Annotated in this window: 39 protein-coding genes (1 of these 39 only partly in view); 12 read left to right on the top strand and 27 right to left on the bottom strand. The window is 62.9% G+C overall.

Annotation, left to right across the window (positions count from 1 at the left end):
* Positions 1-14: 14 nt before the first annotated feature.
* Positions 15-149 carry a hypothetical protein gene (locus tag ACE3PH_RS14265; protein ID WP_374320229.1) on the bottom strand — a complete coding sequence of 45 codons (135 nt, stop codon included), beginning with the start codon at positions 147-149 and terminating at the stop codon, positions 15-17.
* Positions 150-1531: 1382 nt separating this feature from the next.
* Here ACE3PH_RS14265 and ACE3PH_RS14260 point away from each other — a divergent pair.
* From ACE3PH_RS14260 to ACE3PH_RS14245, 4 genes are read left to right on the top strand one after another with little or no spacing between them, the layout of a single operon-like run.
* A complete protein-coding gene (locus tag ACE3PH_RS14260) occupies positions 1532-3694 on the top strand; it encodes a hypothetical protein (protein ID WP_374320227.1) in 2163 nt (720 codons plus the stop codon).
* 5 nt (positions 3695-3699) lie between these two features.
* On the top strand, positions 3700-4047 hold the full coding sequence (locus ACE3PH_RS14255) for a hypothetical protein (protein WP_374320225.1): 348 nt from the start codon (positions 3700-3702) through the stop codon (positions 4045-4047).
* 15 nt (positions 4048-4062) lie between these two features.
* Positions 4063-4398, top strand: a complete 336-nt coding sequence (locus ACE3PH_RS14250) for a YbjQ family protein (protein WP_374320223.1) — start codon at positions 4063-4065, stop codon at positions 4396-4398.
* Positions 4395-4610 (top strand): hypothetical protein, encoded by a 216-nt coding sequence (locus ACE3PH_RS14245; protein WP_374320221.1) that lies wholly within the window; start codon positions 4395-4397, stop codon positions 4608-4610. Before ACE3PH_RS14250 ends, ACE3PH_RS14245 begins: the two co-directional genes overlap by 4 nt.
* An 8-nt stretch (positions 4611-4618) precedes the next feature.
* On the opposite strand, the gene ACE3PH_RS14240 is transcribed toward ACE3PH_RS14245, so the two are convergent.
* The 3 genes from ACE3PH_RS14240 to ACE3PH_RS14230 form a co-directional block, all read right to left on the bottom strand.
* On the bottom strand, positions 4619-5434 hold the full coding sequence (locus tag ACE3PH_RS14240; RefSeq protein WP_374320219.1) for a tetratricopeptide repeat protein: 816 nt from the start codon (positions 5432-5434) through the stop codon (positions 4619-4621).
* 65 nt (positions 5435-5499) lie between these two features.
* On the bottom strand, positions 5500-6612 hold the full coding sequence (locus ACE3PH_RS14235; RefSeq protein ID WP_374320217.1) for an NADH:flavin oxidoreductase/NADH oxidase: 1113 nt from the start codon (positions 6610-6612) through the stop codon (positions 5500-5502).
* A 13-nt stretch (positions 6613-6625) separates the two neighbouring features.
* A complete protein-coding gene (locus tag ACE3PH_RS14230) occupies positions 6626-7675 on the bottom strand; it encodes an NADP(H)-dependent aldo-keto reductase (protein WP_374320215.1) in 1050 nt (349 codons plus the stop codon).
* Between the two features lie 296 nt (positions 7676-7971).
* Between ACE3PH_RS14230 and ACE3PH_RS14225 the strand changes: the two genes are divergently transcribed.
* Positions 7972-9057: a cache domain-containing protein gene (locus ACE3PH_RS14225; protein ID WP_374320213.1), complete on the top strand. Its 1086-nt coding sequence runs from the start codon at positions 7972-7974 to the stop codon at positions 9055-9057.
* Positions 9058-9082: 25 nt separating this feature from the next.
* Positions 9083-9670 (top strand): hypothetical protein, encoded by a 588-nt coding sequence (locus tag ACE3PH_RS14220; RefSeq protein ID WP_374320211.1) that lies wholly within the window; start codon positions 9083-9085, stop codon positions 9668-9670.
* On the opposite strand, the gene ACE3PH_RS14215 is transcribed toward ACE3PH_RS14220, so the two are convergent.
* From ACE3PH_RS14215 to ACE3PH_RS14190, 6 genes are read right to left on the bottom strand one after another with little or no spacing between them, the layout of a single operon-like run.
* Positions 9671-9874, bottom strand: coding sequence for a hypothetical protein (locus ACE3PH_RS14215; RefSeq protein WP_374320209.1), 204 nt, complete (start codon positions 9872-9874; stop codon positions 9671-9673).
* Positions 9871-10443 (bottom strand): sigma-70 family RNA polymerase sigma factor, encoded by a 573-nt coding sequence (locus tag ACE3PH_RS14210; RefSeq protein ID WP_374320207.1) that lies wholly within the window; start codon positions 10441-10443, stop codon positions 9871-9873. The genes ACE3PH_RS14215 and ACE3PH_RS14210 overlap by 4 nt, the downstream gene beginning before the upstream one ends.
* On the bottom strand, positions 10440-10937 hold the full coding sequence (locus ACE3PH_RS14205; protein WP_374320205.1) for a DoxX family protein: 498 nt from the start codon (positions 10935-10937) through the stop codon (positions 10440-10442). The genes ACE3PH_RS14210 and ACE3PH_RS14205 overlap by 4 nt, the downstream gene beginning before the upstream one ends.
* Complete coding sequence (locus ACE3PH_RS14200) at positions 10900-11172, bottom strand: putative DNA-binding domain-containing protein (RefSeq protein WP_374320204.1); 273 nt, start codon at positions 11170-11172, stop codon at positions 10900-10902. Before ACE3PH_RS14200 ends, ACE3PH_RS14205 begins: the two co-directional genes overlap by 38 nt.
* The gene (locus ACE3PH_RS14195; protein WP_374320202.1) at positions 11145-11951 is read right to left on the bottom strand and encodes a DUF692 domain-containing protein; all 807 of its coding nucleotides are present in this window, start codon (positions 11949-11951) and stop codon (positions 11145-11147) included. The genes ACE3PH_RS14200 and ACE3PH_RS14195 overlap by 28 nt, the downstream gene beginning before the upstream one ends.
* On the bottom strand, positions 11948-12199 hold the full coding sequence (locus tag ACE3PH_RS14190) for a hypothetical protein (protein WP_374320200.1): 252 nt from the start codon (positions 12197-12199) through the stop codon (positions 11948-11950). The genes ACE3PH_RS14195 and ACE3PH_RS14190 overlap by 4 nt, the downstream gene beginning before the upstream one ends.
* Before the next feature lie 186 nt (positions 12200-12385).
* Between ACE3PH_RS14190 and ACE3PH_RS14185 the strand changes: the two genes are divergently transcribed.
* The 3 genes from ACE3PH_RS14185 (at position 12386) to ACE3PH_RS14175 (ending at position 15056) form a co-directional block, all read left to right on the top strand.
* Positions 12386-12883, top strand: a complete 498-nt coding sequence (locus tag ACE3PH_RS14185) for a hypothetical protein (RefSeq protein ID WP_374320198.1) — start codon at positions 12386-12388, stop codon at positions 12881-12883.
* Between the two features lie 136 nt (positions 12884-13019).
* Complete coding sequence (locus ACE3PH_RS14180; RefSeq protein ID WP_374320196.1) at positions 13020-14012, top strand: DHH family phosphoesterase; 993 nt, start codon at positions 13020-13022, stop codon at positions 14010-14012.
* Between the two features lie 6 nt (positions 14013-14018).
* A complete protein-coding gene (locus ACE3PH_RS14175; RefSeq protein WP_374320194.1) occupies positions 14019-15056 on the top strand; it encodes a DUF2157 domain-containing protein in 1038 nt (345 codons plus the stop codon).
* A 13-nt stretch (positions 15057-15069) separates the two neighbouring features.
* Here the strand turns inward: ACE3PH_RS14175 and ACE3PH_RS14170 are convergent, their stop codons facing one another.
* Positions 15070-15726 (bottom strand): methyltransferase domain-containing protein, encoded by a 657-nt coding sequence (locus ACE3PH_RS14170; RefSeq protein WP_374320192.1) that lies wholly within the window; start codon positions 15724-15726, stop codon positions 15070-15072.
* Between the two features lie 352 nt (positions 15727-16078).
* Here ACE3PH_RS14170 and ACE3PH_RS14165 point away from each other — a divergent pair, with 352 nt between their 5' ends.
* Positions 16079-21178 (top strand): heme utilization protein, encoded by a 5100-nt coding sequence (locus ACE3PH_RS14165; RefSeq protein ID WP_374320190.1) that lies wholly within the window; start codon positions 16079-16081, stop codon positions 21176-21178.
* A gap of 9 nt (positions 21179-21187) precedes the next feature.
* Here ACE3PH_RS14165 and ACE3PH_RS14160 read toward each other — a convergent pair whose 3' ends face one another.
* The 13 genes from ACE3PH_RS14160 to edd all read right to left on the bottom strand — a co-directional run bounded on the left by ACE3PH_RS14160 (position 21188) and on the right by edd (position 35648).
* A complete protein-coding gene (locus tag ACE3PH_RS14160) occupies positions 21188-23512 on the bottom strand; it encodes an exo-beta-N-acetylmuramidase NamZ domain-containing protein (RefSeq protein ID WP_374320188.1) in 2325 nt (774 codons plus the stop codon).
* Entirely contained in the window at positions 23509-24795 is a 1287-nt protein-coding gene (locus ACE3PH_RS14155; RefSeq protein WP_374320186.1) for a putative glycoside hydrolase, read from the bottom strand. Before ACE3PH_RS14155 ends, ACE3PH_RS14160 begins: the two co-directional genes overlap by 4 nt.
* Positions 24792-25628, bottom strand: coding sequence for a polysaccharide deacetylase family protein (locus tag ACE3PH_RS14150; RefSeq protein WP_374320184.1), 837 nt, complete (start codon positions 25626-25628; stop codon positions 24792-24794). Before ACE3PH_RS14150 ends, ACE3PH_RS14155 begins: the two co-directional genes overlap by 4 nt.
* Before the next feature lie 23 nt (positions 25629-25651).
* Complete coding sequence (locus tag ACE3PH_RS14145) at positions 25652-26938, bottom strand: O-acetylhomoserine aminocarboxypropyltransferase/cysteine synthase family protein (RefSeq protein WP_374320182.1); 1287 nt, start codon at positions 26936-26938, stop codon at positions 25652-25654.
* Between the two features lie 117 nt (positions 26939-27055).
* Entirely contained in the window at positions 27056-28102 is a 1047-nt protein-coding gene (locus ACE3PH_RS14140; protein ID WP_374320180.1) for a M14 family metallopeptidase, read from the bottom strand.
* Positions 28103-28121: 19 nt separating this feature from the next.
* A complete protein-coding gene (locus ACE3PH_RS14135) occupies positions 28122-29534 on the bottom strand; it encodes a glutamate-cysteine ligase family protein (protein ID WP_374320178.1) in 1413 nt (470 codons plus the stop codon).
* 93 nt (positions 29535-29627) lie between these two features.
* Entirely contained in the window at positions 29628-29933 is a 306-nt protein-coding gene (locus ACE3PH_RS14130; RefSeq protein WP_374320176.1) for a hypothetical protein, read from the bottom strand.
* Positions 29934-29941: 8 nt separating this feature from the next.
* The gene (locus ACE3PH_RS14125; protein ID WP_374320174.1) at positions 29942-30382 is read right to left on the bottom strand and encodes a DUF6691 family protein; all 441 of its coding nucleotides are present in this window, start codon (positions 30380-30382) and stop codon (positions 29942-29944) included.
* A gap of 10 nt (positions 30383-30392) precedes the next feature.
* Complete coding sequence (locus ACE3PH_RS14120; RefSeq protein ID WP_374320172.1) at positions 30393-30830, bottom strand: YeeE/YedE family protein; 438 nt, start codon at positions 30828-30830, stop codon at positions 30393-30395.
* A gap of 69 nt (positions 30831-30899) precedes the next feature.
* Entirely contained in the window at positions 30900-31832 is a 933-nt protein-coding gene (locus tag ACE3PH_RS14115) for an alpha/beta hydrolase (RefSeq protein WP_374320170.1), read from the bottom strand.
* A 102-nt stretch (positions 31833-31934) separates the two neighbouring features.
* Complete coding sequence (locus ACE3PH_RS14110) at positions 31935-33119, bottom strand: acetyl-CoA C-acyltransferase family protein (protein ID WP_374320168.1); 1185 nt, start codon at positions 33117-33119, stop codon at positions 31935-31937.
* 56 nt (positions 33120-33175) lie between these two features.
* Positions 33176-33817 carry a bifunctional 4-hydroxy-2-oxoglutarate aldolase/2-dehydro-3-deoxy-phosphogluconate aldolase gene (locus ACE3PH_RS14105; protein ID WP_374320166.1) on the bottom strand — a complete coding sequence of 214 codons (642 nt, stop codon included), beginning with the start codon at positions 33815-33817 and terminating at the stop codon, positions 33176-33178.
* A gap of 1 nt (position 33818) precedes the next feature.
* A complete protein-coding gene (gene edd, locus ACE3PH_RS14100) occupies positions 33819-35648 on the bottom strand; it encodes a phosphogluconate dehydratase (protein ID WP_374320164.1) in 1830 nt (609 codons plus the stop codon).
* Positions 35649-35714: 66 nt separating this feature from the next.
* On the opposite strand from edd, the gene pgl reads away from it, so the two are divergent.
* Positions 35715-36431 carry a 6-phosphogluconolactonase gene (gene pgl, locus ACE3PH_RS14095; protein ID WP_374320162.1) on the top strand — a complete coding sequence of 239 codons (717 nt, stop codon included), beginning with the start codon at positions 35715-35717 and terminating at the stop codon, positions 36429-36431.
* On the opposite strand, the gene ACE3PH_RS14090 is transcribed toward pgl, so the two are convergent.
* The 3 genes from ACE3PH_RS14090 to ACE3PH_RS14080 all read right to left on the bottom strand — a co-directional run bounded on the left by ACE3PH_RS14090 (position 36416) and on the right by ACE3PH_RS14080 (position 41304).
* Entirely contained in the window at positions 36416-37477 is a 1062-nt protein-coding gene (locus ACE3PH_RS14090) for an HD domain-containing phosphohydrolase (protein WP_374320160.1), read from the bottom strand. The two genes, pgl and ACE3PH_RS14090, sit on opposite strands and share 16 nt — an antisense overlap.
* Positions 37478-37486: 9 nt before the next feature.
* Positions 37487-40579 carry a PAS domain S-box protein gene (locus tag ACE3PH_RS14085; protein ID WP_374320158.1) on the bottom strand — a complete coding sequence of 1031 codons (3093 nt, stop codon included), beginning with the start codon at positions 40577-40579 and terminating at the stop codon, positions 37487-37489.
* A gap of 107 nt (positions 40580-40686) precedes the next feature.
* A complete protein-coding gene (locus ACE3PH_RS14080) occupies positions 40687-41304 on the bottom strand; it encodes a TetR/AcrR family transcriptional regulator (RefSeq protein WP_374320155.1) in 618 nt (205 codons plus the stop codon).
* Between the two features lie 199 nt (positions 41305-41503).
* Between ACE3PH_RS14080 and ACE3PH_RS14075 the strand changes: the two genes are divergently transcribed.
* Positions 41504-42428 carry the 5' portion of a methyl-accepting chemotaxis protein gene (locus ACE3PH_RS14075; RefSeq protein WP_374320152.1) on the top strand. It continues 641 nt past the right edge of the window, so only the first 925 of its 1566 coding nucleotides appear in the window; the start codon lies at positions 41504-41506; its stop codon lies off the right edge, out of view.

Raw genomic sequence — 42428 nt, 5'->3', positions numbered from 1 at the left:
GCCTAACGCCCTAGTTAACTGGCGCCGGAGCGCGAAGCGCGCAGGGCACCAATAAGGGCCATGAAAATGCCGAAGGCATGGCCCTTATTGGCGTCCACGTTGAACGCCCCGTTAGGCTTGGCAAACTGTGCGCGGTGATTGATGCTCATGAACACTCCGTTAGGTCTGAATGTCCACAAAAGTCAGACAAGCTTCCCCGCGCCGCTCGAACAGCTTGTTAGGTCGGTTTGTTAGTTTGAAAAGTTGAGGTTCGCAAGCTCACCCCAACCTAAGGCCCCGTTCTTACTTAAAGGTCATGGTCGCGAATGTACCACTTCCTGTGAGCCATTTCCCCCATGGGGTATGGTCTGTGCAGTGGGTAGAGCCTTTCTTGATTTTCTTGTAACAGTCGTAGCAATAAGGCGTAAAACATGTGTCACACATTTTCCAGTTATTTGCGCCCAGTTTTTCAGATCCGGTTTTGCCGCAACCTGCGCACCTCAATGCTTTACCTGGTCTCGTTACACCCATCTGTGTTCTCCTATTTTTGCTGCGCTTGATTCGTTCGGCCAATACGAGGCAGCTTATCATAATGGCCTAACGCTCAGTTAGGCGCTGAATTTTCGCCATTTGTGCTGTGCTTCATTGTTGAATTCGCAGGATTCAATCAATCCAGTACATGGTTGAAAGCTCCGGTAGCAATGATGATCTACGTCCGGTGTTGAATATGGCTATGTCCCTGTTTATGCTCGGAGGCCTGCCAATGCTCCTAGAGTTGAAGCCAGGTTGGTGTGCATAGATCAATAAAGATTCGATCTCATTTAACAGCGATTGCTCTGGGACTGGGTAGCCTTTTTCAGGATCAATGTCAGACCATGCTGTGATCGCCGGGCTAATCGCGGCCAAGTAGATTTGAACCGGGTCTGGTTGGGTTTCAATCCACTGATGTTCGCCAAGTCGTTGGCCAATAGTCCGTGAAGTTTGTCCTATGTAAAGCGGAACAGATCGCCCGTACAAAGAGTGTGTGCCGCAGATCATGTACAAGGCCCAAACCGGGTTTGTCTCGGTTAGAGCGGTGTCAAGGTCGAAAGGACCTTCCCAGTGAACGTTGTAATACGTTGGAGCGAACATGAGTATGAATAGTCCTTTGGTGAGCAGCGAATCGTTCGGGGGGGCAGGTGTGCGGAAGGCGATGGCCTAACGTAATTTAGACGTCAAAACTGACGCATAACAAAGTGGTTTCAGGCGCAAAGTGACGCCTAACCCATTAACCACATCAGGCCCTAACGCCTTGTCGCGTAACACTTTTTGGCTCTTCATCGGCCATCTCTCCCAGGTTATGCGTCACTTGTTGGTTCAGTAACAAGTCGTGTGTAGAGCATAGAGCGCCCAAGGCCCTGGGTCAAACCGTTCGCGCACGGTTTTGTGGCGTTGGTTTCACGCTGTTGTTTGCCCTCTTCAGGTGGCGGAGAGGTGTGACAGACATCACAATGTCGGACAGTGGCGAAGCTGTATTGCCCCGTTTCAAACAGTCTTAAATACGCAGGAACATATGAACACGACCACGCATCGTTGGCGCTTTTTCCGCGCAGGCGGTTTTGACCAGGTTCGGCTCGACAAGGGCGCTGATCTGATCAACCTGGCGCAGCTCGACCAGAAGCTGTGGGTGGCACTGTCGTGCCCCATCAAGGGCCTGGAGCTGGACACCCAAACGCTGGCTCTGATCGATGTTGATGGCGATGGCCAGGTGCGCTCGCCTGAGCTGATTGCCGCAGTGGACTGGGCCCATGCGCGCCTGACGTCGCCTGACACGCTGATTGCCGGTGGGGCACTGGCGCTGTCGGCCATCAACGATGCCACCGAAGACGGCCAGCGTCTGCTGGCTGCTGCCAAGCGCATTCTCAGCAGCCTGGGCAAGGCCGATGCCACCTCCATCAGCGTAGAAGACTGTGCCGACAACGCTCGCATCTTCGCGGGCATGGCTTTCAATGGCGATGGCGTGATCTCGCCTGACGACCATGGTGACGACCTCAAGGCCGTGCTGACGGTGATCATCGAGCGTCTGGGTGGACATGCCGATCGCAGTGGCAAGCCGGGTGTGGACCGTGCGCTGGTAGAGCAGTTTTTCTCTGAAGGGGCCGCGCTGGTGGCCTGGCGCGCTGACGCGGCTGCGTCGGTGGCGGGCTTGCCCGAAGGCAGCGACGTGCCTGCCGCGTTCGAGGCCCTCAAGGCCGTGCGCGACAAGGTGGATGATTTCTTCCTGCGCTGCCACATGGCCGAGTTCGACCCCCGTGCCGGCGCCTTGCTCAACGGCAGTGAAGATGACCTGCGCGGCATTGGCAGCAAGCTGATGGTGGACCCCGGTCACGCCGACATCGCCGCTTTGCCGCTGGCTTTTGTGAAGAGCGGCTCTGCCTTGCCTTTGCTGGCGGGTGTGAACCCGGTGTGGGCGCCTGCTGTGCAGGCACTGCGCGAGAAGGTGGTGGCGCCATTGCTGGGCGAGCGCGCCGAGCTGAACGAGGCCGACTGGGCCGGGCTCAAGGCCCGCTTTGCCGGCTTCGAGGCGTGGCAGTCTGCCAAGCCCACCTCGGCACTGGAAGAGATGGACGCCGCCGAGCTGGCCTCGTTGGTGGGCAGCGATGCCCAGACCCGCTTGCTGGACCTCATCACCCAAGACGAAGCCGCAGCCGACGAGGCCGCGCTGATTGGCGATGTCGAGCGCCTGGTGCGCTATGTGCGCGACCTGGCCCGCCTGGCGAACAACTTCGTGTCGTTCACCGATTTCTACACCCGCCGCGACAAGGCCAGCTTCCAGGCTGGCACGCTCTACATTGACGGCCGCAGCTGCGATCTGTGCGTGAAGGTGCTCGACGCGGGCAAGCATGCTGCCTTGGCTGCGCTGTCAGGCGTCTACCTGGTCTATTGCGATTGCACCCGTCAGGGTGAAAAGATGACCATTGCCGCCGCTGTGACGGCGGGTGACTCTGACCAGCTGATGGTGGGCCGCAATGGCGTCTTCTATGACCGGCTGGGCCGCGACTGGGACGCCACCATTGTCAAGATCATTGACCACCCCATCAGCATTCGCCAGGCTTTCTGGTCGCCCTACAAGAAGGTGGCCCGCCTGGTGGCCGACCAGGTGCAGAAGTTTGCTGCTGCCAAGGCCAAGGCCTCTGACGACCTGACCACGCAAGCCGTGGCCAAGGCCGGAGAAAAGGCCGCCACGGCACCGGCTGCAGCAGGGGCACCGGCCCCAGCGCCTGCGCCGTTTGATGCAGCCAAGTTCGCCGGCATCTTTGCCGCAGTGGGTTTGGCAGTGGGTGCCATCGGCACGGCACTGGCTTCGGTGGTGACCGGCTTCCTGGGCCTCAAGGGCTGGCAGATGCCACTGGCTCTGCTGGGCCTGGTGGTGATCGTGTCCGGGCCGGCCATGGCCATGGCTTACTTCAAGTTGCGTAACCGCAACCTGGGCCCCATGCTCGACGCCAATGGCTGGGCCGTGAACACGCGCGCGCGCATCAACATTCCGTTTGGCACGGCGCTCACGCAAATTGCCAAGCTGCCAGAAGGTGCCGAGCGCGCGTTGACCGACCCCTACGCCGAGAAGAAGACCCCCTGGGGCACCTACCTGTTGCTGCTGGCCATTGTGCTGGGTGCTGCGGGCTATGTGTACTTCGCCGGCGGCGTGCAGGCCGTGTTTGCACACCTGAAGTGAGCGCCATGGAGGCACCTGAGCAGCCAGGGGCTGAGGCCCCGTCAAAGAGCTTGTCTACGCCGGCGCTCATCTCGCTGCTGGCCTTGACGCTCTTGGGTCTGATCGGCGGCTGGATGGTGCTCTTGATGGGCGGCTTTTATTCCAAGCCGGGCAAGTTCTCGCATCAACCGGCCACGTTCGTGTCGGGGCCCATGGCCCTGGTCATGGTGACCATCGAGTTTGCGATGAGCGCCATTGGTGTCGCATCGGTGCTGCAAGCCTGGCGCTGCAGCAAGGCGTGGCAGTGGTTTGGCAGCTGTGCAGTGCTGCTGCCTCCGCTGGTGTTTGTGCTACTGGGCTGGTATCAATCGTGATTTCAAGGGAGCGTCATGGAAGCAAAAATGGTGACCACGGCACTTGAGTTGCCGGGCTATGACATCATCGACAACGTCGGGGTGGTGCGGGGCATTGTGGTGCGCTCGCGGTCCATTGTCGGCAACATCTTTGGCGGCCTGCAGACCATTGTGGGCGGCAACATCACCATCTACACGAACATGTGCGAGCAGGCCCGCAAGGACGCCTACAAGCTCATGTGTGCCCAGGCGGATGGCAACCAGGCCAATGCCATCGTGGCGGTGAAATACGACGCCACCGAAGTGATGCGCGGCGTGACCGAGGTGCTGTGCTACGGCACGGCCGTCATCGTGCGGAGAAAGCAGCTGTGAAGTCGGCCTTGATGGTGGGCATGGCCCTGTTCATCTCGGGCATCGTGGCAGCACTGCTGCAGATGTGGTTTACACCCTGGTCTGCAGAGCTGTTTCTGAAGATCGAGATCACGCTGGGGGCGTTGTTCCTGATCGCCATTGCCGTCTGGTTCACCCGCAAGGAATACAGCGACTTCCGGCGTCAGGAAAAGGACGTGAGCCTGGACGACTGAGCCTGCGTTCAGCTCCAGTCGTCTGAGCTGCTGGCGCTGCTGCCGTCGTCCCACGACGAGGTGTCGTTGATGCCGAAGTCGGCACCGCCCATGTCGAAGTCGTTGGCCGCAGAGCGGTTCAGCTGGGTGGTGTCAACTGCGCCGAGCACATCATGACTGGTGTCGCTGCTGCCACCCAGCACGCGGTGCATGAGGGCTTCACCGGCCACCATGCCCGCGCCGACAGCCGCGCCTGTGGCCAGCCCGCCCAGGATGCCCGATCCCATGCCGCCTGATGGCTGCATGGGGGTGGGGGTTGGGCCGTAGTAGGTGCTGCCACCAGCGGCGGAGGGGTTCATCGGCATGTAGACGTTGCTGGCCTGGCTGGCGCGGGCCTTGAAGAACATGAACAAGGCGCCCAGCACGGCAGCGGCACCCAGCAGCATGCCCCAGGGCATCTGGTGGCTGGAAGCCGGGCTGGCTGGGGCGCTCAGGCTGGCGGGCGCGAGGTGGTTGCCGCCGCTGAGTTGGGCTTTGAGTTCGGAGACGGCTGCGGGCTTGGCAAAGGGCAGGCCGGGCTCGAGTTGTTCCGCCTTGGCCAACTCAGACCGGGCGTCGGCCACGCGGCCTTCCTTGGCGAGGATGTCGGCATCCACATAGTGCGCCTTGGCGCTGTTCGGGTGGCTGCGCAGCACCTGCTCCATCATCTGCTGTGCTTGCGCCAACTGGCCTGATTCAGCGGCCTGGTAGACCTGATGCAGGGTGGGGTCGGCAGCCAGGGCTGCCAGGCTGAGGGTGGCCGCAGCCACAAAGGTCATGAGCTTGAACGGGGTGGTGTGACGCACGGTTCAACTCCTTCAACATACACGGGGTGTGAGACCTGTGTGGGCCGAAAAAGTTCAACCGCGCCTCAACGCTGGCCGTTGCGGCTGTGCTTGAACAGGTTGCGGTAAGCCGCTGGTTGAGAGCGCCAGTATTGGGGGGCGGCATCCACTTGGTCGCCCAGTTCGGCGGCGGCATGCCAGGGCCAGCGCGGGTCATAGAGGATGCCGCGTGCCAGGGCCACCATGTCGGCCTGGTCTTGCTGCAAGATGGTTTCGGCTTGTCGGGCTTCGGTGATCAGGCCCACGCCGACGATGGGTGTGCTGACCTGTTCCTTGATGGCCTGGGCCAGCGGGATTTGGTAGCCCGGGCCGATGGGGATTTGCTGCTGGGCCGACAGGCCGCCGCTGGACACATGGATGTAGTGGGCGCCACGACGCTCCAGTTCTTTGGCCAGGGCGATGGACTGGGTGACATCCCAGCCGCCCTCGACCCAGTCGGTGGCCGGGATGCGCACGCCGATGGGGCGCTCTGCCGGGAAAGCCGCGCGCATGCCGTCGAACACTTCCAGCGGGAAGCGCATGCGGTTGTCGAGCGAACCACCATAGCGGTCGGTGCGCTGGTTGCTCAGTGGGGACAGGAACTGGTGCAGCAGGTAGCCATGCGCTGCGTGCAGTTCGATCAGGTCAAAGCCCACCGCGGCCGCACGGCGTGCTGCGTCGGCAAAAGCTTGGCGGATGCGGGCCAGGCCGGCGTCGTCCAGCGCCACGGGGGCGGGCTCGCTGGGGGCGTAGGGCAGGGCAGAGGGCGCGACGGTTTGCCAGCCACCTTGTGCGGGCGACAGCAGGGCACCGCCTTCCCACGGGGGCTGGCTGGAGGCCTTGCGGCCAGCGTGGGCCAGTTGCACGGCCAGCGGCATGGGGCTGTAGCGGCGGATGCCTTCGACCACGCGCCGCAGGGCGGCTTCGGTCTGGTCCGACCACAGCCCGATGTCGCGCGGCGAGATGCGGCCTTCGGGCTCGACGGCGGTGGCCTCCACGATGAGCAGGCCGGCACCCGAGAGCGCCAGCTGGCCCAGGTGGATCAGGTGCCAGTCGGTGGCGCAGCCGGCTTCTGCCGAGTACTGGCACATCGGGGCAATGACGATGCGGTTGGGCAGGGTCAGCTGCCCCAGGGTGATGGGGGTGAACAGCTTGCTCATGGTGGGCGCTTTCTCAGGGGGCCGGGTTGGGGTAGCGGCGGTGGATGGCCTCGATACCTTCCAGCACAGGCTGGGGCAGCGTCACGTCGATGGAGGCGATGTTGCTGCGCAGTTGTTCCAGCGTGGTGGCACCAATGATGTTGGTGGTCACGAAGTCGCGGCTGGTGACGAAGGCGAGGGCGCCTTGCGCCGGGTCGATGCCATGCTGACGGAACAAGGTGACGTACTCGTAGGCGGCCCGCTCGGCGTTGTCGTTGCTGTAGCGGCTGAAGCGTTCGAACAGGCTCAGGCGGGCGCCTTCCGGGCGTTGACCAGCCAGGTATTTGCCGCTCAACACACCAAAGGCCAGTGGCGAGTAGGCCAGCAGGCCCACCTCTTCGCGGAGGGCCATTTCTGACAGGCCGATCTCGAAGGTGCGGTTGAGCAGGCTGTAGGGATTCTGGATGCTGACGACGCGGGGCAGGCCCAGCCGCTCGGCATGGTGCAGAAACTGGCTCATGCCCCAGGGCGTTTCATTCGAAATGCCGACATGCCTGACCTTGCCCGACTTCACCAGTTCGGCCAGGGCTTCGAGGGTTTCGGCGATGGGGGTGGTGTCTTCGTCCTTGACGTGCTGGTAGCCCAGTTGCCCGAACATGTTGGTGGAGCGGTCAGGCCAGTGCAGTTGGTAGAGGTCGACGTAGTCGGTCTGCAGGCGCTGCAGGCTCAGGTTGATGGCTTCGGTGAGGTTGGCCTTGGTGTGCAGCAAGTTGCCGCCGCGCACATGGCTGGGCCGTGCGGCCTGCCGGGCGGGGCCCGTCGCCTTGGTGGCGAGCACGATGTCCTGACGGCGGCCGGTTTTCTTCAGCCATGTGCCGATGTAGCGTTCCGTCAGACCCTGGGTTTCAGGACGGGGCGGCACCGGGTACATCTCGGCGGTGTCGATCAGGGTGATGCCGGCGTCGAGAGCCAGATCAATCTGGGCATGGGCTTCAGCTTCGGTGTTTTGCTGGCCCCAGGTCATGGTGCCCAGCGCAATGGCGCTGACCTGGATGCCGGTGCGGCCGAGCGGGCGGTATTGCATGGCGATGTCCGAAATAAAAAAGTCTGGACACCATCCTAGGCCTGTTTCAACGGCTTGTCCGGCATGTGGATATCACGGCCGTCTGGAGAAGTGTACGCGGCCAAACACCGTGAGTTCCCTGCATCTCGTGACCGATTAAGCGATAACAGCGTTTCTTGTTTTACAAAGTACAACCGTTTAACTGGGGTCATCGATATGATCATTTCTCACCTATCTGTGTTCGGTTTTTCGGAACGGTGCTGGGGCCCTGATGGCTGATTGGCTGGGGCCCGGCGCTTCCATACTTGAGGTATCACATGGCTAAAGGGACCAACGTCCGTTTCGGGGGTATTCAGGGCAAGTTGTTCGCCGCTTTCCTCGCGGTGTCGCTTATTCCCTTGCTCGTGGTCTGGCTGCTGGACCGCTCTCAGGCCGAGTCGCTGGCCAGCAGCGCGGCCGAAAACAGCTTGCAGCAGACATCAGATGTCATCGTCAACAACATTGATGACTGGACCGCTCTGAACGTGAAGGTGCTGCAACTGACCGGTGGGCAGCAAGCGGTGCGCTCAGGCAATGTGGCCGAGACCAAGGCACTGCTGATTGGCATCCAGGGGCAACTGCCGTGGGTGAACTTTGCACACGTGATGTCTCTCAACGGGCAGGACACCGCGCGCAGTGACGAACTGGCTGCTGTGAACTATGGCGACCGCCAGTATTTCAAGGACGCGGTGGCGAAGTCGACCCTGACGTCTGATGTGGTGATCTCGAAGACGTCGAAGAAACCGACGCTGGCGCTGGCTGTGCCGGTCAAGGGTGAAAGCATGGCGCCCGTAGCGGTGATCAGTCTGACTGCCAGCCTGGACGACATTGCCGACACCGTGCTGAAAAAGAGCATTGGCAAGACGGGTTACGCCATCTTGACGGACGCCAGCGGCAAGCTGATTGCTTCACCGAAGGAGATGGGTGAAAAGGGCCTGGTGGACATGAGCGCCCACCCGGTGGTGGCAGCCGCCAAGGCGGGCAAGCTGGGCCTGATGCATGCCGAGGTGAATGGCCGCCCTGTGCTGGCCTACTCGCAGCGGACCGACATGGGCTGGATCGCCATCGTGCAGCAAGACGAAGCGGAGGTGAACGCGCCGCTGCGCAGTCTCGATACCTCGGCCTTGATCCTGCTGGTGGTGACCAGTGTCATCGTGGTGGGCCTGGCGCTGGTGAGCTCGCGTGGGCTGGTGCGCCCCATCGTGCACTTGACCGAAGTGGCCGACCAGATCAGCCGCGGTCAGTTGGAGCACAAACTGCCGGAATCGGATCGGGGCGATGAGATCGGTGCGTTGGCGAAGTCGATTGATCGGCTGGCCAAGAGCATGAAGATCGCCATGGACCGCCTGCGCAACAACCGTTGACCACTCGGAATTTGGAGGCGAAGCCTTGAGCACACCAGACTTCATCCAGACTCTGAGGCGCCTGTGCGATGGCGTCGAAACCGGCACCTTGTTCCTGTTGACCAAGGAAAACAGGCAGGTCCGCATCGGCATCGAGCAGGGTCGCATCACGGCATTGAGCATGCTGCCGTTCAAAGGCCTGGCTGCCGTGCAGGCCCTGACGACGGCGTCGATCACCTCGGTACGGTTTCAGGCGCAGATGGTGTCACCGGGCCGCGATGAGCTGCCCGGTACCGCGACCATCTTGAGCCTGCTGAGTGCGGGCGGTGGGCCGGAGCCCGCTGCAGCGCCTACGTCAGCCCCGGCTTCGGCCCCTGCCGCGGCACCAACTGAGGGGGGTGACACCGATGCAGGTTGGTCACCGCCCAAGTTGAGCGCGGAGGTGCTGGCCATTGTCGAGCACGAAATGGCCGAGTACCTGGGCCCGATTGCCAGCCTGTTGATCGAAGAGCAGGCCGGCAAGTTTGTCAGTGCAGAGTCGCTGATCAACGCCTTGTTGCCCAACTTCTCTGAGTACAACGACGGCATCGCCTTCGCCAAGAAGGTGCGTCAACGGCTCAGCGGGAAAGGCTGATCAGGGCGTCTCGTCCGGTTCGGCCAGGTGGGCCTGGTAATTTTGAAGAATGGCGTCCAGACGGGCGTCGTTGCGGGTGAAGGCGCGGCAGTGTCGGCACACCAGCCGATGGCTGGTTGCGCGCACCTTGTCGACCAGGCCGGCTTCCTTGAGCTGTCCTGATGTCAGCTTGAAGATGTAGTCCTTGCAGGTCAGGCGCTTCATGCTGGGGCTCCTTCAAACCAGTTCTGGGTCAGGCACAGCTGAATCTGCTTGCGGGCGCGGCTCATGCATTGCCAGTAGTCGGCTTTGGTCAGGCCCAGCGTCTGGCAGATTTCCTCAGCCTCGCACTCGAGGAATTCCTTCATGCTGAAGACCCGGGCCGGTTTGCCCGGCAGCTTGTGCACGCACAGGTCGACCACGGCAAAGAACTGTTCGGTTTGCAACTGGGCATCGGGCGCGACCCAGGCGGATGGGGCCACACCTTCTGCCCAGTGGCTGCGCTCGTCAAACAGCACGTTGTCGAGGTCGTCGGCAAAGGCTTCGCTGTAGCCCACTTCGGGCCGGTATTTGCAGCGCAAGCGGTCGGTGATCTTGTGCTTGAGGATGCCGAACAGGTAGCGCCTGGGGTCAGCCTGCGACAGGGTGGTGGTGTCGGCCGTCAGCAGCGCAGTCAGGGCATCCTGCACGGCATCTTCCGCTTCTTCGCGGGGTTGCAGGTGCAAGAGGGCAAAACGCAGCATGGGGCCACGCCAGACGCGGGCCCATTGTTCCAGGTCGAGGGGGTCGCTCATGTGCTCAGCGCGGGGCTCCGGTGGTGTCGCCACCAGTGGGGCAGGTGATCTGCGGCGTATTGTCCGCCGCCTTGGGTCAGGATGGCAAAGAGCATGATGGACAGCATCAGCGGCACCTTGAAGCCCTGGCCCGCATCGGTGTCGATCTGGTTCCAGCCGGCCCAGCCCAGATCGAAATGCACGCTGTAGACGGCCACGTAGGTGATGAACAGCAGGGCCAGCGCCGACAGCCGGCTCAACAGGCCCAGTGCCAGGCAGCAACCAAACAGCACCTCGCCGCCCCCCGCGACCACCCAGTTCACCTGGGTAGGCAACCAGGCTACCGGCCAGGGAAAGTGCAGCATGGCGAACCACTCGGGGGCTTGCAGACCACCGGCGAGCTTGAGGGTGCCGGCCTGGACGAATTCCTGGGCAACCCACAGCCGCAAGGCGAGCAGCCCGAGGTCTTGCAGGCCGTTAAGCGGCTTCGTGAGCCAGAAAGGCAAGGAAGGCATCTTGGATATCTCCATAGAAGTGGCTGGACCATTGCGACTGGCGCACGAAGGCTTCCATCAGCGCCTGCCACGGGGCTTCACCCAGTTGGGCTCGGATGTCGGGGTAGTGGGCTTCCACCATCTGGCAGGCGCCAAGGTAGACCAGGTGCCGGTACACGCGCAGGCCGGCTTCGCTGTAGCCCGGGGGCACGGTCTCGCTGCGGCCCCTCACATAGTCGTAGAAGGCGTCAGCCATGCGAGCTCCTGGTTGATGCGTTCGAGCGAGGGGATGTCGTTGTCCCATTCCAGCAGGATGGGCAGGTCGTGGCGCTGGTGCAGGGTGTGGGCCCAGCTAGCGGTGTCGGCTTCCACCGGCTGGCTGTGGGTGTCGATGTAGAGCCCGAAGCGTGCGTCGAACTCGTGACCGGCCACATGCAGATAGGTGACGCGTGCGAGGTCCACCTGCGAGAGGTAGTCTGCCAGCGCGCACCCGCCGTGGTTCTTGTGGTTGACGGTGATGTTGTTCAGATCAAGCAGGATCTGGCAATCGGCTTGCCGCGCCACCTCGTTGAGGAAGCTCACCTCGTCCATGTCACCGATGTTGGTGTACCAGGTGGTGTTCTCGATGGCGATACGCTGGCCGAGGAGATCTTGCGCCTGCCGGATGCGGGCGCTGACCCGCCTGGCCTCTGACAGCGTGAACGGGATGGGAAACAGATCGTGCAGTTGGTGGGCGTCGCCACTGGCGGCCAGGTGGTCGGAGTAGTGACGTACGTCCAGCTCGTGCATCAGTTGCCGGACCTGGTCGAGGAAGCCATCGTTCAGGGGCGTGTGCCCGCCCAGGTTCAGCGAGACACCATGCAGGCACAGGGGGCGACCGCTTTCACGCAAGGCATGTAGCCGGTGCCGGTCGCGATGGATCCAGTTCTCGGGGGCGACTTCAAAGAAGTCAGCTGCAATGGCCCGGGCATCCCAGTCGGCCATGTCGCGTCGGTAGCCCAGTCCAGCCATGATGGTGTCTCCCTGGGTGCTCACTTCTTGCTGCAGCTGGCTTCTTTCTTGGAACAGCTTGCTTCCTTTTTGCTGCAGGAGGCTTCCTTCTTGGCACACGAAGCATCACGGGCGGCTTCGGATGCGGGTTGGGCAGCCGATGCGGCCTTGGCGCTGACTTCCTTCTTGCTGCAGCTGCCTGCACCGCATTTGCGGTCAGCCGTGGTGCCGGCCATGGCGGCGGACGAGGCAATCAGGGCGCTGGCGATGGTGGCGATGGTCTTGATGTTCATAGGGGTGTCCCGTTTGGAAAATCGTGCAGCAAGGTGTGCACGACTGTCCTAGTCGGGGCGAGCCATCGATTCCTGACAATCTTTTTGAAAAATGTTTTCTGACGCCGAGTGGTCCGATGTGGGATAACCTGGCGTTCATGAAGCAGATCGGGCTCGCCCCCTGATCACACGGAAGTGGGAGACCGCATGTCGATCTTGCAGACAAGTTCAGCCCCGGGCCTGGCCCAGGGGCAAGCCGAGTTGGTGCTGGATGCCACGTCGACCCGACTGAGCTGGCCAGGGCAGGCGGCCTCCCAGGTGGTTTTGCCGCTGGGGCTGGTCTCGACAGGCCAGCGCTTTCGCAGCACGGTGCCGACGCCGCTGGAGCTGGAAACCGTGATCGCCGAGGTGGAAGACATCGTCATGCCCCTGGCTGCAAAGGTGCCGGCCGATCTGGTGCTGCACCTGAGCGGACCGGCCGTGGCCCTGCTGGCTGACCAGATCGGCCATACCCGCGCGGGAAGAGTCGATGTCGGTGTCGACGAGTTCGAGGCCGTGTTCAACGAGCTGGCGGCCTTGTCCCTGGGGCGCCCGCTCAGCCAGACCACCTTGCCGCTGGGGCCGGGCTTGTCTGTATCGGTGGTGGTGATACGCGAGCTGTTGCATCACCTCCGATTCAAGGGGCTGTCGATGTCGCTGGCCTGAAGTTGTCCACGAAATCTGTGGATAACTTTGTTGGCAAACGTTGGGCAAACGAAATTCCTCCAGGGAAACAGGGTAGGTTGCTGCGAAATGAGGCAACCTGTCATGACAGGACGATTACCATGTTGGATTCTGTTCAATGACGGGTGCGTCGCCGCACTTTGCCCTTTCCGTGACAACTGGTCTCTTCACCTCTCTGCCTGGGCTGGCCGTTCAGCCCTCCAAGTCAGACCCGAACCCGCTGGTGATTTACCACGGCAAATGCCCTGATGGTTTCGGGGCTGCGCTGGCGGCCTGGCTGTATTTCGACGGGCAGGGCGAGTACCTGGGGGTGAGCCACGGTAAGGTCACCACGCTGGAAGACCTGCCACCACTGGATGGCCGTGCGGTCTACATCCTCGACTTCTCGTTTGATGAGGCCCTGATGCAGGGCATCGACGAGCGGGCCGCCAAACTGGTCATGCTGGACCACCACAAGAGTGCTGCCGACCGTCTGGGCCAGTTCAAGTGCCGCTGCGGCGCAGTGCATTTCGACATGAACCAGTCGGGCGCCATGCTGGCCTGGAAGTTCTTCTTCCCCGAACAGGCCGTGCCTGATCTGATCCGTTTCGTGCAGGACCGCGACCTGTGGAACTGGGCCTTCCCGGAAAGCGCCGCCTTCCTGTCGGCCCTCGACCTGGAGCCCAATGAGTTTCCGCGCTGGGCCGAGGTGGCGGCTTTCTCGCCCGAGCAGGTGGCCAGTTTCTGCCAGCGCGGCTCGGCCATGAACGAAAAATTCCTGGCGCTGTGCCGCGACATTGGCGAAGGTGCCGCACCATTGACCTTCAACGGCCAGCAAGGCGTGATGGTGAACTGTCCGGGCGCCTTCACCAGCGAGGTCGGCAACATGCTGTCGGCCGCATGCGGCACCTTTGCACTGCTGTGGAGCGTGTCGAAAGACGGCACCGTGAAGGTGGGGCTGCGCTCGGTGCAAGGCTTCAACTGCATCCCCATGGCTGAATCCATGGGCGGTGGTGGCCACGCACAGGCTTGCGGTTTCCGCATGGGCCCGGAGCGTCTGGCCGAATTGCTGACGGGCGTGTTCTGGTCGAATCCGGACGAAGCGCCCACCACGTCACCTGAGACAGTCTGACCAGCCATGGACATCAAGCGCCCCCAACTGGACGAAGCCGTGCGTCGGGGGTTGCTCTCCGATAGCCAGGCCACGCAACTCTGGGCATTTCTGTCTGAACAAGGGCAGAACACCCCGAGCTTCCGCATGACCCACATCCTCTATTACCTGGGGGGCATGATCGCCATCGGGGCCATGACGCTGTTCATGAACCTGGGCTGGGAGAGCTTCGGTGGGGGCGGGCTGCTGGTCATTTCACTGCTGTATGCGGTGGCCGGGCTGGGGCTGACCGAGCACCTGCTGAAGGCGCGGCACCTGCCGATCCCAGCGGGCATCACCGCCACCTTTGTCGTGGTGCTCACGCCGCTGGCCGTCTATGGCCTGCAGGTGATGATGGGCTGGTGGGCCGATGGCCGGGTCTACCGCGACTACCACGTCTTCATTGACTGGCGCTGGCTGATGATGGAGCTGGCCACGCTGGCCGTGGCAGCCTTGATGCTGTGGCGCTACCGCCTGGCCTTCCTGGTGATGCCGGTGGCGGTGACGCTCTGGTACATGAGCATGGACCTGGTGCCTTATCTGTTCGGCTACAACCAGGTCGACTGGGCGACGCGCCAGTTCGTATCGCTGTGGTTTGGTCTGCTGATGACCTTGCTGGCCTTCTGGGTGGATGTGCGCACGCGCCACGCCACGCAGGACTTTCCCTTCTGGCTGTACCTGTTCGGCGTGCTGACCTTCTGGGGCGCGCTGTCATCTATGAATTCGGACAGCGAGTGGTCCAAGCTGGGCTATTGCGCCATCAACCTGTTGATGATTGGCATCGGGGCCCTGCTGTCACGCCGGGTGTTTGCCGTGTTTGGCGGGCTGGGTGTGGCGGCGTACCTGGGCCATCTGGCGGCCACCGTGTTCAAGGACAGCCTGCTGTTTCCGCTCGCCTTGACGGCCATCGGCCTGGGCGTGGTTTATGTGGGCATTCTCTGGCAGCGTCACGAGGCACGCATCACGGCGCGTTTGCGCGCCAGCCTGCCAGCCGTGTTGAGCGAGATGCTGGCCAACCGCGACTGACCTGATGAGCTCCTCAGGGCCGTGGTGTTGCGGTGTGCCCGCTGGCGATATAGCCGCCGCCCCAGATGGCTTCTTCGACCTCGAAGTCGTTCAGCATGGGGGCCAGCAGCGTCCAGGGTTCGGCCAACCCTTCCAGTGACGATACCGAATACAGCGCGGCCGACAGCACATACAGGTTGACGGGCAGGCACCAGGGCAGGGCCCACTTCAGGCCGGTGGACACCACCCGTGCACCTGGCTTGAGTTGCGCGCAGAGGTGGCCCAGCGCACATGGGTTGCGCACGATGTCGTGGGTGAAATGCAGCAGCAGCGCATCGGCACGACCTTGCCAGCGGGCTTCGGCTGCGGGGGCCAGCACCAGTTCGATGTTGTCCCAGCCGTTGTCGACCACACGCTGGCGGGCCTGTGCCAGCATGTCGGCGCTTTGTTCGATGGCGATGATGCGGCCTGTCGGGCCGACCGCGTTTTCAAGCAAACCGAAGCTCAGGCCGGTGCCACAGCCGACGTCCAACACGGTTTGCCCTGCTTGCAGGGCCAGTTTGTCGATGGCTGCATGCCGCAAAGGCTCGAACGCCTGCAACTCGTAGTCGTAGATCGGAGCCCGATACCGGTAAATCGCCAATGCAGCGGCGTTGTCGGGCGTCTCCATGGATGTTTTCTGGTCGGCCATGAGCACTCCTTGGTGAGCTCTGGACTGCGGTCCGACTGTAATCCGTATCACGCCAGGCGGAAAGCCGACTGGATCAAGTTTGTCGACATGTCACTGTGTTGGCTTGAGTGTTGCCAATGTGAAGTTGTGAGTGCTCAATGCTTTACAAATGTGAGGCGCTGGTGCGCCATGCCGGCCGTTTTCCCTCTGAGCGCATGGATGGCTAGCACAGTCGGCTTTGTCACAGCCGCGTACATAACGGGGTGAAGTGGCTGTAATTGAGCGTTTGGATTTCTGGGTAATCCGTAGCCTTCGGGCATCGGCGCATGCGGTCTGCCGCGGGTGCTGTATCTGTTCCATACGGAGTACCGCGATGTCCACGACCATTCCACAGCTTTCGGCCGATCAGGTCGCTGCCTTGTCAACCAGCTCCATTGCTGCCTTGACCAAGGAGGACTGGGCTGCGTTCTCTGCGGAGCAGATTCAGGCTTTGACATCGTCCCAGCTGAAAGCCATATCGACACAAAGTGTCTATGCCTTGAGCTCGGCCAACATCCAGTCGCTGTCGGTTGACCAGATCACCTCTTTGAACAGCACGGCGTTGAAGTCTTTGTCGACGCAGGCGGTGGCGGTGTTGTCGGTTGACCAGCTGCAGGCCTTGGGTACCGGGCAGCTGCGCTACTTCACGACGGCTGAAATGCGTGCCCTGACCACGGTGCAGATTGATGCCTTGAGTGATGAACAGGTGGCTTCCCTGAGCAGTTCATCGGTGGTGGCGCTGACGGTCGATCAGATCGGTGCGCTGTCGTCCACCGATGTGGCTTCTCTGAGCTCGCTGGCGATTCGCGCGCTGACCAGTGCCCAGATCCATGGGCTCAGTGCCGATCAAGTCGATGGGCTGTCCGCAACCCTGGTGCGCAACCTCACCACCTCGGCGATTGCTGCCATCAACACTGAGGCGTTGAGCTCCCTGAGTGAGGACCAGATCGGGGCCTTGACCTCGGCACAGGCCGCCGCACTGACGACCGACCAGATTCATGCCCTGACGTTGGATCAGGTTCAGGCCTTGTCGACCACGGCGATCAAGTCCCTGACCACCAAGGAGTTGGCTGCACTCGATACGGACCAGATCAGTGCGTTGCGCAGCGATCAAATGCGTGCCATGACCACCACTGAGATCCGTGCGTTGAGCACCCAGCAGTTGCAGGCGCTCAGCGCGGATCAGATCGCGGCCATTGCGACTGCCGGCATTGCCGTGTTGAGTACAGCCCAGATCGTGGCGCTCACGACCGACGACATCGGCGGCCTGGGCACGGCCCAGATCGGGGCCCTGGGCTCACGTCAGGTGAGCAGCATCGAACTGGAAGATCTGCAGGCCTTCAGTGGCGAGCAAATTGCCGCGCTCAAATCGACGCAGATTACCGGGCTCACAACCGCGCAGATTCATGCACTCAGCGATGACCAGGTGGCCGCTTTGTCGACGCTGGCCATCAAGGCGTTGACGATTGCCCAGGTTGATGCTTTGAGCAGCGACCAGATGAATGCCTGGAGTGCGACCCAGATGAAGGCGCTCAGTACCAGCGTCATTGCTGCGCTGTCGACCGCCGACATCGCAGCGCTGGACCCGACGCGCATCGACTCTTTGTCATCGACGCAGTTGGCCGTGCTGTCCTCGACACAGTTTCGAGCCCTGTCGACCGATCAAATTGAGTCCCTGTCGACCTCGACGATCAAGTCGTTGAGCAGCAAGGTGATTGCCGCCCTGAGTGATGCCCAGTTGCAAGCCTTGTCGGAAGATCAGGTCGGTGTGCTGACCACGGCCGATGTGCGGGCCCTGTCGAGTGCTCAGATCTCGGCACTGAGCAGCGACCAGATCGCAGCGCTCAGCACGGGTGCGATTGCAGCCATGACTTCGACGCAGATGGCTGGCCTGTCGGCGGATGATCTGGGCGCTTTGACCACCACCCAGATGGCCGCGCTGACCAAGTCTCAGATTGCGGGCTTGAGTGCTTCGACGCTGCAGGCTTTGAGCGCTGATCAGATCCATGCCTTGACAGCGGCCCAGGTACAAGGCCTCACGACGACGCAGTTGGTGGCACTCCGCGATGACCAGATCGCCTCGTTGTCGACGCTGGCGGTGGCAGCGCTGGGAACCACCCAGATCCTCGGCCTCACGACCGAGCAACTGACGGCGTTTTCCGAAGACCAGATCCGCGCCATCAGCACCCGGACCCTGACAGCCTTGACGACACAAGACATTGGGGCGCTGACCCTGGATCAGGTTGGTGCGCTGACATCGACACAGGTCGCGGTGCTGGGTACCGCACAGTTGCAGGCACTGTCTACCGATCAGCTTCAGTCCTTGTCGACGAGTGCCATCAGGGGCCTGACCACGAAAGAGGTGGTCGCACTCACGATGGAGCAGATCGGCGCCTTGACGGGCGATCAGATGTCGGCGCTGACCACGACCGAGGTGCGTGCATTCACCACCACGCAAGTGCAGGGTTTCGATGCCGATCAGTTGGCAGCCATCTCGACAGCGGCCATCCAGGCTTTGTCGACGGTTCAGTTCCAGGCTCTGACGGGCGAGCAGATGCAGGCTCTGACAGTCGGCCAGATCCGGGTGCTGACAACGCAGGAGATGCGGGCATTGACCAACGATGACCTGCAGGTTCTCAATGGTGACCAGGTCGCAGCGCTGGGTTCTACCCAGGTCCTGGCCATGGGAACCAGTCAGATTGCGGCGTTCACCACAGACCAGATTCAATCGCTGTCCACGGATGTGATCCATGCGCTGACGACCAAACAGGTGTCTGCCATGACCTCCGATCAGCTGGCCGCACTGACCAATGATCAGGCCGCTGCCTTGAGCACCACCTACATGGCGTCCCTGTCGACAGCTCAGATGGCGGCGATGTCTACCGAGCAACTCTCGGAATTGGCCACAACCTCGGTCCAGGTCATCAGCTCTGTGCAGGCAGCTGCGTTGACCGCCGTGCAGTTGTCTTCGTTTGACAGCAGTCAGATCGCGGCATTGTCTACGGCCGTCATCAAATCGCTGGCCACCAGCGTCTTGAGCAAGCTGGACGCCGATGACATCGGGGCATTGACCTCGGCACAGGTGGTCGCGCTGGGAACTGCACAAATCAAGTCGCTGACAGCCGACCAGGTCGATTCCTTGTCTCTGTCTGCAGTGAAGGCGCTGACGGCGGCGCAGATCGGTGCGCTCACGTCGACACAGTTCGCTGCCTTGACCAGCGATCAGATCCGTGTGTTGACCACAACGGAGTTGGCAGCGTTCGATACGAATGACATGCGCTGCTTGAGTGAGGATCAGATCGGCGCATTGACTGCATTGCAGATCGGCTCCCTGTCCACGGCCCAGATTCAGTCCCTGACGACCGATCAGATCAGTGCCTTGAGCGACTACCAGGTGCAGGCCCTCAGTACCAAGGCGGTGGCAGCCCTGACGGCTGTGCAGTTGGCTGCATTCAGTGATGACCAGATCCATGCCATGGAGACCGTCGATGTACGTGCACTCAGCACGACGCAGATCACCTGGTTGTCCGAAGAGCAAATTGGTGCCCTGTCGAGCAGCGCCGTCCAGGCATTGAGCACCTTGCAGTTGATGGCATTGAGCACGGCTCAATTGCAGGCGCTCAGCGGTGAGCAGTTTGCGGCCTTGACCACGACGGAGCTGCGCGCCTTGACCACTGACCGGATCGCGGCGCTCACCACCGAACAGCTCGAATACCTGACTGCGACACAGGCCGTTTCGCTGACAAGCCTCCAGCTGCAGGCCTTGTCGACAGCACAGATTGGCGCTTTGTCACTGGACGCGATTGAAGCCCTGAGCACCCGCCAGGTGGTGGCACTGACCACGGCCCAGATTCGAGCCCTGGATGTCGACCAGATCGAGGTTTTGAGCTCCAGCGACGTTCGCGCGATGAGCGTGGACCAGATCACGGCCCTGACTGCGGACCAGATCAGTGCGCTGACCACGGCCTCGGTAGCGGCCATGACCACGTTGCAGGTGGCGGCACTGGGAAGCGACGCTGTGGGGGCTTTGTCCGAAGCGCAGGTGGCTGCCTTGACGACCAGCCAGATGGCGGTCATCAGCACGACTGCATTGCAGGCGCTGGACATCGATCAACTGGCCCAATTGAGCTCCTCGCAGGTCGGCGCGTTGACGACCGATCAGATCCATGCGCTGACAGCCGATCAGATGAACTCTCTGAGCTCGACGCAGTTTGCCGGATTGAGCTCGGCCGACATCAGGGCGCTGACTGTGGAACAGATTGGTGCCCTGTCTGAAGACGTGGTCCGTGGGCTGACCACGACCCAGGCGCAGGCGTTGAGTTCAGAGCAGGTCGCAGCATTGAACCTGGATCAGGTCTCGGTGCTCACCAAGTCCGATCTGGCAGCCATCAGTACAGGGGCGTTGGCTGGTTTCTCGGCAGACCAGATCGAAACCCTGAGCTCGACCCAGGTGCAGGCCTTCGGCACGGCGCAGATCGAAGCTTTGAGCACCACTCAGATCGAGGCACTCACCACCACGGCGATCCATTCGCTCAAGACCCAGGTGATCGAGGCACTCAATTCGACCCAGGTTGCTGCCCTCACGGTGGAGCAGGTCGAGGCTTTGACCTCGTCACAACTGGCCGTGTTCTCAACTGCTGATCTGGCTGCCTTGAGCATGACGCAGGTCGCTGCCCTGTCATCGACACAGTTGAGCGGCTTGTCGACGACGCAACTGAGCGCATTGACCTCGGTGTCGCCAATTGTGCTGGACCTCAATGGTGACGGCGTATCGACGCTGTCTGCCAGCTCCGGGGTGCAGTTTGACCTGCTGGGAACGGGTATGGCGCAGCAGGTGGGTTGGGTATCGGCCACCGATGGCTTGCTGGTGATGGACCGCAATCACGATGGTCTGATCAACAATGGCACCGAGCTGTTCGGGACGGGCACCCGTCTGAGCAATGGCGCCATGGCCGGCAATGGTTACACCGCGTTGTCCGAGCTGGACTCGAATCACGATGGGGTGATCAGCCAGGCCGATGCCAAGTGGAATGAGTTGAATGTATGGGTTGATGCCAACCAGGATGGGGTGTCTTCCGCTGCTGAGCTCAAGAGTTTGCAGGAGCTGGGCATTGTCTCGCTGGCGCTGGATGCCAGCCGCTCCAGCACGGTGGATCACGGCAACTTGCTGGGGCTGGTGTCGAGTTACACCACGACCGACGGGACGACGCATGCCATGGCGGATGTGTGGTTTGCCAAGGCCAGCACCTCGTCCACCAGCCAGGTCAGTCTGGGTGACTTGCTGTCCGGGCCCACGGCGGATGTGATGGCGCTCGGTACGGTGGATGGCACGTCTGCCGCCACGACGGCCGACTCGTCGACTTCGCTGGTGAGCCACCACGCCAGGGCCGACCACCACGAGGTCGGGCAGCATCAGTTCCTGCCCTGGCTGTGACCGTCTTGGTCAATACAGCAGGAAGCGTTGGCGCCGAGCCAGGAAGGCCTGCAGGTCATCGCCCCAGCTGATTTCGATCTGCCTCGGGTCGGTGCCGGCTCGCAGCGCCTGCAAGGTGGCCTGATTGCCTATGAGCCCCAGTGTGCGGTCCAGCTGGAATTGCGCCGGATACAGGCGATGCAAGGCCGCGGCCAGCTCCACACCGAGCAGGGCCGGGCGCAAGGCAGCGGGGTCGCTCAACTCGATGGCCACCCCTTGGCAAGGCTGCTTGACCCCGGGCCCCTGGGTGGGCGTGAAGGTGATCGGGCTGAAACGGACGCCTGGCACCTGGCGCGCCTGCAGGGCGGTGCTCAGGGCCTGGGCATCGATCCAGGGTGCCCCCAGCCATTCGAAGGGGTGATCGGTGCCCCGTCCGACACTCACATTGCTGCCTTCGACAAAGGCCACGCCCGCATAGAGCTGCGCCGTGGCGGGCGTGCGCAGATTGGGTGAGGGGGGAATCCAGTCCAGCCCCGTCTGCGCGTAGCGCATCTCGCGGCGGTAGCCCCCCATGGGGACCACGTGCAGATCGACATCCAGCCCCTTGTCGGCCTTGATCATGCCGGCCAGTTCGCCCAGGGTCATGCCATGCTGGGTGGGCATGCGCAGGTAGGCCGTGAAGGAGGTGCGCTGGGCATCCAGCATCGGGCCGGCCACCACCTTAGCCCCGATGGGGTTGGGCCGGTCCAGCACCCACACCGGCAGGTGCGCTGCGCTGGCCGCTTCCATCACTTTGCCCAGTGTGGACAGGTAGGTGTAGAAGCGCACGCCGGCGTCTTGCAGGTCGAACACCACGGCATCCAGGCCCTGGAGTTGGGCTGGGCTAGGGCCCTGTTGCTGACCATACAGACTGACGATGGGGATGCCGCTCAAGGGCTCGGTGGTCGATGCTACCGCGCCTTCGGCATCGGCATACAGCCCGTGTTCCGGGCTGAAAATGGTGGCGAGCTGAATCCCTGGAGCCCAGCGCAGCACGTCGATGTCGCGCTGGCCTTGACGGTCCAGCCCGGCGCGGTTGGTGACCAGCCCGATGCGCTGCCCTTGCAGTGGCGCGAAGCCTTGTTCTTCGAGCACATCGAGCCCGCTCAGGATGCCCGGGCGCGGCTCCATCGGGGTGTCGGCCGTGCGTGGCAGGGCCTGGCTGGCCGGCAGGGGGGCTTGGGTGTGGGCCAGCAGGGCCAGCACTTCCCGCCGCAAGGGGCGGGCGTCGCCATGCTCGTCAGGATGCAGGCGGTTGCTCAGGATGACCACGAAGCGCCCCGTCACCATGTCGATCCACAAGCCGGTGCCGGTGTAGCCGGTATGCCCGATGAGACCTTGCGGCAAGAGCGCGAGCCGCCCCGGCACCAGTGGCGCGGCCATGTCCCAGCCCAGGCTGCGCCAGGTGGGCTCCTTGACGGGGCCTTGTCGCTGGGTGAGCAGGGCGACGCTGTCGGGTGAGAGGATGCGGGTGCCGTCCAGCTCACCCTGGTTGAGCAGCATGCGCGCAAACCGAGCCAGATCGGCGGCCGTGCCGAAGAGGCCGGCGTGCCCGGCTACACCGCCCATGCGTCGTGCGGTGGGGTCCTGCACCTGGCCTTGCAGCCACTCGCCATCAGCCAGGCGGATGGTGGGGGCGGCGCGTGCGCGCAGGCTGGCATCTGGCAGGAAGGTGGTGTCCACCATCTTCAAGGGGCCAAAGATGTGTGTCTGGCAGTAGTGCGCGAGCGCTTCACCACTGACGCGCTCGACGAGTTCGCCCAGCACATCGAAGTTGGTGTCGCTGTAGAGCGTACGGCTGTCTGGCGGGGCCACCAGGCGCTCATGTTCGATCAGGTGCAAGGCGGTGTCGGCACCTTGCCATGCCGGCTGCATGTCCAGCCCCGCACGCAGACCGGAGCGGTGTGCCAGCAAGTGCCGCACGGTGATGCCGGTCTTGCCGTTTTGGCCAAAGGCGGGCCAGTAGCGGTAAACCGGCGTGTCGAGTGCCAGCTTGCCTTGCTCGACCAGTTGCAGCACGGCGGTGGTGGTGGCGAGCACCTTGGTCAGCGAGGCGAGATCGAACACGGTGTCTGCCTGCATGGGCAGCATGGCGGGCTCTCGGGCGCGCCAGCCATAGACGCGGGTGGCGTCTACGCCTTGTGCCTGGCCCATCATCAGCACGGCGCCGGGCATGGCCCGCGCGTCGATCTGGGCTTGCACCAGGCTGTCCAGAGGTGCCCAGTTGAGTCGAGACCAGTCAGGCGATGCGTCGGTGGCCACGGCTTCACGCATCAGGGTGTGGCTCAGCAGCAGGCAGACGAGCAGGCGCTTCACGGTGTGGCGCTGGCTGGTGCCGATGCCGCCGGGGTGGTGGCCGCAGCCTGAGGGGTATGCAGTCCTTCGGCGCTGTAGCGGTTGCGCGCGTTCCACAGCATCCACCCGTCGCTGCCCGCTGCCTGTGCCGCATCGATCTGGGCCTTGATCTGTTCGGCCCCAAATTCGCGGTGGTCAAACGCATAGTCTCTGAAGGCCTGCAACCAGGGGCGGAAGGCCACGCCCGGCAGCCCGGTGCGTTGCCGGGCCCGTTGTAGCGACAGACCGACGATCTTGTCCGGTGCGGCAACCGGGTTGGCATGACCGGGGATGCCCCAGGTGAAGCCAGACGGGTACAGCATGGGTGCCAGGATGTCGACTGCGCCCTTGAGGGCGTCGAGGTCCTGACCGATGCCGGTGTCGTTTTCATTCCAGCAGACATAGCCGAAGATGTCGGCCGATACGAAGACGTTGTAGCGCGTCAGGCGCTGGTAGGCCGTTTTCAGGAAACCGGTGATGGCCTTGACGCGGGCGTCGGCGGTGGAAGGCTCCGAGAACACCGGCCCCTGCGTGGCATCAGGAAAGCGCACATAGTCGAACTGGATCTCGTCGAAGCCCAGTTGGGCGGCGTTTTCAGCGATGGCGATGTTGTAGTCCCAGACCGCCTTCTGGAAAGGGTCGACCCAGGCGAGGTCTTCGCGGTCCTTCCAGGTGTTGCCGGCACTGGTCTTCACGGCCAGCTCCGGGTGATCGTGGGCCAGCGGGTCGTCCTTGAAGACCACAATGCGGGCGATCAGGTAGATGCCCTTCGCCTTGAGCTCCTTGATGAGCCCGGGCAGGTCACCCACGGTAGCCTGGTGAGGCCAGGGGAACGTCTCTGCGGTAGCACCTGCCGGGTGATAGGGCAGCAGGCCACGATCCCCCTTGAAGTCGATGACCAGGGCATTCAGTTCGGTGTGTTCAATCAGCTCGACGGCATCGCCGCGCAAGCCCCGGTCACCAATGCCGTAGTGCGACAGGTAGAGCGCTTTGGGCGTGAAGGGGGTGAGCTCGATGGCGTTGCTGTTGGCCACCTTCACGGCGCGGTAGCCCACAGCGCGGGCGGCCACCACCGGGTCTTGATCGGACCATTCGAATTGGCCTCGCTCGTTGCTGCGCAACACGACCTGATGGCTGGTGATGAGCACCGCGTCGGCAATGGGTGCCTTGGTGCTGGCGTTGCTGATCAGGCCGGTGCGGGCTGAAGCAGCAGTGCTCAGGGCCAGGCTCAGGACGGTGGCGAGCAGCGGGAACAGTCGGGTCATGGTGCGGAAATCGGTTTCGGCGAAGCTGTGTCGATGATGCGCTGGAACCAGCTGGCGTTGGGGGGCTCGACCATCAGAAAACGGGGCAATTCCAGCAGCTTGTCATGTTGGCTGGCCGGCTGTGCGCGCAGGGTGAGTGCGGCGGTGTAGCCCGCAGCTTCGGCTTCTTCGATGGTGACCTCGTCATACAGGCCGAAAGGCCAGGCCAGTTGGGTGATGGGGTGGCCCATGCGCTTTTCCAGCACGGTGCGAGACAGCCGCAACTGGTGCTGCACGAAATCACGGTAGTCGTCTGCCGTGCGCTGGCGGCGCTCGCGCGCGAAGTTGGGGTGCCAGTACGTGTGCGACTGCACGTCGAACAGCCCCGTGGCCTGCAGCGTCTGCAACTGGGCCCAGGTCATGGCGTAGCTGGCGTTGGAGATGGCCGAAGGGTAGATGAACAGCGTGACCGGGATGTGCCGTCGCTGAACCAGTGGGGCCAACTCGGTGAAGACGGAGGCATGGCCATCGTCCACAGTGATGACCACCGCACCGGCAGGCAGGCTGGGGCGGCGGCCTTGCAGGTAATCGACCAGCCATTGCAGGGGGATCACCGTGTGGCCGGTGCGCTCAAGCAGGTCGAGCTGGGCTGCGACCGTGCGGGTGCGTACGGTCATGCTGTCGGCCACTTCGGGGCCGAAGCGGTGATAGACCAGGATCGGCACCCGCACCCCAGCTTCGCTTGGCGATGCCGGGTCGGCTGCCCAGGCGGGGAGCCCGGGCCAGAGGCAGCAGGCCAGCAGCATGAGCAGGGCCTGCAGCCCACGTATCAGAGACAGCAAGAACCTTGGCATGTCTCTGATTATGGTCCCCTGCGTCAGGCGTTGGCGAGAGCTTGCCCCAAGTCGGCCAGCAGGTCGTCGATGTGCTCGATGCCGACGCACAGGCGCACGGTGTCTTCGGACACGCCGGCACGCGCCAGCTCTTCAGGCGACAGCTGGCGGTGGGTGGTCGAGGCCGGGTGGGTGGCCAGCGAGCGCACATCACCGATGTTCACCAGGCGTGTGAAGAGCTGCAGGGCATCGAGGAAGCGGGCGCCACCTTCACGGCCACCGGGCACGCCAAAGGTCAGCAGACCGGAAGCGCTGCCGCTCAGGTACTTCTTGGCCAGGGCGTGTTCGGGGTGGTCTTCCAGGCCGGCATAGTTGACCCAGGCCACGCGCGGGTGGTCCTTGAGGAACTGCGCCACCTTCTTGGTGTTCTCGGTGATGCGGTCCATGCGCAGGCTCAGCGTTTCAATGCCCTGCAGGATCAGGAAGGCGTTGAACGGCGAGAGGGCAGCACCGGTGTTGCGCAGGGGCACCACGCGGGCACGACCGATGTAGGCTGCCGGGCCCAGGGCTTCGGTGTAGACCACGCCGTGGTAGCTGGGGTCCGGCTCGTTGAGGCGCTTGAAACGGGCCTTGTGCTCGGCCCAGGGGAACTTGCCCGAATCGACGATGGCGCCGCCCAGGCTGGTGCCGTGGCCGCCCAGGTACTTGGTCAGCGAGTGCACCACGATGTCGGCACCGTGCTCGAAGGGGCGGCACAGGTAGGGCGAAGGCACCGTGTTGTCGACGATGAGCGGCACGCCGTGACGGTGAGCGATCTCGGCGATTTTTTCGATGTCGGTCACATTGCCGGCCGGGTTGCCCAGCGATTCGACATAGATGGCCTTGGTGCGGTCATCGATCAGGGCTTCGAAACTGGCCGGGTCGCGGTGGTCGGCAAAGCGGGTGGTGATGCCGTACTGCGGCAGGGTGTGGGCCAGCAGGTTGAACGTGCCGCCATACAGGGCGCTTGACGCGACGATGTTGTCGCCGGCTTCGGTGATGGTCTGGATGGCATAGGTGACAGCGGCCTGACCGGAGGCCAGGGCCAGTGCGCCGATGCCGCCTTCCAGCGCCGCGATGCGCTGCTCCAGCACATCGGTGGTGGGGTTCATGATGCGGGTGTAGATGTTGCCCGGCACCTTCAGGTCGAACAGATCGGCGCCATGCTGGGCGCTGTCAAAGGCGTAGGCCACCGTCTGGTAGATGGGCACGGCCACCGATTTGGTGGTGGGGTCCGGCGAATAGCCGGCGTGGACGGCACGGGTGTCGAATTTCCAGTTCTTGTCGCTCATGGGTGTCTCCGTCAGCGCGTTGTGCAGAAAAACAAGCCTGCCATCCGGGGTGAGGCAGGCACTGGCAGCACTGTAGTCTGGCTAGCTGTATGCGTATAAATAATATTTGGCTGCAAGTTAATTCAATTCTTGCATAAGCGAGCTGGCTTCCTGTACGCGCTCGAATGGCACCCGTTCCATCAGATAGCACAGGCAGTCCTGCCTGACGACGCGGGCATCCAGGGTCAGCATGGCGGGCATGGCCGGGCGTCGCAGACGGATCTGGCCGTCGCTGGTGTCGAACAGGGCGGCTGCCGCATCGTGGTTGGCGTCATCCCAGGCTTCCAGCGGCTGCGGGAGTCGGGTCTGGCCAAAGCTGGCGCCAGCATCCAGTTCCACGAAATTCTGGTGATCGAGTTGCGGGTCGAAGTTGACGCTGGCTTGCGCATCGCCAAAGCCGAAATCGGCGTTGGGGGCCACTTTGACCAGTGCCAGGGTGTGATACAGGTCGATGTCTTGCTCGGCCACGGGGTGAGCAGGGAATTCGGCGAGATGCAGGCAGGCCTCGATGAAGCGCGCGGCTGCAGCCTCGTTGGCCGGGTTGCCTGGCTTGCCGCATTCGGCTGCGACAGACGGGCAGATGCCTGAAAAAGCGCCAGTCTGCGAACCCGGGGGGCCTCGGAACCACACGACCGTGCGTGACAGCAGCAGTGCCAGGCGCAGGGTGTGCGGGTCCAGCCGATTGACCACGGTGTAGTGCGGGTTGAGGCCGGTGTTGTTGTGGATGTCGATGCTGGCGAACAAGCCCCGCTCGACCATGATGTCGCGTACCTGGCTCATCACGGCGTGTTCAGGCGTGCCAGCGTGTTGCTCGGTGCCGGGCCATACCCGGTTGTAGTCGGGTTGCTCATCCAGCCGGCGCAGGCCCTCGCGGGCAGCAGACACGTTGCCGATCAGCAGGGACATCGCGCGTGGCAGTTCGCGGCCGGCATGGGCTTTCAGCACCTGCTGGATGGCGACGAGACCGGTGTCTTCATTGCCATGCAAGAGCACGGAAACGAACAGCTCCGGGGTGCGGCGCCCGGGCAGGTGGATCAAGGTGGGCCCGGGCAGGATACGGTGCAGGTCACGCGCCGAGCAGTCCAGCAGGCCATCGGGAAGGTGGTCGAGTCGGGTCAGTTGCATGGGTCGATCAGATGCGTCGTCAGATGGGCCATTCGTGCACCGGCATGCCGCTGCGCTGGTGCTCCTGGTAGTCGGCCATCAGGCGGAAAAAGTCGTTGTGGGCGTCGTAATGGGCCAGTTGCCAGGCCGCGCCATTGCGACGGGTGCGCAGGCGGACCGTCAGCACATCGAGGTAGCGCTCGATGTCGTGGGCATCGGTATCCAGTCGGGTCAGACCTTCCTCAGCCAGGGGCAGCAGGCTCTCCAGCAGATCGCTGGCGCTGCCGGCCTGCCCGTCCATCCAGTAGAGCCGCGCATCGAGCCCGTGCTGGGCCGCTGCGTAGAAGTTGGCACGGGCTTGCTCGAAGGGCAGCACGCGTTCGGGCGGCAGCGGCTGGGTTGCCAGCATGTGGACCACGCCGTAATAGAAGGCGGCGTTGGCCATCATGTCGAGCATGGTGGGGCCGGCGGGCATCACCCGCTGCTCGATGCGCAGGCGTGGGCAGCCGGTCGCGTCAAACCCCACAAGCGGTCGCACCCAGCGCCAGATGGTGCCGTTGTGCAGCCGCAGGTGGGCCATCTCGGCGGCAGGGGTGTCTGTCAACAGGGGCAGCAGCACCGGAAAGCGCGCCAGGTTGTCGCTGAACAGTTCGGTCGGGTCGGGCCCGACATAGCCATGCCCGAAGGTGACCCGCCGCCCCATGTCACTGTCGCCACAGTTGACGGACTGTTCGAACAGCGGGATGCGGGTCTCGTGCCACAGGGTACGGCCAAACAGGAAGGGGGCATTGGCAGAGAGTGCCAGCAGCGGCCCACACAGGATGGTGGAGGCATTGAGGTAGCGCGACATCTCGCGGCCAGCGACCTGCAGATGCACTTGAAACGAGGTGGCTGCTGCCTCCAGCATCACGTCCTCATGGACCGTGTCGAGCTGCTGGATGCCATCGATTTTCAAGGTGAGCGGGGCACCCGCCCGTGCCTGCAGCACCTGACGGTTGAGGGCCACGTAGCGGCTCGATGGTGTCATGCTGGCGAGGTCCAGATCGCGCTCGCGCAAGGTCGGCAGGGTGCCGATGGCCACGACGGTGGCCTCTTCTTCGTGGGCCATGCGCAGACACTTGTGCCAGGTGTCGGTCAACTCGGTTTCCAGGGCTGTCAGGGCGTGACCCGACAGCGGCTGGGGTGTGCCGTTGAGTTCGATGTTGAACTGCGACAACTCCGGCACCACCAGCGGGTCGGCCATGCGTGCCAGGAAGGGCTGGTTGCATGGGCGCGGAAAGTGGTTGTGGTCCAGCAACCAGGCTTCCAGCTCGAAGCCGGCTACCCGCTCGCCAGAAGCCAGCAAGCCTTGCTGCCACCATTGCCTGAGCAGGGCAGTTTCGTCACCCACGCGTTGCTGGAAGCGCGTGAAGTCTGCTGCGGAGAACTCGCTCTGTGAGATGTCCTGTCCCATTCGTCAGCCACGCAGTTGTGTCTGTCGGGATCATGGCCGTATCCGTGCGCGTCCGCAATGGCTTCACGCAGGGGCTTGCGCTCCGTCAAAGGGTCAATCGCACAGGAACTGTTGCCCGAAGGCATCGCAGAATGCCGGGGTGCCCGTCAGGGACAGCGTGAGGGTGTGCCAGACGTCGCCGATGAGGCTTTCCTCCTGCTGTATCTGCTCGTCCAGGTCCCAGTCATGGCCCTCTTCGATGGGCCCAGGGCCATGCGGAAAATGCTGGCGCGCCCAATTCAGGACCTGCTGTGCTTCCGCCTGCACCATGGCGAACTGGGCCTTGGGTGTTGACGCCATGGCTTCAAACACGCCCAGGCCATCGGTGTCCTCGCTGAATTCAAAGAGCAGGTAGTCCATGGTCACGCTCACGGTGCAGGCTGGCGTGCGCTCAAGCGAGCTTGCCAGCGTTGCAGGGCGCCCCCGACCAGCATGGCCGGCACGAAGATCCAGGCCTCGCGGTTGTTGCTCAGCAAGGTGGCGATGGCCGGGCCAGGGCAGTAGCCGCTCAGCCCCCAGCCAATGCCGAAGAGGGCTGCACCGACCACCAGCCGGCGATCAACCTTGAACAGGGTGGGCAGGTGCCAGCTGTCGCCCCAAAGAGGCTGGCGGCGTTTCAGCACCAGATGGAAGCCCACCAGGGTGCAGCTGACGGCCCCGCCCATGACCAAGGCCAGGCTGGGGTCCCAGTCTCCGGCCAGATCCAGAAACGCTTGCACCTTCAAGGGGTTGGTCATCTGGGCGACAGCCAGACCGACGCCGAACACGATTCCTGACAGCAGGGCGCTCACACAGCTCTTGATGTTCATGGTGTGTGCCTCACAGGGGCCAGACATGGCGAATCAGGAAAACGGTGACGATGCCGGTGGCCATGAAGGTGAGTGTGGCCACCAGAGAGCGCAGGGAGCGCCGACCCAGACCACAGACCCCGTGGCCGCTGGTGCAGCCATTGCCCAGTGCCGTGCCATACCCCACCAGCAGCCCGGCGACCACGAGCACCCAGCTGGGATATGCCTGGCGCGGGTTGGCCGGGCCGTCGCTGCCAGCCAGCCAGACGGTCGCGCCAGCCACCATGCCGAGCAGGAACAGGGCGCGCCAAAGCCAGTCATCCTGGCGCTGACCTTGCAGGTGATCGACCAGGCCATGGGCCATGTTGCTGATGCCGGCCAGACGACCTGTCAGGGCCAGCAGCAGAACGGCGGAAAGACCAATGAGCAGCCCGCCAGCGAGGGCGGACCAGGGGGTGAAATGACTCATGAGGGAATATGGCGTTGGAACTTGGGGGCAGCTCGTTTGGCGCAAGGTGTCAGGATACCGACGCAACCGTCATGGTGCAGCTTGTTGGCTGGTTCTTGGACTGGTCGAAGGGACATCACTCAGGGCTGTTTGCATGATCTGTTGCTTGATTGTTTCCGCGGCCTGGTCCGGGTATTCCTGCATGAAGCAGTGTCCCCCCCTCATCTGGAGGTCCCGGACAATCGGATTTTGCTTTTTCCACAGCGCGACGGACGCCGACACGAAGGGAAAGGTGTTTTCCGCGTGCAGCACGGTGGTGGAGGTCTGCACCCGTTTCAGGGCGCGCCACAGCCCTTCGGGGGCTGAGCTGAAGATGTTCGATTCGAGCTCGGGCTCACATTTGAGGCCGACACCGCCTGTGGGCTCATCCTTGATGGCATGGGTGATGAAGGCATCCAGCGCCTGCGGGGCCCAGTTTTTGTAGGTGCCACGGCCTTCCAGCGCCTGGCGGGCTGAGGCACGGTCCGGCCAGTGGCGTCGACGGGCGCGTGCTTTGGCGGCCAGGGGTGTTTTGGCCGCCATGCCCGTCCATTGGCTGATGAGCATGCCCCAGAGCATGGGCGGCGTGAACAGCACGGGGTCCAGCAGCACGCTGGCCTGGAACAGCTCGGGGTGCTCTGCCATGATGAGGCAGGTGAGCACGCCGCCGAAGCTGTGTCCGACCCCGTAAACGGGCTGATCGCCCCACATCGCGCGGTGTGCCTGAAAGGCCTCCACAGCCAGCTCGGCATTGCGGTTCCAGCCCAGGAAGACCCCTGGGTGGTCGCTGTCGCCGTGGCCCTGGATGTCACACAGCCACAGATCGAAGTGCGCACTCAAGTGCGAGAGCATGGGCTCGTAGACCAGGCCGCAAAAGCCGTTGCCGTGCAGAAAGTGGATGACGGGCTTGCCGCTCGGTGCTGTGTGCCAGCCACGCAGGGTGAAGCCTTCTCGGGTGGGGTGGGTCCAGGGTGTCAACTGCATGCCCTTACTATGCACCAAGTTGCATAGTTGTGTGGCAGTCAACAGCGCGCCAACGAAAAAGGGCTCCCGAAGGAGCCCTTTGTCATGGTGCGCTGAACGGCATCAGACGCGCTCGATGATCATGGCAATGCCTTGGCCACCGCCGATGCACATGGTGATCAAGGCATAACGGCCACCGGTGCGTTGCAGTTCATAGATGGCCTTGGTCACCAGGATGGCGCCCGTGGCACCCACCGGGTGGCCCAGCGAGATGCCGGAGCCGTTCGGGTTGGTCTTGTCGTTGGGGAAGCCCATTTCCTTGGACACGGCGCAGGCCTGGGCAGCGAAGGCTTCGTTGGCTTCGATCAGGTCCAGGTCGGCCACGGTCAGGCCAGCCTTTTCCAGGGCCAGCTTGGAAGCGGGAACCGGGCCGATGCCCATGTACTCGGGCTCCACGCCAGCGTGGGCATACGACACCAGGCGAGCCAGCGGCTTCAGGCCCAGTTCCTTGGCCTTCTCGGCCGAGGCCATGACAACGGCGCCAGCGCCATCGTTCAGGGTCGAGGCATTGCCTGCCGTCACGGTGCCATCTTCCTTCTTGAAAGCCGGCTTCATCTTGGCCAGGGTGTCGACACTGGTGTCGGCCTTGACGCCTTCATCGGTGTCGAACAGCACCACGCCCTTGCGGGTCTTGATCTCGACGGGGACGATCTGGTCCTTGTAGATGCCAGCAGCGATGGCCTTGGCAGCGCGCTCTTGCGATTGGGCGGCGTAGGCGTCTTGCTGTTCGCGGGTGATCTCGTGGCGGGCCGCAACGTTTTCAGCGGTGATGCCCATGTGGATGTGCATGCGGGGGTCGTGCAGAGCGCCCAGCATGTAGTCCAGCATCTTCACGTCACCCATGCGGGCACCCCAGCGGTTGGAGGTGACCAGGTAAGCGCCACGGCTCATCGATTCGGCGCCGGCACCCACGGCCACGTCGCAGTCACCCAGCAGGATGGCTTGGGCAGCCGACACGATGGCTTGCAGGCCGGAACCGCACAGGCGGTTCACGTTGAAGGCCGGGGCTTCTTGCGGCACGCCAGCGTTCAGGGCGGCCACGCGGCTGATGTACGCGTCTTGCGGCACAGAGGGAATCACATGGCCCACCACGACGTGACCCACATCCTTGGGTTGCACGCCTGCACGTTCCAGTGCGGTCTTGATCACCAGGGCGCCCAGGTCAGCGGGGGGCACATCCTTCAGGGAGCCGCCAAAAGAGCCAATGGCGGTGCGGGCAGCGCCCACGAAGACGACGTCACGAGTCATGTCGATTTCCTTTGCTTGGGGTTGACCAGTTCGATTTGATATCGAATCTTGTCAGATTATCGCCTGACGAGCGATGCGGCCCCTTCAGCGAGGCTGCGAATCTGCTCCCATTCGCCGGCTTTGACGAGATCGGCCGGTGCTAGCCATGATCCGCCGACGCAGGCCACGTTGGGGAGTTGCAGGTAGTCAGGCGCCAATGCCGGCGTGATGCCGCCTGTTGGGCAAAATTGCGCATCAGGGAAGGGGCTGTGGAAGGCCTTGAGCATGCCGATGCCGCCCGCCTGCTGGGCCGGGAAAAACTTGAAGCAGTTGAAGCCGGCATCCAGGGCTGTCATCAGCTCCGAGGCGGTGGCCACGCCAGGCAGCAGCGGCGCTGACAAGTCTGCCGAGGCCTCGATCAGCGCCGGGGTCAGGCCTGGCGACACCATGAACTTCGCACCAGCACGCGCGGCTTGCTCCCATTGACGTGGGTTGGTCACAGTGCCGGCCGCGACGACCGCTTCAGGCACCTGGCGGGCCAGCACTTCGATGATGTCCAGGGCTGCAGGGGTGCGCAGGGTGACTTCCAGCACCTTGAGGCCGCCAGCCAGCAGCGCACGGGCCAGCGGCACCGCATCGGCCGTGCGGTCGATCACCAGCACCGGAATGACCGGGCTGAGGCGCAGGGTGGTGGACAGCTTGGGGTTGAGGTTGCTCATCTCAGATGTCTTTCAGACCAAAACTCATGGCACCTTGCTCGGCGCCAGTGACACGGTGCCGCAGGGCACCAAACAATTCGCGGCCCATGCCCACCATGTTGGCAGACAGGTCGGCCTCAGCCTGTGGGCGGGCGGCCCAGTCTGCCTCGGGGACCAGCACCGTCAGGGTGCCCTGTCGGGCGTCCAGCCGGATGAGATCGCCATCTCGGACCTTGCCCAGCGGGCCGCCTGCCAGTACTTCGGGTGTGACGTGAATGGCTGCTGGCACTTTGCCCGACGCACCGGACATGCGTCCATCGGTCACCAGCGCGACCTTGAAACCCTGGTCCTGCAGGTTGGCGAGGGTGGGGGTGAGGCCATGCAGTTCCGGCATGCCATTGGCGCGCGGCCCCTGGAAGCGCACCACGGCCACGAAGTCGCGGTTCAGCTCGCCGCGCTTGTAGGCGGCAATCAGCGCTTCCTGGCTGTCGAACACCACGGCGGGGGCCTCGATCACATGCCATTCAGGTTTGACGGCCGAGACCTTGATCACGGCACGGCCCAGGTTGCCGTCGAGGACCTTGAGCCCCCCATCGGCCGAGAAGGGGTGCGGGAGGGTGGTCAGCACGTCAGGCGCACCGCTGGTCGCAGGGGCGGCCTGCCATTGCAGTTGGCCGCCTTCGATCATCGGGTGCTGTGTGTAGGCGCGCAGGCCCTGCCCCATGGCAGTCTGCACGTCTTCATGCAGCAGCCCACCGGCGAGCAACTCGCGGATCAGGAAGCCCATGCCGCCGGCCTGATGGAAAGCGTTCACATCGGCACTGCCGTTGGGGTAGACGCGTGCCAGCAAGGGCACGATGGCCGACAGGTCGTGGAAGTCATCCCAGTTGATGACGATGCCGGCCGCCCGGGCAATCGCCACCAGATGGAGGGTGTGGTTGGTTGAGCCACCCGTGGCCAGCAGGCCCACGATGCCGTTGACGATGGCGCGTTCATCGATCACATGACCCAGCGGCGTGTGGTGCGTGCCCAGGTGGGTCAGGTTGGCCACTTGTCGAGCCGCCTGGCGGGTCAGGGCTTCGCGCAGCGCGGTGCCCGGTGGCACGAAGGCCGAGCCAGGCAGGTGCAGGCCCATCACTTCCATGAGCATCTGGTTGCTGTTGGCTGTGCCATAGAAGGTGCAGGTGCCAGCGCCGTGGTAGGCCTTTTCTTCCGCTTCCAGCAGGGCCTCTGTGCCAATTTCACCGGCGGCATAGCGCTGGCGGACCTTCGCCTTGTCGCTGTTGCTCAAGCCCGAGCCCATTGGCCCGGCGGGCACGAAGATGGCGGGCAAGTGCCCGAAGCTGAGCGCACCGATGAGCAGGCCCGGCACAATCTTGTCGCACACGCCCAGGCACAGCACCGCGTCAAACATGTTGTGCGACAACGCGATGGCGGTGGACATGGCAATCACGTCGCGAGAAAACAGCGACAACTCCATGCCAGGCTGACCTTGCGTCACGCCGTCGCACATGGCGGGTACCCCGCCTGCAAACTGGGCCGTGGCACCGGCTTCGCGGGCGGCTTGCTTGATCCACTCGGGGTAGTCGCCCAGAGGCTGGTGCGCGGACAGCATGTCGTTGTAGGCCGACACGATGGCGATATTGGGTTGGCGCACCTGACGCAGCCAGATCTTGTCGCTGGCTGGTGCGGCCGCATAGCCGTGTGCCAGGTTCGTGCAGCCCAACTGGGCACGGGTGGCATCGTGGTGGCGCAGGGCTTGGTCGATGCGCTGCAGGTAGTCGGCTCGGGTGCTGGCGCTGCGCTGTCGGATGCGGTCCGTGATGGCCAGCAGTTCGGGGTGGAGGTTCACAGTGGGCGGGGCCTTGAACAGTCAGCCTTCATTATGATGGTCAGCCTGATCTGCTGCATTGAAACCATGAGCGCTGCGTACGAACTGCATCAGGCCCCTTCAGCGGCCGACTTGGCTCAAGACCTGGCCGACTGGGTGGCCGGCCGGTTGGCTGAAGACCTGGCCCGGCGAGGGCAGGCCCTGCTGGTGGTATCGGGGGGGAGCACACCAGTGCCGTTCTTCGAGGCTTTGCGCACCCGGCCGCTGGACTGGTCCCGGGTGACGATCACGCTGGCCGATGAACGCTGGGTCAGCCGCGATGATCAGCGCAGCAATGAGTTGCTGGTTCGCGCGCACTTGTTGCAGGGCCCTGTCGCAAGCGCCAAATGGGTCTCGCTGACCACCGCTGACGAGAGCCCGGCTTTGGGGTGCGAGACAGTGGAATGGCGGCTGAAACAGTTGCCTTGGCCGGCCACCGTGACCGTGCTGGGCATGGGGGGTGATGGTCACACCGCATCCCTGTTTCCGGTGGCCGATGAGCGGGTCTGGCGGCAGTGGGCGGCATTGCCGACCCGGTGCATGCCCGTGGGCGCGCCGGCCGAGCCCAACGTGCCGGTGCCGCGCATCAGCCTCACGCCGAGCTGTCTGCTCGATGCGCGAGCACTGGTGGTGCATGCCACGGGGGCGGCCAAGTGGCCGCTGTGGCAACGGGCCGAGCATGGCGGTGAATGCCATGCCTTGCCGATTCGCTTCGTGCTGGCACAGCAGGCGGTGCCCGTGCACCTGTTTTATTCCGGGTCCTGATACTGGCGGCGGATTGCCAGAATGTGATCCAGACAGGCGTTGAAGTGCTCCACCACCTCCGGGTCAAAGTGCTTGCCACTTTGCTCGTTGATGTAGGTCAGCGCCTCGTTGATGGGCCAGGCCTTCTTGTAGGGACGCTCTGACGTCAGGGCATCGAACACGTCGGCCACCGCCACAATGCGCGCAGCCTTGGGGATTTCTTCGCCTTTGAGGCCATAGGGGTAGCCTGAGCCATCCCATTTCTCGTGGTGCCCCAGGGCAATCGAGCGCGCCATGGTCAGCAGTTCCGAGTTGTCGCCATCAAGCAGCTTGGCACCGATGGTGGCGTGCTTCTTCATGACCTCCCACTCGTCCGGGTCCAGTTTGCCGGGCTTGAGCAAAATGGCATCCGGGATGCCGATCTTGCCGATGTCGTGCATCGGGCTGGCGTGCAGCATCAGGGTGCATTCTTCTTCGTTGCCGCCCATGTGCTTGAGGATGGCGGCCGAGGCATGGCTCATCCGCAGGATGTGACAGCCGGTTTCGTTGTCACGGTATTCAGCCGCCTGGCCGAGTCGCTGCACCACCTGAAGCCGGGTCGCGCGCAGTTCCTCGGTCCGGTTGCGCACCATATCCTGCAGCATGGCTTTCTGGTCGTGCAGCAGCCTGTGCGCCTGGTGGGCCTCCAGCAGGTTGCGTACCCGCATGATCAGCTCAATGCGATCGAATGGCTTGCTGATGAAGTCCCGGGCCCCTTCGGCCAGACTGCGCAGCAAGATGTCGCGGCCGCTTTGTGCCGTGAGGATGATGATGGGGGGCATCAAGGGCTTTTGCAACGCCTTGAGCTGTTTCATGACCTCGAACCCATCGATGTTCGGCATGTTGATGTCGAGCAGGATCAGGTCGGTGGGCGCCTCGTTGAAGCGGTCCACCACTTCGCGGGGGTCCTGGATCAACACCAGGTTGGTGTAGCCCTGACCGCGCAGCATCCGGTCGACCAGCTTCAGGTTGGTTGGCTCGTCATCGACGATCAGGATGCGCGCATCATTGAGGTTGTCTGTCGGCATGTGTGGCGTTCAGAGCTTGGAGTCGGTCAGGTGGCTTTGGGCAAGGTACTGGTCCACGGCCCGCAGGAAGGTCGGCACGTTCAGCGGTTTGGTCAGATAGTCTGCAAACCCGGCAGAAATGCCCCGTTCGATGTCATGTTGCATGGCGTTGGCCGTGACCGCAATCACAGGGATGCCCTTGAGCACATCCGACGCCTTGAAAATGTCCATCACCTGGTAGCCGTCCAGGCCGGGCATGTTGATGTCCAGCAGGATCAGGTCCGGCAGGCGCGCCATGGCGAGCTCAATGCCCTTGTCAGGGTTCTCGGCCGTCAGCACATCGATGTTGGGCCGCAGGTCCAGCATCTGCTCCATCAGCTTGAGGTTGGTGGGGTTGTCGTCAATGCACAGCACGCAATGGCGATAGACCTCACCACTGTCGTGGCCGAGCTGGTCGATGAACCCGGATTCGCTTTCCTGGTCTTCGGCGGTGGTCTGCAATTCAAACCAGAAGGTCGAACCGACGCCGACCTCACTGTCAACGCCGATGACGCCACCCATGAGTTGAACCAGGCGCTTGCAGATGCTCAGGCCAATGCCGGTGCCTTCGATTTCGCTGTTTTCCGCAGCCAGTCGGTTGAAGGGCTGGAACAGCTGGCGCAGCCCCTGAGCCGAAATGCCTTCACCGGTATCGGTGATCGACACCCGCTGATAACCGTTCTGGCTCGGGCTGGTGGACACCGAGATGTGGCCGCCTGCGCGGTTGTACTTCACGGCATTCGACAACAGGTTGAGCACCACCTGCTTGATGCGCACGCGGTCGGCAAAGAGGCTGATGTTGCTGAAGTCGCCAAATTCGAGCGTGATGCCGCGGGACGCTGCCAGTGGCTGGATCAGGTGGCGGCAGTCGGTCATGACATTGACGAGCCGCACTGGCTCGAGCGACAACTCCACCTTGCCTGATTCGATCTTGGCGAGGTCCAGCACATCGTTGATGAGAGACAGCAGGTGGCGTCCCGCTTTCAGGATCTCATGGACGTTGTCATGCTGATCGGCAGTCAGTTCGGCGTCGTACTCCAGAATCTGGGCGAAGCCGATGATGGCGTTCATCGGGGTGCGCAACTCGTGGCTCATGGACGAGAGGAACTCCGACTTGGCCCGGTTGGCCAGCTCGGCTGTTTCCTTGGCTTCTGCCAGCTCTTGCCGTTTGGCCAGTTCTTCCGTGAAGTCCGTGAAGATCACGAACAGATGCTGGATGACGCTGTGCTCATCCTCCACCCAGCCGTAGTGGTTCATGGCCGTGAACTCGCTGCCATCCTTGCGTCGGCGGGTGGTCATGCCTGTCCACGGGCGGCGCTTGCGGTAGAGGTGATCCAGTACCTGGAACGACTCGTCGTTTTCGGGCTTGAAGTAGCGGAAGTTGCGGCCGAGGATTTCCTCGCGGCTGTACCCCAGGGTGCGCACATAGGCATCGTTCACATAGACGATGCGCTCGGCCGCATCGAGCACGCAGATGGACTGCTCGGTCGCATTGAAGATGCGGCGGAACAGCATTTGTTCATCTTCTGCGGCCTTTTGCTCGGAAATGTCGCTGTGGATGCCGATCATCCGCAACGGCCGATGCTGCTCGTCCCACTCGCAGACCTTGCCGCGAGCCAGTACCCACTTGTAGTTGCCGTCCTTGCAACGCAGCCGCATTTCGACCGAGTAGACAGGCAAGCTGCCACTGAGATGGCTTTGCGCAGCCCGCCACGCGCGGTCGGCGTCGTCCGGATGCAGCAGGCTCACCCAGGTGTCAACCGTGGCGGGCAACTCGTCCTGACGGTAACCCAGCATCTCCATGTACCGGTTGGAGAACACCGTGCGGCCTGTCTGGATGTTCCAGTCCCACAAGCCGTCCCCCACACCCTCCACAGCCAGGTTGAGTCGCGCCTCGCTGAGGAGCAGCGCTTCCTGCTGGGCTCTGTGCGCGGTAACGTCAATGCGCACCGAGATGTACTCGATCGGTTTGCCATGGGGGTCGAGAACCGGGACGATGGTGGCGTCAACCCAGTAGAAACTGCCATCCTTGCGCTTGTTGCACAACACCCCACGCCAGACCTGGCCGGAAGCAATCGTGCGCCACATCTCACGGTAGTACTCTGGCGCATGCTGGCCGGATTTGATGATCCGGTGGTTCTGCCCAAGCAACTCTTCACGCGTGTAGCCACTGATGTCGCAGAACAGGTCGTTGACATGGGTGATGTTGCCTCTGATATCCGTGGTGCTGACGATGCCGTGCTGGTCGAAGGCCTGTCGCAGTTGCTCGACACGGTGCAGGCTGATGCGCTCGCGCTCCTGCAGCGCCCGTTGGATGCGGACCTGCACCCGATAGGCCCGGGCCTTTGATCGCACGCGGGTCAGCAGCACGGCTGGATCGGCAGGTTTGGGCAACAGGCCGTCGCTGTCGGCATCAAAGATCTGGAACAGGGCGTTGGGGCTGATGTCGGCGGTGAGCGTGATGATCGGTATTTGCGCCTCCTCGCGTTGCTGCCGGAGGATGCGGATCAGCTTGGGGGCAGGACAGTCGGGCAGGTCCATGTCCAGCACGATCACTTCGGGCGCCCAGTCGTTCAGGACACACAGGGCGGGTGCGATGGCATCACAGTTGCGCACCTCGATGCCATTGTCCTGAAGGATGCGGGCATGGCGGTCACGCGATTGCGGTTCGCTTTCAATCAGCAGCACACGGATGCGCTCACCAGCGAGCCGGTCTTGCAGGTCCTCGATCTGCCCCAGGATCTGCCCTGGGGCCTGTGCCAGTGAAAACAGGTGGGTGACCCCTTTGTCCAGCCAGTCGATCTGAGTGGCCAACGGAGTGTCTGGTCGCGTCAGCCCGATCCAGGCTGCAGCCGAAGTCGCTGCGTCTCGTAGGCGCGCAGCATCTGCCGGGGGCAGGTGGCCCAGCCAGGCAAGGTCGGTGACCAGAATCTGGTTGGCGGTAACAGGCAGGCGCAAGTCAGTCACGGAGGTACACCGGTGGGTGCGCATCCGTGAAGCCGGGGGCAGCGTATCGAGCAGGTCCGTGTGAGAGATGTCTCCCAGCAAGGTGAGTGACCACTCGGTTCGCAACGCTTCTGTCATGCTCCAGTCCTTGTATTCTTGCCTAGGCAAGGGTCGCTATTGTGCAGCGCATCACCTGGCCTGATCGTATATTCGGCAACAGAGGTGCTCTCATTTAAGAATTTTTCTCATTGGTTACAAGTTGGCCCTTGAGGTGTCTGATCAATAGCCAGCGCTGACCGGATTCCCCCGACCAGAAATCGAGTCAGTTGCGTTCGGTCTGTTGCAGGGGTACCGCTTTCAGGCAAGGCGAGATACTCCATCAGCGTACCGCGTATATATTGATAAAGCGCAAGTAGCTCGTCGGCTGAGGCCGATGGAATTTGTCTGCCAAGCGAGACAACGAAGCAATCGGCAACCGGGTTGAACAGGCCCCGCACGAGTGTGTGCACATCTGCATCGTCATCGTGGCGGTTGCGGATATTGACCCACACCAGTTGGGGACCTTTGGGCGTGGCACGCAAGGCGTCCATGTAGTCGAGCAATGCCTCGATCACGGCCGCCACACCTTTTTCAGGGCTGGATTGACGGGGGACATCGCGCACCGAGTGCAAATTGGCCATCACCTCGGCTCGCCAGTCTTTCACGATGGCTTCGAACAACTGGAGCTTGGAGCCAAAGTGATGATTCACCAGGGTGAGCGATACCCCGGCTTCCTTGGCGATCTCGCGCAGGGTGACAGCCTTGTAGCCGTGGCGAGAAAACAGATCCTGGGCGGTGCGGATGATGGCGCGTTTGCGGGGCATGACGTGGACTCAAGGCTGACAGTGCAGGGTGATTTCACATTGTGAACGGCTGGACCTGTCCGGAAATTGAGGGAAAAAGCACGATACACGTACTGAACAGGTGTTTAGTTGGTGATTTTGCGTCCGATATCAAGGGTTATCACGGGGGTGAAGTTCGTCGCCTCCTTTACGTTCTCTTGATGTTGTGAAAGGTCGACTCATGCATTTCTTCGACAACATGCGCTTGGGGCTGCGATTGGCCCTGGGCTTTGCCGCAGTCATCGGGATGGGGGTGCTGGTGGCTGTCTATGGCAGCATCAAGTTGCGCTTGATCAACAGTGAAACGCATGAGGTGACGGCCAACCACTTGGTCAAGGTGACCGAGGTGTATGAGCTCAAGGACATCATCAACACCAATGCCCGCAGCCTTCGCAACATCATCCTGGTGTCGAATGACGATGCCCGACAGGCCGAGTTGGATGTGATGACCAAGGGTCGCAACCGTTTGATCGAGATCTATGCTCAGCTGGAGGCGACGATTGCGACACCCGATGGCAAAGCGCTGTTCCACGATCTGCATGTGGTGCAGCACCCTGCTTATGCCCAGGCGATGGATGAAGTCAAGCAACTGGCGATGGCCGGGAGGGTGGATGAAGCGCGTTCCATTTTGTTGTCAGATGTGCGTGACAAGCAAAAAGCCTATTTTGGGGCGCTGGACCGCCTCATCGAGCACGAGCAGCGCTTGATGAAGGTGTCTACGGCCAAGGTCGAAGACGAAACGCGCATCACCAGTGTTGTGATGCTGGTGCTCACCGCCATTGCGGCGGGTGTGGGGGGGCTGATGGCCTGGCTGACCACGCGAGGCATCCTGCAGTCGCTGGGCGGGGAACCTGCTTACGCCACCCATATTGCCAAGGAAATCGCCACCGGCAACCTGGGGGTGGATGTGCGCACCCGTGAAGGCGATAGCAGCAGCCTGCTGGTCGCCATGAAGAACATGCGTGACAACCTGGCCAGTCTGGTTGGGCAGGTGCGGCTGAGTTCCGATTCGATCGCCACCGGCTCCAGCCAGATTGCCATGGGCAATGCGGACTTGAGCCAGCGCACCGAAGAGCAGGCTTCGTCGCTCCAGCAGACAGCGGCCT

It is taken from the genome of Aquabacterium sp., assembly GCF_041909175.1.
Taxonomy (GTDB): Bacteria; Pseudomonadota; Gammaproteobacteria; order Burkholderiales; family Burkholderiaceae_C; genus Aquabacterium.
The sequence above is the reverse complement of the archived record's forward strand: the minus strand, read 5'-3'. Positions and strand labels throughout refer to the sequence as shown.

What these genes read in the sequence shown, in the direction of transcription:
- ACE3PH_RS14155 (WP_374320186.1), bottom strand. Translation starts at nt 24,795, where the DNA reads ATGACCCGACTGTTCCCGCTGCTCGCCACCGTCCTGAGCCTGGCCCTG.
- ACE3PH_RS14200 (WP_374320204.1), bottom strand. Translation starts at nt 11,172, where the DNA reads ATGGCTGACGCCTTCTACGACTATGTGAGGGGCCGCAGCGAGACCGTG.
- ACE3PH_RS14230 (WP_374320215.1), bottom strand. Translation starts at nt 7,675, where the DNA reads ATGCAATACCGCCCGCTCGGCCGCACCGGCATCCAGGTCAGCGCCATT.
- ACE3PH_RS14250 (WP_374320223.1), top strand. Translation starts at nt 4,063, where the DNA reads ATGGAAGCAAAAATGGTGACCACGGCACTTGAGTTGCCGGGCTATGAC.
- ACE3PH_RS14205 (WP_374320205.1), bottom strand. Translation starts at nt 10,937, where the DNA reads ATGCCTTCCTTGCCTTTCTGGCTCACGAAGCCGCTTAACGGCCTGCAA.
- ACE3PH_RS14135 (WP_374320178.1), bottom strand. Translation starts at nt 29,534, where the DNA reads ATGGGACAGGACATCTCACAGAGCGAGTTCTCCGCAGCAGACTTCACG.
- ACE3PH_RS14110 (WP_374320168.1), bottom strand. Translation starts at nt 33,119, where the DNA reads ATGACTCGTGACGTCGTCTTCGTGGGCGCTGCCCGCACCGCCATTGGC.
- ACE3PH_RS14105 (WP_374320166.1), bottom strand. Translation starts at nt 33,817, where the DNA reads ATGAGCAACCTCAACCCCAAGCTGTCCACCACCCTGCGCCTCAGCCCG.
- ACE3PH_RS14085 (WP_374320158.1), bottom strand. Translation starts at nt 40,579, where the DNA reads ATGACAGAAGCGTTGCGAACCGAGTGGTCACTCACCTTGCTGGGAGAC.
- ACE3PH_RS14165 (WP_374320190.1), top strand. Translation starts at nt 16,079, where the DNA reads ATGTCCACGACCATTCCACAGCTTTCGGCCGATCAGGTCGCTGCCTTG.
- ACE3PH_RS14235 (WP_374320217.1), bottom strand. Translation starts at nt 6,612, where the DNA reads ATGAGCAAGCTGTTCACCCCCATCACCCTGGGGCAGCTGACCCTGCCC.
- ACE3PH_RS14255 (WP_374320225.1), top strand. Translation starts at nt 3,700, where the DNA reads ATGGAGGCACCTGAGCAGCCAGGGGCTGAGGCCCCGTCAAAGAGCTTG.
- ACE3PH_RS14170 (WP_374320192.1), bottom strand. Translation starts at nt 15,726, where the DNA reads ATGGCCGACCAGAAAACATCCATGGAGACGCCCGACAACGCCGCTGCA.
- ACE3PH_RS14215 (WP_374320209.1), bottom strand. Translation starts at nt 9,874, where the DNA reads ATGAAGCGCCTGACCTGCAAGGACTACATCTTCAAGCTGACATCAGGA.
- ACE3PH_RS14265 (WP_374320229.1), bottom strand. Translation starts at nt 149, where the DNA reads ATGAGCATCAATCACCGCGCACAGTTTGCCAAGCCTAACGGGGCGTTC.
- ACE3PH_RS14260 (WP_374320227.1), top strand. Translation starts at nt 1,532, where the DNA reads ATGAACACGACCACGCATCGTTGGCGCTTTTTCCGCGCAGGCGGTTTT.
- ACE3PH_RS14120 (WP_374320172.1), bottom strand. Translation starts at nt 30,830, where the DNA reads ATGAGTCATTTCACCCCCTGGTCCGCCCTCGCTGGCGGGCTGCTCATT.
- ACE3PH_RS14150 (WP_374320184.1), bottom strand. Translation starts at nt 25,628, where the DNA reads ATGCCAAGGTTCTTGCTGTCTCTGATACGTGGGCTGCAGGCCCTGCTC.
- ACE3PH_RS14175 (WP_374320194.1), top strand. Translation starts at nt 14,019, where the DNA reads ATGGACATCAAGCGCCCCCAACTGGACGAAGCCGTGCGTCGGGGGTTG.
- ACE3PH_RS14145 (WP_374320182.1), bottom strand. Translation starts at nt 26,938, where the DNA reads ATGAGCGACAAGAACTGGAAATTCGACACCCGTGCCGTCCACGCCGGC.
- ACE3PH_RS14210 (WP_374320207.1), bottom strand. Translation starts at nt 10,443, where the DNA reads ATGAGCGACCCCCTCGACCTGGAACAATGGGCCCGCGTCTGGCGTGGC.
- ACE3PH_RS14080 (WP_374320155.1), bottom strand. Translation starts at nt 41,304, where the DNA reads ATGCCCCGCAAACGCGCCATCATCCGCACCGCCCAGGATCTGTTTTCT.
- ACE3PH_RS14125 (WP_374320174.1), bottom strand. Translation starts at nt 30,382, where the DNA reads ATGAACATCAAGAGCTGTGTGAGCGCCCTGCTGTCAGGAATCGTGTTC.
- ACE3PH_RS14185 (WP_374320198.1), top strand. Translation starts at nt 12,386, where the DNA reads ATGTCGATCTTGCAGACAAGTTCAGCCCCGGGCCTGGCCCAGGGGCAA.
- ACE3PH_RS14130 (WP_374320176.1), bottom strand. Translation starts at nt 29,933, where the DNA reads ATGGACTACCTGCTCTTTGAATTCAGCGAGGACACCGATGGCCTGGGC.
- ACE3PH_RS14140 (WP_374320180.1), bottom strand. Translation starts at nt 28,102, where the DNA reads ATGCAACTGACCCGACTCGACCACCTTCCCGATGGCCTGCTGGACTGC.
- ACE3PH_RS14090 (WP_374320160.1), bottom strand. Translation starts at nt 37,477, where the DNA reads ATGCCGACAGACAACCTCAATGATGCGCGCATCCTGATCGTCGATGAC.
- ACE3PH_RS14190 (WP_374320200.1), bottom strand. Translation starts at nt 12,199, where the DNA reads ATGAACATCAAGACCATCGCCACCATCGCCAGCGCCCTGATTGCCTCG.
- pgl (WP_374320162.1), top strand. Translation starts at nt 35,715, where the DNA reads ATGAGCGCTGCGTACGAACTGCATCAGGCCCCTTCAGCGGCCGACTTG.
- ACE3PH_RS14180 (WP_374320196.1), top strand. Translation starts at nt 13,020, where the DNA reads ATGACGGGTGCGTCGCCGCACTTTGCCCTTTCCGTGACAACTGGTCTC.
- ACE3PH_RS14115 (WP_374320170.1), bottom strand. Translation starts at nt 31,832, where the DNA reads ATGCAGTTGACACCCTGGACCCACCCCACCCGAGAAGGCTTCACCCTG.
- ACE3PH_RS14225 (WP_374320213.1), top strand. Translation starts at nt 7,972, where the DNA reads ATGGCTAAAGGGACCAACGTCCGTTTCGGGGGTATTCAGGGCAAGTTG.